General features: G+C 37.3%; 51 protein-coding genes. 15 read left to right on the top strand and 36 right to left on the bottom strand.

The window, feature by feature from the left end; translation table 11 throughout:
* Positions 1-217 precede the first annotated feature (217 nt).
* Positions 218-2,284 carry a methionine--tRNA ligase gene (metG, locus tag MSG95_RS15280; protein ID WP_324624667.1) on the top strand — a complete coding sequence of 689 codons (2,067 nt, stop codon included), beginning with the start codon at positions 218-220 and terminating at the stop codon, positions 2,282-2,284.
* An 82-nt stretch (positions 2,285-2,366) separates the two neighbouring features.
* On the opposite strand, the gene MSG95_RS15275 is transcribed toward metG, so the two are convergent.
* The 3 genes from MSG95_RS15275 to MSG95_RS15265 form a co-directional block, all read right to left on the bottom strand.
* Positions 2,367-2,702 carry a calcium-binding protein gene (locus tag MSG95_RS15275; protein WP_324624666.1) on the bottom strand — a complete coding sequence of 112 codons (336 nt, stop codon included), beginning with the start codon at positions 2,700-2,702 and terminating at the stop codon, positions 2,367-2,369.
* Positions 2,683-2,871 (bottom strand): NF038215 family lipoprotein, encoded by a 189-nt coding sequence (locus MSG95_RS15270; protein ID WP_019457069.1) that lies wholly within the window; start codon positions 2,869-2,871, stop codon positions 2,683-2,685. Before MSG95_RS15270 ends, MSG95_RS15275 begins: the two co-directional genes overlap by 20 nt.
* A 162-nt stretch (positions 2,872-3,033) precedes the next feature.
* Positions 3,034-3,657, bottom strand: coding sequence for a LysE family translocator (locus tag MSG95_RS15265; RefSeq protein WP_049066979.1), 624 nt, complete (start codon positions 3,655-3,657; stop codon positions 3,034-3,036).
* A gap of 179 nt (positions 3,658-3,836) precedes the next feature.
* On the opposite strand from MSG95_RS15265, the gene MSG95_RS15260 reads away from it, so the two are divergent.
* The 5 genes from MSG95_RS15260 (at position 3,837) to MSG95_RS15240 (ending at position 9,481) form a co-directional block, all read left to right on the top strand.
* Entirely contained in the window at positions 3,837-4,409 is a 573-nt protein-coding gene (locus MSG95_RS15260; protein WP_324624665.1) for a TetR/AcrR family transcriptional regulator, read from the top strand.
* A complete protein-coding gene (locus tag MSG95_RS15255; protein ID WP_174742710.1) occupies positions 4,402-6,045 on the top strand; it encodes an MFS transporter in 1,644 nt (547 codons plus the stop codon). Before MSG95_RS15260 ends, MSG95_RS15255 begins: the two co-directional genes overlap by 8 nt.
* Before the next feature lie 40 nt (positions 6,046-6,085).
* Positions 6,086-7,219 carry an HlyD family secretion protein gene (locus MSG95_RS15250; protein ID WP_324624664.1) on the top strand — a complete coding sequence of 378 codons (1,134 nt, stop codon included), beginning with the start codon at positions 6,086-6,088 and terminating at the stop codon, positions 7,217-7,219.
* Between the two features lie 65 nt (positions 7,220-7,284).
* On the top strand, positions 7,285-8,166 hold the full coding sequence (locus MSG95_RS15245) for a 1-aminocyclopropane-1-carboxylate deaminase/D-cysteine desulfhydrase (protein WP_324624663.1): 882 nt from the start codon (positions 7,285-7,287) through the stop codon (positions 8,164-8,166).
* Between the two features lie 115 nt (positions 8,167-8,281).
* Entirely contained in the window at positions 8,282-9,481 is a 1,200-nt protein-coding gene (locus tag MSG95_RS15240) for an NAD(P)/FAD-dependent oxidoreductase (protein WP_324624662.1), read from the top strand.
* Positions 9,482-9,493: 12 nt separating this feature from the next.
* Here the strand turns inward: MSG95_RS15240 and MSG95_RS15235 are convergent, their stop codons facing one another.
* From MSG95_RS15235 to MSG95_RS15225, 3 genes are all read right to left on the bottom strand, one after another.
* On the bottom strand, positions 9,494-9,664 hold the full coding sequence (locus tag MSG95_RS15235) for a hypothetical protein (protein WP_324624661.1): 171 nt from the start codon (positions 9,662-9,664) through the stop codon (positions 9,494-9,496).
* Between the two features lie 126 nt (positions 9,665-9,790).
* Positions 9,791-11,458, bottom strand: coding sequence for a mechanosensitive ion channel (locus tag MSG95_RS15230; RefSeq protein ID WP_324624660.1), 1,668 nt, complete (start codon positions 11,456-11,458; stop codon positions 9,791-9,793).
* Positions 11,459-11,685: 227 nt separating this feature from the next.
* Entirely contained in the window at positions 11,686-11,913 is a 228-nt protein-coding gene (locus MSG95_RS15225) for a hypothetical protein (RefSeq protein ID WP_004703475.1), read from the bottom strand.
* 292 nt (positions 11,914-12,205) lie between these two features.
* Here MSG95_RS15225 and MSG95_RS15220 point away from each other — a divergent pair, with 292 nt between their 5' ends.
* Positions 12,206-12,625 carry a hypothetical protein gene (locus MSG95_RS15220; RefSeq protein WP_171057774.1) on the top strand — a complete coding sequence of 140 codons (420 nt, stop codon included), beginning with the start codon at positions 12,206-12,208 and terminating at the stop codon, positions 12,623-12,625.
* 48 nt (positions 12,626-12,673) lie between these two features.
* On the opposite strand, the gene MSG95_RS15215 is transcribed toward MSG95_RS15220, so the two are convergent.
* The gene (locus tag MSG95_RS15215; RefSeq protein WP_324645113.1) at positions 12,674-13,435 is read right to left on the bottom strand and encodes a ferredoxin--NADP reductase; all 762 of its coding nucleotides are present in this window, start codon (positions 13,433-13,435) and stop codon (positions 12,674-12,676) included.
* Positions 13,436-13,521: 86 nt separating this feature from the next.
* On the opposite strand from MSG95_RS15215, the gene gigC reads away from it, so the two are divergent.
* Positions 13,522-14,409, top strand: coding sequence for a LysR family transcriptional regulator GigC (gigC, locus tag MSG95_RS15210; protein WP_004703480.1), 888 nt, complete (start codon positions 13,522-13,524; stop codon positions 14,407-14,409).
* 11 nt (positions 14,410-14,420) lie between these two features.
* On the opposite strand, the gene MSG95_RS15205 is transcribed toward gigC, so the two are convergent.
* From MSG95_RS15205 to ndhC, 16 genes are all read right to left on the bottom strand, one after another.
* Positions 14,421-14,897, bottom strand: coding sequence for an excalibur calcium-binding domain-containing protein (locus MSG95_RS15205; RefSeq protein ID WP_324624658.1), 477 nt, complete (start codon positions 14,895-14,897; stop codon positions 14,421-14,423).
* Between the two features lie 158 nt (positions 14,898-15,055).
* On the bottom strand, positions 15,056-15,349 hold the full coding sequence (locus MSG95_RS15200; protein ID WP_004703483.1) for a cold shock domain-containing protein: 294 nt from the start codon (positions 15,347-15,349) through the stop codon (positions 15,056-15,058).
* Between the two features lie 115 nt (positions 15,350-15,464).
* Positions 15,465-16,100 carry a uracil phosphoribosyltransferase gene (upp, locus tag MSG95_RS15195; RefSeq protein ID WP_004703485.1) on the bottom strand — a complete coding sequence of 212 codons (636 nt, stop codon included), beginning with the start codon at positions 16,098-16,100 and terminating at the stop codon, positions 15,465-15,467.
* Positions 16,101-16,200: 100 nt separating this feature from the next.
* The gene (gene nuoN, locus MSG95_RS15190) at positions 16,201-17,697 is read right to left on the bottom strand and encodes an NADH-quinone oxidoreductase subunit NuoN (RefSeq protein ID WP_002050422.1); all 1,497 of its coding nucleotides are present in this window, start codon (positions 17,695-17,697) and stop codon (positions 16,201-16,203) included.
* Positions 17,698-17,699: 2 nt separating this feature from the next.
* Entirely contained in the window at positions 17,700-19,298 is a 1,599-nt protein-coding gene (gene nuoM, locus MSG95_RS15185) for an NADH-quinone oxidoreductase subunit M (protein WP_039251650.1), read from the bottom strand.
* Position 19,299: 1 nt separating this feature from the next.
* Positions 19,300-21,189 carry an NADH-quinone oxidoreductase subunit L gene (gene nuoL / locus MSG95_RS15180; RefSeq protein ID WP_324624657.1) on the bottom strand — a complete coding sequence of 630 codons (1,890 nt, stop codon included), beginning with the start codon at positions 21,187-21,189 and terminating at the stop codon, positions 19,300-19,302.
* Positions 21,186-21,494 (bottom strand): NADH-quinone oxidoreductase subunit NuoK, encoded by a 309-nt coding sequence (gene nuoK, locus MSG95_RS15175; protein WP_000529822.1) that lies wholly within the window; start codon positions 21,492-21,494, stop codon positions 21,186-21,188. The genes nuoL and nuoK overlap by 4 nt, the downstream gene beginning before the upstream one ends.
* Entirely contained in the window at positions 21,494-22,012 is a 519-nt protein-coding gene (gene nuoJ, locus MSG95_RS15170; RefSeq protein WP_014205902.1) for an NADH-quinone oxidoreductase subunit J, read from the bottom strand. Before nuoJ ends, nuoK begins: the two co-directional genes overlap by 1 nt.
* Positions 22,012-22,554, bottom strand: a complete 543-nt coding sequence (gene nuoI / locus MSG95_RS15165; RefSeq protein ID WP_004703498.1) for an NADH-quinone oxidoreductase subunit NuoI — start codon at positions 22,552-22,554, stop codon at positions 22,012-22,014. Before nuoI ends, nuoJ begins: the two co-directional genes overlap by 1 nt.
* A gap of 18 nt (positions 22,555-22,572) precedes the next feature.
* Positions 22,573-23,589, bottom strand: a complete 1,017-nt coding sequence (gene nuoH / locus MSG95_RS15160; RefSeq protein ID WP_004703499.1) for an NADH-quinone oxidoreductase subunit NuoH — start codon at positions 23,587-23,589, stop codon at positions 22,573-22,575.
* 3 nt (positions 23,590-23,592) lie between these two features.
* Positions 23,593-26,277 carry an NADH-quinone oxidoreductase subunit NuoG gene (gene nuoG, locus MSG95_RS15155; protein ID WP_324624656.1) on the bottom strand — a complete coding sequence of 895 codons (2,685 nt, stop codon included), beginning with the start codon at positions 26,275-26,277 and terminating at the stop codon, positions 23,593-23,595.
* 11 nt (positions 26,278-26,288) lie between these two features.
* Positions 26,289-27,620 (bottom strand): NADH-quinone oxidoreductase subunit NuoF, encoded by a 1,332-nt coding sequence (gene nuoF / locus MSG95_RS15150; RefSeq protein WP_004703505.1) that lies wholly within the window; start codon positions 27,618-27,620, stop codon positions 26,289-26,291.
* Positions 27,617-28,126, bottom strand: coding sequence for an NADH-quinone oxidoreductase subunit NuoE (gene nuoE, locus MSG95_RS15145; protein ID WP_003653477.1), 510 nt, complete (start codon positions 28,124-28,126; stop codon positions 27,617-27,619). Before nuoE ends, nuoF begins: the two co-directional genes overlap by 4 nt.
* A gap of 13 nt (positions 28,127-28,139) precedes the next feature.
* Complete coding sequence (gene nuoC, locus MSG95_RS15140; protein WP_004703507.1) at positions 28,140-29,927, bottom strand: NADH-quinone oxidoreductase subunit C/D; 1,788 nt, start codon at positions 29,925-29,927, stop codon at positions 28,140-28,142.
* A gap of 83 nt (positions 29,928-30,010) precedes the next feature.
* On the bottom strand, positions 30,011-30,688 hold the full coding sequence (locus tag MSG95_RS15135; protein WP_100192118.1) for a NuoB/complex I 20 kDa subunit family protein: 678 nt from the start codon (positions 30,686-30,688) through the stop codon (positions 30,011-30,013).
* 6 nt (positions 30,689-30,694) lie between these two features.
* Positions 30,695-31,246 carry an NADH-quinone oxidoreductase subunit A gene (gene ndhC / locus MSG95_RS15130; protein WP_004703510.1) on the bottom strand — a complete coding sequence of 184 codons (552 nt, stop codon included), beginning with the start codon at positions 31,244-31,246 and terminating at the stop codon, positions 30,695-30,697.
* A 425-nt stretch (positions 31,247-31,671) separates the two neighbouring features.
* On the opposite strand from ndhC, the gene MSG95_RS15125 reads away from it, so the two are divergent.
* Positions 31,672-33,093, top strand: a complete 1,422-nt coding sequence (locus MSG95_RS15125) for a diguanylate cyclase (RefSeq protein ID WP_324645111.1) — start codon at positions 31,672-31,674, stop codon at positions 33,091-33,093.
* 93 nt (positions 33,094-33,186) lie between these two features.
* Entirely contained in the window at positions 33,187-33,540 is a 354-nt protein-coding gene (locus MSG95_RS15120) for a hypothetical protein (RefSeq protein ID WP_004703515.1), read from the top strand.
* Positions 33,541-33,561: 21 nt separating this feature from the next.
* Here MSG95_RS15120 and bfmS read toward each other — a convergent pair whose 3' ends face one another.
* The 3 genes from bfmS to MSG95_RS15105 are packed head-to-tail and all read right to left on the bottom strand — an operon-like array spanning position 33,562 to position 36,163.
* Positions 33,562-35,211: a sensor histidine kinase BfmS gene (gene bfmS, locus MSG95_RS15115; protein ID WP_324624655.1), complete on the bottom strand. Its 1,650-nt coding sequence runs from the start codon at positions 35,209-35,211 to the stop codon at positions 33,562-33,564.
* 32 nt (positions 35,212-35,243) lie between these two features.
* On the bottom strand, positions 35,244-35,960 hold the full coding sequence (gene bfmR, locus MSG95_RS15110; RefSeq protein WP_000076440.1) for a response regulator transcription factor BfmR: 717 nt from the start codon (positions 35,958-35,960) through the stop codon (positions 35,244-35,246).
* A complete protein-coding gene (locus MSG95_RS15105) occupies positions 35,957-36,163 on the bottom strand; it encodes a hypothetical protein (protein ID WP_019457085.1) in 207 nt (68 codons plus the stop codon). The genes bfmR and MSG95_RS15105 overlap by 4 nt, the downstream gene beginning before the upstream one ends.
* 329 nt (positions 36,164-36,492) lie before the next feature.
* On the opposite strand from MSG95_RS15105, the gene MSG95_RS15100 reads away from it, so the two are divergent.
* From MSG95_RS15100 to MSG95_RS15090, 3 genes are all read left to right on the top strand, one after another.
* Positions 36,493-39,327, top strand: coding sequence for a ribonucleoside-diphosphate reductase subunit alpha (locus MSG95_RS15100; RefSeq protein ID WP_174736550.1), 2,835 nt, complete (start codon positions 36,493-36,495; stop codon positions 39,325-39,327).
* 56 nt (positions 39,328-39,383) lie between these two features.
* Entirely contained in the window at positions 39,384-39,518 is a 135-nt protein-coding gene (locus MSG95_RS15095) for a hypothetical protein (RefSeq protein ID WP_002120013.1), read from the top strand.
* A 138-nt stretch (positions 39,519-39,656) separates the two neighbouring features.
* Entirely contained in the window at positions 39,657-40,940 is a 1,284-nt protein-coding gene (locus tag MSG95_RS15090) for a ribonucleotide-diphosphate reductase subunit beta (RefSeq protein ID WP_004703550.1), read from the top strand.
* A gap of 713 nt (positions 40,941-41,653) precedes the next feature.
* Here MSG95_RS15090 and MSG95_RS15085 read toward each other — a convergent pair.
* Entirely contained in the window at positions 41,654-42,238 is a 585-nt protein-coding gene (locus MSG95_RS15085) for a recombinase family protein (RefSeq protein WP_324645115.1), read from the bottom strand.
* An 846-nt stretch (positions 42,239-43,084) separates the two neighbouring features.
* Between MSG95_RS15085 and MSG95_RS15080 the strand changes: the two genes are divergently transcribed.
* Both MSG95_RS15080 and MSG95_RS15075 read left to right on the top strand, forming a co-directional pair.
* Positions 43,085-43,672, top strand: coding sequence for a recombinase family protein (locus tag MSG95_RS15080; RefSeq protein WP_324624653.1), 588 nt, complete (start codon positions 43,085-43,087; stop codon positions 43,670-43,672).
* A 591-nt stretch (positions 43,673-44,263) separates the two neighbouring features.
* Complete coding sequence (locus tag MSG95_RS15075; protein ID WP_324624652.1) at positions 44,264-44,638, top strand: hypothetical protein; 375 nt, start codon at positions 44,264-44,266, stop codon at positions 44,636-44,638.
* Between the two features lie 89 nt (positions 44,639-44,727).
* On the opposite strand, the gene MSG95_RS15070 is transcribed toward MSG95_RS15075, so the two are convergent.
* From MSG95_RS15070 to MSG95_RS15030, 9 genes are all read right to left on the bottom strand, one after another.
* Positions 44,728-45,006, bottom strand: coding sequence for a hypothetical protein (locus MSG95_RS15070; RefSeq protein ID WP_324624651.1), 279 nt, complete (start codon positions 45,004-45,006; stop codon positions 44,728-44,730).
* Between the two features lie 588 nt (positions 45,007-45,594).
* Positions 45,595-46,581, bottom strand: a complete 987-nt coding sequence (locus MSG95_RS15065) for a hypothetical protein (RefSeq protein ID WP_324624650.1) — start codon at positions 46,579-46,581, stop codon at positions 45,595-45,597.
* Positions 46,535-48,049 carry a glycosyltransferase gene (locus MSG95_RS15060; RefSeq protein WP_324624649.1) on the bottom strand — a complete coding sequence of 505 codons (1,515 nt, stop codon included), beginning with the start codon at positions 48,047-48,049 and terminating at the stop codon, positions 46,535-46,537. Before MSG95_RS15060 ends, MSG95_RS15065 begins: the two co-directional genes overlap by 47 nt.
* 10 nt (positions 48,050-48,059) lie before the next feature.
* Positions 48,060-49,109 (bottom strand): YheC/YheD family protein, encoded by a 1,050-nt coding sequence (locus MSG95_RS15055; protein WP_324645109.1) that lies wholly within the window; start codon positions 49,107-49,109, stop codon positions 48,060-48,062.
* Positions 49,109-49,903 (bottom strand): serine hydrolase, encoded by a 795-nt coding sequence (locus MSG95_RS15050; protein ID WP_324624647.1) that lies wholly within the window; start codon positions 49,901-49,903, stop codon positions 49,109-49,111. Before MSG95_RS15050 ends, MSG95_RS15055 begins: the two co-directional genes overlap by 1 nt.
* Positions 49,904-49,906: 3 nt before the next feature.
* Complete coding sequence (locus MSG95_RS15045; RefSeq protein ID WP_324645108.1) at positions 49,907-50,632, bottom strand: CatB-related O-acetyltransferase; 726 nt, start codon at positions 50,630-50,632, stop codon at positions 49,907-49,909.
* A 3-nt stretch (positions 50,633-50,635) separates the two neighbouring features.
* Positions 50,636-52,294, bottom strand: a complete 1,659-nt coding sequence (locus MSG95_RS15040) for a poly alpha-glucosyltransferase (protein WP_324624645.1) — start codon at positions 52,292-52,294, stop codon at positions 50,636-50,638.
* A gap of 113 nt (positions 52,295-52,407) precedes the next feature.
* Positions 52,408-54,441: a type I secretion C-terminal target domain-containing protein gene (locus MSG95_RS15035; protein ID WP_324645106.1), complete on the bottom strand. Its 2,034-nt coding sequence runs from the start codon at positions 54,439-54,441 to the stop codon at positions 52,408-52,410.
* Positions 54,372-55,239: hypothetical protein (locus MSG95_RS15030; RefSeq protein ID WP_324645105.1), on the bottom strand; the 868-nt coding region annotated here is incomplete at its 5' end. The genes MSG95_RS15035 and MSG95_RS15030, both read right to left, overlap by 70 nt.

The following is a 55,239-nucleotide window of genomic DNA, read 5'->3' as shown; positions in this document are numbered from 1 at the left end:
TTAACTCACTAAATAAAAGCATAGATAATTACCTATGCTTTCTCAATAAGACTATCAAATATCTATTCGAATGAACTAAAAGAAGAGATTGACACAATTATGCATAAAAAGATCCATGCCCGAAAACCTTATGAAGCAATCCTTCTCATGCTTTGTTTTTCCTCCTTCATCAGTTAAAATCTTCCACCTTATAAATACGAATGAGAGAATGAGATCCGTGCGTAAAATTTTAGTCACTAATGCCCTCCCTTATGCGAATGGTCCAATTCATATGGGTCATTTACTCGGTTACATCCAGGCAGATATCTGGGTTCGTGCCATGCGGGCAATGGGTCATGATGTGACTTATGTGTGTGCGGACGATGCTCATGGTACAGCGATTATGCTACGTGCCGAAGCGAATGGTATTAGCCCAGAAGAGCAAATTGCGAATGTTCAAAAAGAACACATTCGTGATTTTGACGGTTTTGGCGTTCATTTCGATCATTACGATTCAACACATAGCGATGCAAACAAAGCACGCTCAACAGATATCTACATTAAAAACCGTGAAGCTGGAAATATTGCAGTTCGCCCTGTAACTCAATTATTTGACCCAGAAAAAGGGATGTTCTTATCTGACCGTTTCATTAAAGGTACCTGCCCGAAATGTAAATCAGAAGATCAATACGGCGACTCATGTGAAGTGTGCGGTACAACTTATAATGCAACAGAGTTACTTAACCCGCGTTCAACTTTAAGTGGTGCAACACCAGTTGAAAAATCATCAGACCATTATTTCTTCAAACTTCCAAACTTCTCTGAATATTTACAAAAATGGACGCGTGATGAAGGACGCTTACCACTTTCAATTGCGAACAAGTTAGATGAATGGTTTGAAGCTGGTTTAGCAGACTGGGATATTTCTCGTGATGCACCATATTTCGGCTTTGAAATTCCAGACGCGCCAAATAAATATTTCTACGTGTGGGTAGATGCCCCAATTGGTTATATGTCTAGTTTTGAAAACTACATCAAAACTAAACGCCCAGATTTAAACTTTGATGATTTCTGGAAAAAAGACAGCCAAAACGATGTTTATCATTTTATTGGTAAAGACATTGTTTACTTCCATGCTTTATTCTGGCCTGCAATGCTTGAAGGTGCGAACTATCGCACCCCAACAGGCTTGTTCGTAAATGGTTTCTTGACTGTAAATGGACAAAAAATGTCTAAGTCACGCGGTACTTTCATTAAGGCCGAGACGTATTTACAGCATTTAAACCCAGAGTATTTACGTTACTACTTTGCTTCTAAGCTTTCAGATAAAGTTGAAGACTCTGACTTGAACCTTGATGACTTTGTTCAAAAAGTAAACTCAGACTTAGTCGGTAAAGTCGTGAATATTGCTAGCCGCTGTGCAAAATTCGTCAATAGTAGCTTTAACAATACTTTATCTACTGAATGTACAGAATCTGAGTTAGTACAAAGCTTTATTAATGCAGGCGATTCAATTGCTAAAGCATATGAAGCACGGGAATTCTCTACGGCGATCCGTGAAATTATGGCGCTTGCTGACCGTGCAAACCAATATATTGATGAGAAAAAACCTTGGGCACTTGCGAAACAAGAAGGTCAAGAGCAACAAGTTCTTGATGTATGTTCTGTGGGTATCAACTTATTCCGTCAACTCGCGGTGTACTTGGCTCCAGTTCTTCCAACTTTGGCAAAGCAAGTTCAAGATTTCTTAAAACTTGAAAGCTTCGATTTCGAGTCACGTAAACAAATTCTTGTAAGCCATGAGATTGCGCAGTTCCAGCCATTGATGCAACGTGTTGATCCAAAAGCTGTTGCGGCAATGGTCGATGCTTCTAAAGAGTCTTTAGGTGCCCCTGCTCCAGAAGCAACTAAAGCAACGGCGAAAAAGGACAAAGCTGCCGAGAAAAAAGCTGCCCCTGCTCCAGCAGTGGGTGAAGCTGAAATTATCGGTATCGAAGACTTCTTAAAAGTTGACTTACGTGTTGCTCAAGTACTTGAAGCAGGTACGGTTGAAGGTTCAGATAAATTACTTCAATTGACGTTAGATGTTGGTGAAGCTGAACCACGTAACGTATTTAGTGGTATTCGTAGTCAATATGCGCCAGAAGACCTAAAAGGTAAATTGGTTGTTATGGTTGCAAATCTTGCACCACGTAAAATGCGTTTTGGTATTTCAAACGGTATGGTACTTGCTGCTGGAAATGGTGAAGGTATTTTCATTATTTCACCAGATAGCGGTGCGAAACCTGGCGATAAAGTTTCTTAATTTGTCTTAATAAAAAAGCTCCCTAACTTGGGAGCTTTTTTTAACTATAAATTTTCTAGAGACATCTATAAGAAGGCTTAAATTATAACCAAGGCCGCCCTTCGCAAGGGTTACTAAATAAAACGTGTATATTGCCCAACTCTTCATTTGTTAAATAGCCATTCTTATTTTGATCTAAATAATGAAATAACTCTGCTTGTTTATTGTCTCCCTGAAAACGCTTATCCGTAGGCCAGTTATACGGGTAGAAATCTTGGACACGTTCAAATTCTTTTAAGCTGTACATTCCATCATGATTTAAATCATATTTTTCCTGAAAAAGCTTCCAATCCAAGGATGCAGGCTCACATGCACTTACTACATTTAACATGCAGTAAGTGATGCAAGCTGTGAGTAACTTAATAGTTGGATTGCTCATGATTATTGGCTTGTAAATCGGAAATCTTGTAATCTTTTTCATGAACAGGTGTACCAACAATGCTCATGGTCCGCTCATTTGCTGGTTGTGGCTTACTCATTGTTTTCATCTCACACCCTGTAGTTAAGATGAGAAAAACTACAGAAATGCTCACCATTAGTTTTTTCATAACGTGACCCTCATTTCTTTTTGTTTTATTTATTAAGTTACCACTTTTTAAATATTTAAGTATAAAAAAAGATATTTCAATTTGTATATATTTTACTCAAAAATAAAGCCAGACTTTAAATAGCTGGCTTTGTATTTTTTAGATATTTTAATTAAAGGCTTATTATTTGAAGAAAATTAATTTTAAACCCAACAAACTCACAATGCTTCCAGCCACTCGGTCAACGCCAGTTTTTGCCTTTAAGTACATTGTTCTAGGCTTCTCTGAAGAGAGCAGCATTGCAACACATGAATACCACCCTGCATCAATCATAAAACAAATCACTGGCAATGCAACGTAGTAGTAATTTGGAATTTCTTTTGGCAATAAAGCAGTAAATACACTCGCTAGAACGACTGCAATTTTCGGGTTGCTTAACTGGGTAATCAGGCCATAACGATATGCCTGTTTATAAGTCATTTTTGATTTGCCATCATTTTCCATGGCAATTGGTTCTTTAGCGTGTTTAATAATTTTAAAAGCCAGCCAAAGCAAATACAGTCCACCACCAATTTTTAAGATTAAATAAGCGGAAGGCACTGCTAATAAAACTGCCTGCAACCCCATAACAGCTAGAAAACCAAAAAGAGCTGCGCCTGTACCTGTACCTAAAGCTGTAAACAAACCATGTTTACGTGATTTAGAAATTGAATTTTGTGCTACGTAAATAAAGCTTGGCCCAGGACTTATTGCTCCAAGCATCAATGCCATCGCAATTGAAAAAAGAGGAATAAGGGACTCAAACATTGTATTGACCTAGCATCACGCAATTGCGCGGTATTCTAACAGCTTTTTATGTCACATATAAAAATGGAAAACATATAAATAGTGAAAATTGAATTTTCATGTTTTTACAATTTATATCTTCACAACGGACAAAAATGTCCGTTAAATATATCGGTCTTTAAAACTCTAAAACCAAGAACATGAGTACCCGCCAAAAAATTGCTGCCCATAATCGGGATGAATTACTCAATGCTGCCGAAGAATGTTTTCGTATTCATGGTATTAATGTCCCCTTACAGGTTGTGATTGACCATGCAGGTGTAGGTAGAGCAACTTTTTATCGTAACTTTTGTGATCGTAAGGCTTTAATTAGCGCCCTTTTAGAGCGTGCAATTACACAGCTAGAGCAAAAAGCAGCTCATTTTCAACAATTCGAAGATGGTTTATTTCGTTTAATTGAAGGACATATCGGACAACTTCCTAAGCTTGCAATTTTGCAAGATTTTTGGAGAGTGATTGATCGACAAGATCCAATTATGTTAAAAATTTATGAACGGCGAAATAATGCACTTAAACCACTAATTGAAAATGCCATAGAACAAAAACTGTGTCGAGCTGATCTCACTGCCAATGACTATGCAATGGTCACTGCAATGTTGGGTTCTTCATTTCAAGGACATGAGCCAGAAGAACAGACTCGCTTAGCAAAACGAGCAATTGAATTACTATTTAATGGTATTCAAGTACAAAAATTCGAGGGACAGAATGAGTAAAACGCCTCGTTATTTAGAAACACCACCCGACTGGACACCAGACGAGCAACCGACTTTGCCTGGTTCACCAGCAGCGATTGCACACTCTGTACCTAAGCGGTTTATTTATTTTTTTATTGGTTTATTTATCGCCCTTTCAGCAAGTTTAAGTAATGGTTTTATTACGGCGAATTTACCTTTAATTCAAGGTGAATATGGACTGACACCTTCTGAAGCTGCTTGGCTACCTGCTGCTTATGTCATGGCAAATGTCAGCTCAAACCTGATTTTGTTTAAAGCCCGGCAACAGTATGGCCTGAGAGTATTTTCCGAAATAGGACTGGTTATTTTTATTGCCGTGCTGGTTTTACATATTTTTGTGCATACCTACGAAATGGCGCTGTTTGCTCGGGTTGTCGCAGGTTTGGCTGGTGCACCTCTCAGCTCTTTAGGTATGTATTACACCATGCAAGCTTTTAAAAAAGCAGATATGGCAAAAGGTATATATATTGCCTTCGGTTTTCAGCAGTTAGGTGTTCCGCTCGCTTGGATTATTTCTCCATTTCTTGTTAGTACAGACAGTTGGTCTGTTCTATATACCTTTGAGTTAGGTTTAGCACTTTGTTGTTTAGCGATGGTTGTTTCACTGAAATTACCACGTAGCTTACGTATTTATGTATTTGAGAAGCAGGATTTCTTTACCTTTGCTTTACTGGCTCCTGGTTTTGCATGCTTATGTATTGTGCTCACACAAGGCCCAATTTTATGGTGGTTTAACAGTGAATGGCTGGCCTATGTATTAATTGCCGGCTTTAGTTTGGTTGTTCTTGGTTTGCTCTATGAACACTATCGTGCCAATCCATTAATTATGACACGTTGGCTAGGTACTGCTTCGACCCTACGTTTCATTTTTGGTGCTTTTGCTATTCGACTTCTAATGTCAGAGCAAAGCTATGCTGCTGTTAATTTCTTAAAAGCTATGGGAATGGGGCCTGATCAGTTTGTACCGCTTTATGTAGTCATATTCATTGGGATTTTAAGCGGAACACTGTTTAGTGCACTGACTTTTTCACGTGAACGAATTATCTTCCACTTACTTTTCGCAGAGTTCTTAATTCTGGTTGCATGCGGACTAGATTACCACTTAACCAGTGATGTTCGGCCTGTGAACTTCTTTGCAAGTCAGTTCTTAGTAGGCTTCGCAGGTGGTTTATTTATTGGACCTTTACTGCTCATTGGTTTTGCACAAACTTTGGCTAAAGGCCCCTCGTATGTAGTGACTTTTATTGTCTTGTTTTCTGCAACTCAAACCTTTGGTGGCCTTGTCGGGTCTTCTTTCTTCTCGACCTATCAACAACATCGCACGCAGAACTATCAAGTCGAGATTATTAAAGATTTAGAACAATCCGATCCGTTAGTTTCTCAAAGGCTCTCCACCTATCAACGTAGTGCAGCCATCACAACAAATGACCCAGCATTACAAACGACTCAGGCCATGCGCACACTCAATCAAGTCGTCACCCGTGAAGCCCAAGTGCGCGCCTACAATGATGTTATTGCGTTAAACGGTATTTTTGCTATCGCATTGCTCTTATGGGGTGGATTTAACATTGCCCGTAGTAAATATCTACAACGTAGAGGAATTAGCCGTCCTTAAAGGCTTTTGTTATTGATGAAATAGAAATTGAGATTGATATATGTCAGATGATCAAAACAAACCGGAACAATCACCTGCTCAGGTTCCTGCCAACGAGCCAACACCTGCACCTGCACCTGCACCTGCACCTGCAAGTAAATTGATTCCGACAAAAAGCTCAACTCTGTTATGGATGTTGGGTGTGCTTATTATCGGTATTTTAGTAATTTTATGGGCATGGAGAATTGGTCCTTTTGCAACGAGTGTCCAGCAAACTGACAATAGTTATGTTAAAGGTAAAACTACGATTTTATCCTCACAAATTAATGGCTACGTTAAAGATGTACTAGTCAAAGACTTTGACCACGTAAAAAAGGGTCAAGTGTTAATGCACATTGATGCAACCACTTATGACCAAAAAGTAACTCAGGCAGCTTCTGGGGTTGAACAAGCTAAAAATACTTTAGCCAACCAAACCCAATCCATTGCTCAGAAGCAAGCTGATATTGTGGCGGCGCAAGCTAAAGTCGATCAAGCAAAAGCTCAATACGAACTCTCTTTAGCTCAGCTTAGACGTTACCAACAGCTAGGAAATAGTGGTGCAGCCTCTAAATCTGAGCAAGATAAAGCCGCGGCCGATGCTGAAAATAACCTTGCAGCACTGAAACAGGCAGAAGCGAATGTTTTAGTTGCTAAAGAGGCTTTGAAAACCGCACAGGTCGCAGAAGCTGGCTTAGAAGCACAAGTTTCAAGTGCTAAAGCACAGTTAGACCAAGCACAGACCACCAAAGACTATAGCGTTATTGTTGCTCCAATGGATGGTCAACTGGGTGAAGTAAACCCTCGTGTTGGACAATATGTCGCGGCAGGCTCACAGTTACTCTACTTAATTCCACAGCAAACTTGGGTGATTGCTAACTTTAAAGAAACCCAAATTGCCAATATGCGAATTGGTCAAAAAGCATGGTTTACTGTCGATGCCATGAACCACAAAAAATTTACAGGCCATGTTGAGCAAATCTCGCCTGCTGCAGGTTCAGAGTTCAGTGTGTTAAAGCCAGACAATGCGACAGGCAACTTTACTAAAGTTGTGCAACGCATAGCTGTACGTATCACCATCGACCCAAATCAGGAAGGAATGGAACACTTACGCCCTGGCATGTCAGTGATTACTTCTGTCGACACAAGTTCTTAATCAGCTTTTTAAAGTTCTCTTTAAAAAGTTACAATGTGATCATTCATTATTTTTCTCAATTTCTAATGTTTGATCACATTGCCCAGCCTATTTCCTATCAACACATTGAACTCCCCTCATCTGTTCATCTCGACATTAAAAGGATAGATCTAATTCATCCTCAAATTTCGGGCAATAAATTTTTCAAACTAAAATACAATCTGCTTGCCGCAAAACAACAAGGACTATCAAATATTTTGACTTTTGGTGGCGCTTATTCAAACCATATTGCTGCAACGGCTTATGCAGCTCATATTTTTGGCTTAAATAGTATTGGAATTATTCGTGGTGAAGAGTTAGCGAATAAGCCTCTTAACCCTACTTTGGAAAAAGCACAAAGTTTGGGAATGCAGCTACATTTTGTCTCACGCAATGAATATCATTTGAGAAATGATGAAAACTATCTTCAACAGTTGCATCTTCAATTTCCTGAAACTTTCATTATTCCTGAAGGTGGCACCAATGAAATGGCAGTTCAAGGTTGTCAGGAAATTCTTAGTCAGAGTGATTTAAAGCAATACGATGTGATTTGCTGTGCAGTGGGAACTGGCGGAACGATTTCGGGTCTTATTGAAAGAAGTTCAGCACATCAAAAAGTTTTAGGGTTTTCGGCTTTAAAAGGTGACTTTTTACAACAAGAAATTCAGCAGTGGACTAAGAAACAGAATTGGTCTCTGACAGATGCTTATTGCTGCGGAGGTTATGCCAAAACGTCACCTGAACTATTTGCATTTATTGAGAGTTTTGAAGCGAAATATGCCGTGCCTCTAGAACCGATCTATACGGGAAAAATGATGTTCGGTCTGTTTGACCTTATAAAGAATCATTACTTTCCTGAAGGAACTCGTATTCTGGCTATTCATTCTGGTGGTTTACAGGCAGATATAAGAAATAAATCGCACCAATAATTTACTCATTTTAGTTAAGGTTTTCTCTACGGCAATAAATGTCTTTAGCACGAGTAAGTGCTGACATGGTAGTATATGCCCCTTTTTAATTTTCACGATTAATCGAGAATCTCTTATGTCTAACAGTCATGTCGATGTCATTGTCTTAGGTGCAGGCGCTTCTGGACTCATGTTGGCTGCACATGCTGCTAAACGAGGGCGCTCGGTTTTAATTTTAGAAAAAGCCAACAAAATTGGTAAAAAGATTTTAATGTCGGGCGGAGGCAAGTGTAACTTTACCAATCTCTATGTAGAGCCTGATAACTATATTTCTCATAATCCTCACTTTGTCATTTCTGCCCTGTCACGCTATAGCAACTGGGACTTTATCGGTTTGGTATGTGACTACAAAATTGCCTATGAAGAACGAAAACACGGGCAATTATTTACGCTAAACGGCGCTAAAGAAATTTTAGAGATGTTGGTGAGTGAGTGTAATAAAACCAACAATGTTGAAATCCAAACCCATTGTGAAGTTGGGCAGATCGATCCATTAGAACAAGGCGGTTTTTCTGTACACACCAACCAAGGTCGATTTAGCTGTGAGTCATTAGTGGTTGCTACAGGCGGTTTATCCATTCCGACTTTGGGTGGCTCTGGTTTCGGCTATGAACTAGCACAAAAATTTGGACATACAGTTTTCCCAACCCGTGCTGGTTTAGTTCCATTTACTTTTTCAGATCATATTAAAGAAGTCACCACACGTTTAAGTGGCAATGCTTTAGATGTGACTTTAAGCAACTCAAAAAATAGCTTTACTGAAGCGTTATTATTTACCCATCGTGGCTTAAGTGGACCAAGTTCCTTACAGCTTTCTAACTATTGGAATACTGGAGAAAGTTTTAAAATTGACTTTTTCCCAAGCCAAGATTTAACAACTTATTTAAAAGACAAAAAGAAAGCACAGCCGAAAGTTTTATTGCGTACCCTTCTGAATGAATTTACCGCGAAAAGTATTGTACAAGAGCTACAACAACTCATATGGACAGAGCATAGCGAAACGGCAATTGGTAATATTAGTGATGCACAGCTAGAGCATATTGCCGAGCAGTTACATGGTTTTTCGGTTAAACCATCAGGCACTGAAGGATACCGTACTGCCGAAGTGACCTTAGGTGGAATTGATACAACCGAAGTTTCATCTAAAACGCTCGAAAGCAAAAAGCAGAAAGGACTGTTCTTTATTGGAGAAGTACTTGATGTAACCGGCCATTTAGGAGGTTATAACTTCCAATGGGCTTGGTCTTCTGCTTATGCAGCAGCACAATATGTTTAAATGCGGAATAAGCTAATTTGCTGCTTTAGACTCACTTGATGATTTTTCAGCATCACGTGTATGCGTTGTTGCCTGTTTTGATGCGTCAGATTTGCTAAATACAAATTTATAAGCACTTGCTAAAAAACCAACGGTAATCCCAGCAATTACAACAGGTGCTAAAAAACGACCAGGTTTTTTCATCGTATTTTCCTCACTTATTTGTTTTTATAGCTGTCAAAGACAGAACGACCACTCATATAGAGTGGTCGAACTTATCACAAAAATCAAAGATTTTTTGTACGGTTTATCTGAAAATTAGTTCACTCACTAAATTTCATCATTTTCACCAGTAGAGCCAAATGGTTTATTTACAGGTGGTTGTGCTGGGTTTACCTGTGCAGAATCTGCTGGTTTTGCATCAGATGGAACCGCTGACGGTGGAGTTGTCGTCGTTGATGAAGTTGGAGTTGAAGACGTACTCGCTGTTGTTGTAGTAGGTGGTTGATATAAAGGATTTGGATGATTTGCTTCTTTTTTCGCTTTATCAAGCAAATCAGATAGCAATCTTTCTGCTGGTTGGCGACCGCCTAAACCAAATGCAAGAGCGAAAGCAACTGCAACTGCGCCTAGAGTCAAACCAAATGCAAGATTAACGATTGAATCTGCAATACCCATCGCTCTTAAACCAAGTGCAAGTACGAGACCAATAATTAACACACGAACTAAACTACCTAACCAACGCGAGCTATTATATTCGCCGCGTTGAACCACGTTCGCCACCACATTGGCAAGCCAGAAACCAATAACCAAGATTACAGCGCCCAATAGAATGTTTGCACCGAAATGGATAAACATTGCTATTAGACCACTTATTTGATCGAAACCAAGACGATCCGCAGCTTCAGAAACTGCAAATAGCATAGTAAAGAATACAATTAACCAGCCAACTGCGTTAGAAACTTTAGTTTGACCTAAAAAGCGTTGTACATCTAACTTTGCAGGAATTTCATCAACACCTGTACCTGCAATTAATTCTGCAACTAAGCGGCCAACAAAACGAGAAACAATATAAGCAACCAGTAGAATTAAACCAGCAGCAATAATGTTTGGAATCGCCTGCAAGATTTCATTGAGCATTGCTGTTGCTGGTTGAGAAATTGTCTCAATGCCTAAAGCTTCAAACGCTACAATCAATGTTGTAATAATGATGATTGCAAAAACAAATGAACCTAAGAATTTGCCTACGTTAGAGCTTTTGAAAAGACCAATTTTTTCAGCTTGAGCTTGAACACCTAAGCTATTGATTAGACCTTCAACAATACCACGCACAATTTTTGCTAAGATATAACCAACAAAAACGATAACGCCAGCAATGAAGATATTTGGTAAGAAGGCAATCGCCTCATTCACCATGTTTTGAACAGGAATAAGTAAGCCTGTTAATCCTAATATTGAAAGAACAATCGGAAGGAAAAGTAACAATACAAGCCAGTAAAGAATTTCACCAATATTCTGGCTAATTCCACCTACACCCACTTCACTGCTTAACTTATCGTCAAGTTGAGTTCGGGATAAAACATTGGTCACCCCAGCTCGCACCAGTCGAGCAACGATCCAACCAATAAAACCCACCACAACAGCAGCAATAATATTTGGAATATAGACGAGTACCTGATTCACCATATTGCTGAATGGGCCACTCACTCCACTAATGTTAAGTACATTTAAAGCAGCAACAACGGCAAGAATCAAAATAAACCAAAATATGACTTTGGAGACGAGACCTTCTATATTGGGAGTACGCCCTGTAGCTGAAGATAATTTGGCATTGGTATTTAATTTTTGCAGAAGTTTTTTTACCCCTGCTGCTACCACTAAAGCGATTATCCAGCCAACCAGTAAGATGACAATTGCAGCCAAAATAGGATGAAACTGATCCCAGTAATACATCGCATCAAACTGAGCGCCGCGAGGCCCATTAAAAAATTCATTCATATTGATATGTCCTCAATTGTTATGTTCTTTTCAGTGTGATCAATAAATGAAAAACACCAGTTCGTTGTAAAAAATGACAATAAATGTGGTCTATATCACCTTATGTTTTGAATATTTTTCAATCAACAACCTTCTGCATAAATACAACAAATTGATGCAAAAGATTGCAAAAAAAGCCTTCAGGTCACATCCTAAAGGCTTTCTATCAAGATATACTGTTGGGCTTACTATCCTTTGTAAGTCTTCAAATCAGGACTACCCATCATGACATGTGGTGTGGTCTCATGTTGAAAAGCTCCTTCTTCTTTAGGCGTTTTGCTATGATCAGCAACCATGTAGACGATGAGTGCAATAAGAAAAAGCCCAACAATAATTAAAATATAAACTGGCAATCTTCTTTTTTTCGCAGTTTCTTCAGGACTCGTCACATGAGGTGGTTTTGAAAAATCATGCATCTTCTTTCCCCTCTTCTATTATCATTAACTTTATAATCATCATAACAATTTGATTTGTTGCATTGTGTGAAAAAGCATTATGCGTAGGTGACTAGGTTTGCAAAACTCTACTTTTAAAATAATAAATTTAGTATAAAATTTAGCCACATTAATTTTGACTATTAAAAATATAATCTCATTTTATTCATAAACTTCTTCAAAACTCGATTTGTAATACAATATGTTTTAGCGCTTACTTTTTATAAAATAGGCTATAATAAGCCCCCTTGTTTTAAAGCTACTCAATTTTATGATGTATCGTCAGCAAAGCGTAACTCTTGATCTCGACACTGACGTCACACATCAATGTTATTTGCATCAAACAAGAGATGAGCATCTCATTGGTATTATTGAATTTAATAAACCAAGCTTCCAGTTAAAATGGGGTGATCTTGAGTATTTCCGTCGCCGTACCGAAGAGTTCTCGGTCATGCCATTCCCTGAATGTGTTAATGCGATGATTGTTGATATTCGTAATATCAATGTATTTCTGGACAATGAAGTCCCGATTTTACCGTGGCGTTTACTTGAAGAAGACTGCCCTGTTCGCTTGGTTGTTCCTCAAGATCGTCTTGAATATTATGCAGGTCTGTTTGAACCAACTTGGCTTTCAACAGATGTCGACAGCGCGATTTCAGAAATTCGTGAATTTATGGATATGTTTGTCCATTAATAAACATATCCATAAAAAGTTTTCTTAAAAATATTTTATTTTCGGTTTTTACCAATAATTTTCTACCGCAATATTTCCCTCACCACGACGATTCATCGTCAAACCACGACGTTTTAAAGCTTCTTTGGTATCATCAACCATTTGTGGGTTTCCACATAACATGACGTGACTAGTTGCTGAGTTAAGTTCCGAACCTGCTGCTTTTTCTAACTCACCATTTTCGATTAAAACCGGTAAGCGCTCATGCAACGGCGCTGATGAGTCTCGGGTAATAATAGTAATAAATTTAAAGCCGTTATGTCCTTCCCCAAACGTTTCAGCAATCTCTTGAATACGATCAACATATGCCAATTCATCTGCCGTACGGACGCTATAGACCAAATTAATCTTTTGATAATTAATCCAAGTTTCAAAGTCTTGTAGCATCGACAAAAAAGGAGCTAGACCTGTACCTGTTGCTAATAACCATAAATCATGCGGTAAAGGTTGCTGATAACGCGCCAAAGTCAGGTATCCATAGGGAATTTTTTCTAAATATAGCTCATCACCGACTTTCAAATGCTGTAGATTCGAAGTGAAAGCACCATCTGGTACAACAATTGAGAAGAATTCTAGCGTTTCATCAAATGGAGAAGACACCACCGAATAAGCACGGACAACCAGTTCGTCACCTACCTTTAAACCTATACGCGCAAACTGACCTGCGGTAAATTTAAAATGCGAAGGGCGAGTCATGGTAAAGCTGAAAAGTGTTGGGGTCCAACGATGAACTGATAAAACTTTTTCTACGCTAAATTTTTCAATTGACATGATTTCAACGTGGCATGAAATAGTGCGCTCATGTTAGCATGACAGCCGAAATAATGAATACTTTTAAACGTTAAGGCTTTTTAAACATGCGGATGACATTACGCCAGTTGGCTGTTTTTGTAGCAGTCGCCCAAGAAGGAACCGTTACTAAAGCCAGTGATGCGGTCAGACTGACGCAAAGTGCAGCTAGTATGGCTTTAGCCGATTTAGAAGACGGCTTAGGTGCTCCTTTATTTGATCGTTTAGGTAAGCGCTTACAGCTTAATGATCTTGGACGTTTTTTACTTCCTCAAGCATTAGAAATATTAGGGCGTTGTGAAGCATTTGAACAAGCTGCCAAGGGTGAATTACAAAGTATCGATTTACGTATCGGTGCGACTTTAACCATTAGCGACTATTTAATGCCTGATTTAATGGCTAACTTTTTACAACGTCATCCGCAAGCACATTTACAACTTCAAGTGGGTAATACACGCCAAATGATTGAAGCAGTAAATCAGTTCCAATTAGATTTAGCTTTAATTGAAGGTTCTTGTCACTTACCTCAACTCCAGTGTATTCATTGGCGTGATGATGAGTTAGCAGTATGCTGTTCACCAGATCATCCTTTAACTCGTTTAAATCGTCCGCTTACACCTCAAGATTTTCATGACGTAGAATGGATTTTACGTGAAGAAGGATCTGGTACGCGTGAAGTCTTTGATAATGCAATTTTGCAAGATCTACCAGATGCCAACATTCGCTTAACGCTTGGTCACAATGAAGCAATCTTGAAAATAGTGGCAGGTGGTTTAGGAATGTCTTGTATTTCTAGATTAGCGATTGAACCTTTAAGTGAGAAAGGTCAACTCGTTATTTTAGATACACCATTTTGGCAACTGACCCGTCCACTTTATATGCTGGTACATCGCCAAAAATATCAAGGCCCAGGACTTAAAGCATTTTTAAAATTCTGCGATGAAGATCAGGCTTAAAGCCTGATCTTCTAATGCCATCGTGAATCATTTTCACATGGCTCACCGTCATGATCTCCATCCATTTTAGTGTTCGGGCAATTTCTTACAAACCAACGTGCCTCTTCTAAGGAATGCATTTGCGAACAATGCTCACGCCCATCACAATGAAAAGCCGATGTTTCATTATTTACTCGTTCCGGGGCTGGAGCTGTTTGAGAAGCAACTGTTTGAGGAGTAAATGCTAAAGCCTTTTTCGTTTTCTCAGAAAGTTGTATATCTGGCAATTCACCCAAAGCTGCGCGCTGTTCCTTAATAATCTGCTTCTGTTGCTCTATTAATAATTGTACTTTTTCATGTGATGCACGCTGCTGAGCTTGTTGACGATAGTGCAATACTATAAAAGTCACACACGCAACAATAACCAAGATGCCAACGATAAATATACTGATGTACTCACGTGAACTCAGCTTGAATTTGCTGCGTTTAATTTTTCCCCGTTGAACCATATTTCCCCATTCTTTATCTTATTATTCATTTTAAGAAAATTAAGGGAAATTAATATCTCCCTTAATTCTAAATCACTTAATCTTTCTGAACGCATCAAAACAACTATCTAGTACATTCATTATTTAAGTGTTTTTAATATATTACATCTAGCTCATTATTAACGTCGGAAATTTGACAATAACTCACTCGTGATCGCTTTATTGTGATCCGCAATTTTATTTTTTTTTGTTTTCGCAGGATTCGTGTCAACACGCTCAATTTTGATCGCTTTAAATTTCCCTTGATTGTCAGCCGCAAGAAATCTCACTTTTTCATTTCTTTTCGGCTCACCTTCTGATGCAGGAAAGTCAGAAATATGAAAGAAAATATCTCCTTCAGTGGTCGAAATAAAACCAAACCCCTTATCGGCGTTATATTGTTTTACTCTTCCAATATAAAACTCTTGTTTCATGATCTTTCCCCTACTTTTCCCATCCAATCATTGCTGTAAATAAAAAGAGACTTTCAATTCCGCTGTTAAAAAATACGGTTTGATGAAGTCTCTTTTTTTATGACTATTTCAAAAATTAATCTTTTTGAACACTACCAAAAATCTTGTCGCCAGCATCGCCTAAACCAGGAACGATATAACCTTGTTCATTTAAGCCGTCATCAATAGATGCAGTATAAAGCTGAATGTCAGGATGTGCTGCCTCAACTTTTGCAATTCCTTCAGGAGCTGCAACCAATACCATAACACGAATATCTTTACATCCACTTGCTTTTAACACATCAATTGCAGCAACCAAAGAGTTACCTGTTGCCAGCATAGGATCGATAATCATTGCAATACGGTTAGCCACATCTGGAACTAGCTTTTTATAGTAAGTACGTACTTCCAAAGTCTCTTCGTTACGCTCAAGACCTAACACACTTACTTTTGCACTTGGAATCAGATTAAGCACGCCATCAAGCATACCAATACCAGCACGTAAAATCGGTACAATCGTTATTTTTTTACCAGCAATACGCTGAGTAGTAACAGTTCCAGCCCATCCATCAATTTCGCAATCCACAACTGGTAAATCTTTCGTTGCTTCATATGTCAATAACATAGTCACTTCTTGAGCAAGCTCACGGAAATTCTTAGTACTGATGTCAGCACGACGTAATAAACCTAATTTATGACGAATAAGTGGGTGACGAATTTCTTGAATGGCCACAGATGTTACCTAAAAATATAAAAACGTATTTATTATAATCTTTTTTTAACTATCAATAAAAAAAAGCCTCCATATTTGGAGGCTTTTTTGTACACAAGAATTATTGTTGTTGCGAAAGCATGAAATGTAATGGAGATAAAATTTCTGCTTTTAATGCCAAATTAATCATTGGATCTGGATATACACCCAAAATAATCACTAATGCAGCAGCAGCTAATACCATCAAACCACCCACTTTTTGTCCCCAATGTGCATCAGCATCAATACGAGGAGTTTCAGGTGGAGTCATATACATCACAACCATCACACGTAAGTAGTAATACAAACCAATACCACTACCCACAATAATCATTGCAGCTAAGAACCAGTGTTGAGTCGTTACAGCAGCCATAACAACCAAGAACTTACCAATGAAGCCTGCTGTTAATGGAATACCAGCCAAAGATAACATCATGACTGTTAATGTTGCTGTAAGTACTGGACGACGCCAGAACAAACCACGGTAGTCTGCAAGGCTTTGAGCTTCATCTACGTTGTTATATGGGCTAGACATTAACGCTACTGCACCAAAGGCACCAATAGTGGTTAATACATAAGTCACCACATACACAGTTACGCTACCTAAGCTCGCATATGTCATGCTGATTAAAGCAATTAACAAATAACCAAAGTGAGCAATAGATGAATAACCCAAAATACGTTTTAAGTTCACTTGACGAACAGCGAGCAAGTTACCGACTAAAATTGACAATACAGCAATGATTGTCAAAACAGTCACTAGCGAGTTCACCATGATTGCGCCAGAAGCAAGCAAATAACGTACGAACAAACCAATAGTTGCAACCTTAGCAGCAGTCGCTAAGAAAGTTGCCATTGGCGCTGGAGCACCTGCATATACATCTGGTGTCCATTTGTGGAACGGTGCAAGCGATAATTTGAATGCAACAGCGAAAATAATAAGTGCTAAACCTAATAACACCATTGGCTGTTTGATTGCGCCAAATAAAGCTTGAACAGAATCATAGAATGAAAGCGAACCAGTGTAAGCGTAGATATACGCCATACCCATCAACAACATTGCAGAAGCTGTTGCAGAAAGTACAAGGTACTTAATACCCGCTTCAAGCGATTGGCTACGTTGATATGTATAAGCAAGTAAGCCATATACAGGAATCGACATTAACTCAAGGCTAATAAAGAAAGATGCATAGTGAGAACTTGCAACCATCAACATTGCACCAGCTACAGAAGCAAGTAACAGAAGATAGAGTTCTTCACGGTTGTCTTTATAAGTCTCGATGTAAGCATGAGACAGAGTACAACAAGCCAATGATGCAACTAAAATCATGAACTGATAGAACAAAGTAAATGGATCAACCATAAACATGCCCATCACATTTGCCGGTACAAATTTACCGCCAAATAGTTCTAGCAAGATATAAAGTGCAGCAAGGTTTAAACCGACAACAGAAGTTGTTGCGATTAAATTATGGTTACGCTTAATTGAAATAAGCAACATAACGACAACTGTTGTCAATGCAACAATCATCACAGGTGCTAATGGCATAAGCGTAGAGAATGATACTGTGAAGTTCATGATTATTGGATCTCCACATGGTCAAGTTGAGTAGCTGTTTGCTGAACAGTTTCAACGACTTCTTGTACTGGCACATAACTATTGACCAACCACTGCATACTTGAATGAGATACATCCAAGAATGTTTGTGGGAAGATACCAAGCCAAACGAGACCAATCGCACAAATCATCAAAATAACAACTTCACGAGCAGATAAGTCTTTTAATGGACTAGTGTAGTGTTGCTTTTGTTCAGGGTTTGGCTCACCAAATAAAGCACGGTGAATCAAGATCAAGCCATATAAACCTGCAAATACAAGGCTGATAGAAGCAAGAATCGTGAAGGCAGGATATTTATTAAATGAACCCATCAAAATCAGGAATTCACCAATAAAGTTACCTAAACCTGGCACACCAACAAGAGCAGCTACGAAGAACATTAAGAAGAATGGTAAGTATTGGAGTTGACCACGAAGACCACCCATCAAACGCAAATCACGTGTATGCAAGCGCTCGTAGATTTGACCAGACATAATGAACAATGCAGCAGATGACAAACCATGTGCCAACATCATGATCATTAAACCTTGGAAGGTCAAAATATTACCTGCATAGATTGCAAGTAAAATGAAGCCCATGTGTGAAATCGACGTATACGCAAGTAAACGTTTCATGTCAGTTTGCTGGTAAGCACACCAAGCGCCGTAGAAAATACCAATCAAACCGAAAATAATCGCAATATCTGCAAACTGTGCAGAAGCTGCTGGGAAGAATGGAATTACAAAACGGAGCAAACCGTACGCTGCTGTCTTAATCAAGATACCAGCCAAGTCTACAGAACCCGCTGTAGGAGCTTGAGCATGCGCATCTGGTAACCAACCATGCAATGGGAAAACTGGTAACTTCACTGCAAAACCAATAAAGAAGCAGATCATGAAACCATACGCGAAGCCAGCAGGTAAACGATTCGCTACAGCTAATAAATAGTTGTAATCAAAACCGATCATACCAGTCATCATGTAACCATAGACCACAAGGCCAAGGATACCGATTAACATCACTAAACCAGCGATTTGCGTATATAAGAAGAACTTAGTTGCAGCGTAAACACGTGAACGGCCGTTTGAACCTTTATGACCCCATAACGCAATCAAGAAGTAGATTGGTACAAGCATCATCTCCCAGAAGAAGAAGAATAGGAACAAATCAATTGCCAAGAACACGCCAATAACGCCACCTAAACTCCATAATAAGTTTAAGTGGAAGAAACCAACGTTCTTTTGAATCTCACCCCATGAACAACCAACAGCAAGTACACCGAGTAAAGCCGTTAACAACACCATGAGTAAAGACAAGCCATCCACTGCTAAGTGAATGCCAATACCGAGAGATTTAATCCACGGTAAATAGAACTCAGCTGACCAAGTTGGGACTTTTGAGCCCAACTCGTACGTATAAGTACCACTTTGCCAAAGTGCAAGACCTAAGCCCAAAGTAATGAGCATACCTATTAAGGCAATCCAGCGTGGCAAAGTTTTGTCGAGTTTATCGACTAACCAACAAGCAAAACCTGCAATGAACGGAACAAGGATCAGCGCGGGTAAAATTAAATTGTTTTCCATTTTATTTCCCCACTACCTGAATAACGATCAAGATCATCAATAACACCACTACACCGAGTGACATGCTTGATGCGTATTCACGCAATGAACCTGTTTGACGTGAGCTTGTAAAACTGTTTCCGCCTTTAACAAGCGCAGGAAGCACAAGCCACAAGCTATCAATTGGATCACGACCAAATAGTTTGGCGAAGAATAAATAAGGTTTAACAAAAACGATGTCATACAACGCATCGAAACCAAATGCAGTACGACAGATATGAGCTAAGCCAGCACCAAGACTTGTTTGAGCAAACGATTTTACTGCACCGTAAGCAAATGCAAACAGACCAATACCAACTGCTAAACCAACAAGCGCGATACCTACAGCTAAATGCTCTGCTCCATGCATGCCTTCTACAAACTGTTCAGCAACGTGGAATTCAGGAATTTTTGCTGTATTTAAAATACCAGCTACAGGACCTTTTAGTGCAGCGCCCACAAAAGTAGACAATACAGCCAAGATACCTAATGGAGCCCAGTAAGTTGCACCTTTAATCTCATGGTAATGTGTATTTTCTTTACCGAAGAATACAACCCAGATTAAACGGAAGGTATAGATTGAAGTCAGGAACGCACCTGCTACACCAGCCCAATATAAGGTGTGGTATAGAGCAACTGATTGACCTTGAACCCAAACTTCACCAAGAATCGCATCTTTTGAGAAGAAGCCGATTGTTAAGAATGGAATCGCTGCTAATGCACCGCCACCAATCGCGAAACATGCAAATAGGAATTTGTTTTTGTAGAACAAACCGCCCATTTTGAAAATATTTTGTTCGTGATGGTAAGCAAGAATAACTGCACCAGAAGACAAGAATAATAATGCTTTGAAGAATGCGTGAGCCAACATGTGGAACAAGCCAGCTTGGTAAGCTTCTGCACCTACAGCCATAAACATATAACCAAGCTGACTCATTGTTGAGTAAGCCAAAATACGTTTGATGTCTGTTTGCACAAGAGCAGCAAAGCCTGCAACTAATAAAGTTACAGCACCCGTTACCGAAATGAATTGCATCACTTCAGGTGCAAGCTCAAATACGCTAAATAGACGGCAGCATAAGTACACACCAGCCGTTACCATTGTTGCTGCGTGGATTAATGCAGAAACAGGTGTTGGACCTGCCATCGCATCTGCCAACCATGTTTGCAATGGAATTTGAGCAGATTTACCAGCAGCACCTAAGAACAGCATTAATGCAGTCCAGATGGTAAGTGACGAACTTTTCGTCATTACTTCTGCTGCATGTTCAACGATGTACTGAGTATTCAGCGTACCAAATTGTTGGTAAAGCAAGAATAAAGCGATAAGTAAGAATACGTCACCTACGCGGGTAACTGTAAATGCTTTGATCGCTGCCCAACCATTTGCAGGGTTTGCATAATAGAAACCGATGAGCAAGTAAGAGCAAAGACCTACGCCTTCCCAACCTAAGAATAACAACGCTAAGTTATCACCCAATACAAGCACAAGCATGCTTGCAACGAATAGGTTGAAATAAGAGAAGAAGCGCGCATAACCTTCTTCACCACGCATGTACCATGATGCAAAGATGTGGATTAGGAAACCAACACCAGTGATCATGCCCATCATAAGTAAAGATAAGCCATCTAAATGTAAGCTAATGCCAGGAGCGAAACCACCAACATTGAACCATGTCCAAAGGTTTTGAACAAAAACCTGCTGACCGCTATTGGTAAATGCCATACCAGCAATCAATGCAAATAATGCAGATAAACCTACAGAACCCACACCAATAATTGCTGCAACATTTTCAGAGAGCTTATCACGCCCTACCGCCAATAAAATAAAACCGATTAGCGGAAATAATACTGTTAGATATAAATAACTCATCCGCGCATCTCACTAGCAGCATCCACATCCAAATGATGGAAGCGATGATAGAACTGAAGGACAATCGCAAGACCGATACACGCCTCTGCCGCAGCAAGGGTTAAAATCAGAATGAACATCACTTGTCCATCTGGTTGTGCCCATACGCTACCCGCAAGAACGAATGCTAACGCAGCAGCATTCATCATGATTTCAAGGCTCATTAACATAAATAGTAGGTTGCGTCGCACCATTACACCGTAAAAACCGAGTGCAAAAAGAATGGTTGCAACAATCAAACCATGTTCTAAAGGGATCTGGCCCATTATTCTTTTTCCTCTTCTGCACCTGGTTCACGTTTACCTAAGTGGTATGCTGCAACAAGGGCTGCTAGCAATAACATCGCGGCAACTTCAACCAATAATAAGTAGTGAGTAAAGAGCGCTTGACCAACAACTTTTGGTCCAATTACTTGTGCTCCAAGTGGTGCAGAGATGGTTGTATATTCACCACCAAGCATCCAAACTAAAAGTAAGCCAAGTAAAAAGCTCATGAGTGCTGGATATGCCCAAGCATCTGAAGAAAGCCATTTACGCTCTTGTTCTACAGTGTGTTGCCCTAAGTTAAGCATCATCACCACGAATACGAACAAGACCATAATTGCACCAGCATAAACAATGATTTCGAGGGCGCCAGCAAACGGCGCACCTACGATCATGAAAATACCAGCAACTGCAAGTAATGAAACAATCAGACTAAGCAATGCATGTACAGGGTTCGTGTTAGTAACTACACGAACCGTAGAAACGATGGCCACGAGCGCCATCAAATAAAACGGCCACATCATGGTAATAGACTCCGTACATCGATTGGTGCACTTTCTTTTTGTGCTTGACCTTTCTCTTTACCGCTAACAGCCATACCAGTTACACGGTAGAAGTTGTAGTCTGGGTATTTACCTGGACCTGAAATGAGTAAGTTTTCTTTCTCATATACAAGGTCTTGACGTACGTATTCGCCTAACTCGAAATCTGGAGTCATTTGAATCGCTGTCGTTGGACATGCTTCTTCACACATACCGCAGAAAATACAACGAGAGAAGTTGATACGGAAAAACTCCGGATACCAACGCCCATCTTCTTTTTCTGCTTTTTGTAGTGAAATACAGCCAACTGGACATGCAACCGCACAAAGGTTACATGCCACACAACGTTCTTCCCCATCTGGGTCACGCGTTAATACGATACGACCACGAAAGCGTGGCGGCACAATTTGTTCAGCCGGTACTTCTGGATATAAAATCGTGTCACGTTTACGCGTTGCATGGCTAAATACCATAAACAACGAACGTACAATTGATCCGAATCCAGCTAGAAATTTATACATTTTGTACTCCCTGCTGTCCTAGGCCTGATTCATCAGAATCACAGCACCAGTCACTAACAAGTTGACCAACGCCAATGGCAAACAAATTTTCCAACCAAAGTTCATGACTTGGTCATAACGTGGACGCATTAAAGAACCACGTGCCAATACAAACATCATTACAAAGAATGCTGTTTTAATCACAAACCAGAATACTGGTGGAACAAATGGAATTTCTAAATTGAATGGCGCTAACCAGCCACCAAAGAATAAAGTCACGATCAATGCAGAGATAAGTACAACGTTGACATATTCAGCAACGAAGAACATACCCCATTTCATACCGCCATATTCAACATGGTAACCTTCAGCCAATTCTTGTTCTGCTTCTGGTTGGTCAAATGGATGACGGTGAGTTACCGCAACACCAGCAACCACAAAAATCAAGAAACCTAAGAATTGTGGAATAACGAACCAAACATCGCGTTGTGCTTCAACAATTTCACGAAGGTTGAATGAACCTGCAATTGCAACCACACCCATTAACGAGATACCCAAGAACACTTCATAAGAAATGGTTTGAGCAGCTGAACGTAAGCCACCAAGCAATGAGTATTTGTTATTTGAAGCCCAGCCACCAAATAAGACTGCATAGACTGCAATACCAGCCATTGCCATAAAGAACAACAAACCGATGCTCATGTCGGCAACACCCAGTGAAGGACTCACCGGGATAACCATGAACGAAAGCACCGCAGTTGCCATCGCAACTGCCGGAGCTAAACGGAAAGTTAATTTATCAGCAAATTTTGGTGTCCAGTCTTCTTTGAACATGATCTTAAGCATGTCGGCAACGATCTGGAACATACCACCAGGACCAACACGGTTTGGACCATAACGGTCTTGCCACCAAGCAAGTAAACGACGCTCAATAAAAGACATCAACGCAGCAACAAGAACAACGACAAGCAAAATCACAACTGCTTGAACAACTGCATAAGCAATTGGCCAGTTCTCAGCCCAAAGTGGCGTTTGACGTATAATTTCTTGATTCATGAATTACACTCCTAATGCCACTGAAACAGGCTCAGCTAACGATACTGTTGGTGCTAAACCAACTGGGTAACCGATATAACCTGTAGGTAAGTATTCAATTACTTGTACAGGCAAGCTCACTGTAGTTTCGCCTGCTTTAACTGTAATGCGTTGGCCTTCTTGCAAATTCAAACGCGTTGCATCTTGCTCACCAACTGCAAACATAGCTTCTGGAATACGAGTTTCCATTGCAGGTGTTTTAATCGTGAATTCACCAGAACCAAAGATGTGGTGCATTGGTACAAGACGGAAGCTTTCAGGGTTTGCAACTACAGCAGTTGGAGCAACATAGCTACGTGCTGGACGTTTTGCTAAACGATCGAATAAACGAACGCCCGAATCACCACCTTTTAAGTGACCGCCCACTTCATCTTGGTATTTGTTCCAAGATTGTGGAGAGTTCCAACCTGGAGCCCACGCAAATGGTACAAGTGAAGATGCTTTTTGTGGACCAACATAACCTTCCATAGAGAATGTTAATGCTGAGTCTGGATCTGTTGGCTGTTTAGGTTCATGAACCGATAAAGGTGCACGAATTGCTGTACGACCAGAATAACGACGTGGTTCTCGCGCAATTTTCAAACCATGTACACGGTAGCCTGCATCTGGTGCAACGTCTTGAATTGCTTCAAGCACAGGAACATTTTTAACGATAGTTTCGATAACGTCATCAAGCAATGTCCAATCAACTGGCTTACCTTTAAGACCAGTTTCAATGGCATGCAACCAACGCCAAGATTCTTTAATCGCGTATTCAGGCTTGTAGTAGCTTGGGTCGTAAACTTGGTAGAAGCGCTGTGCGCGGCCTTCTTGGCTTACAACAGTACCATCACCCTCAGCAAAGCTTGATGCTGAAAGTACAATATCCGCCTGTTTCACAGTTTCTGTTTCGCTGTGATCAAGCACGATTACTGTTTCAGCTTTATCAAGTGCTGCTTTAACTTGAGCAGCCGGTAAGCGACGGAACAAGTCATTTTCAACAATCACAAGTGTGTCGTAGTCTTGAGCAAATGCTTGTTCAAGGCTTAAACCGCCAAACAATGCCAAGCCCATAGAGTTCACTTCAGGAACAACAAGGCTTAAACCAGCTTTTGAACCAAGGTTTTGCGTTAACTCTGCCGCAGCTTCCATAATTGAAGCATCTTGCAAACTTGTACCCGCAATAATTAACGGTTTGTTTGCTGCTTTTAAAGTGTCGGCAATAGTTTGAGCAAATGCTTTTGCATCGTCATCTAAACCACTTACAACTTCACCTTTAACTGCTGCAGCAACTGCAAAACCTAAACGCGCGATGTCGTTTGGCGATGCAACCACTTCACCAGTCGCAACATCAGCAAGACGAGTTTGAGTTGCAGCCAAGATATAGATCGGAGACTTCGCTTCCTGACCAATACGTTGTACAGGCTCAGCCAACCAATCTGGCGTACGTGTTTTTGCAGCCATTTCGCGAGCTTTGTTTTTCGCAGCTTGACGAACTGACAATGCCATACGAGGTGCAGTTTGAGTTAAATCTTCACCCAAAATTAATACTGCATCATAGCCTTCAATTTCACGCATGTTCGGGTTATAAATACCCTCTGTTTGCATGATTGAAGCTGCAAGCTCAACAAGATTTTGCTCTTTTTGTGCAACACCTGTTGAATAGTTTGCCTGACCTACAAGTTCACGTAATGCGTAGTTTGATTCTAAACTTGCACGGGGTGAACCAATACCTAAAACTTTCTTACCTTCAAGTTTCGCAATTGCTTGATCTAAAGCTTGGTCAACTGAAACAGTTGCTACTGTTTCACCATTACGGAATTGAGGTTGACGCGGACGATCTGCACGGTTGACATAACCTGTGCCAAAACGACCTTTGTCACAAAGGAAGTATTGGTTAACCGAACCATTGAAACGGTTTTCTACACGACGGATTTCGCCATAACGCTCACCCGGAGAAATGTTACAACCCGAAGAACAGCCATGACACACGCTTGGTGCATATTGCATATCCCATTTACGGTTATAGCGTTCTGAATGAGTCTTGTCGGTAAATACACCTGTTGGACATACTTCAGTCAAGTTACCTGAGAATTCAGACTCTAAAGTACCTGATTCTGGGCGACCAAAGTAAACACGTGACGCATTGGCATATACACCAAAGTCTGTACCACCCGCATAGTCTTTGTAGTAACGAACACAACGGTAACAAGCAATACAACGGTTCATTTCATGCGCGATGAATGAGCCGAGTTCTTGATTGTAGTGTGTACGCTTCGTAAAACGATAGCGACGACGGTCGTGACCTGTCATTACAGTCATATCTTGTAAATGACAGTGACCACCCTCTTCACATACTGGACAGTCGTGTGGGTGATTCGTCATTAAGAATTCAACAATAGACGCACGGAAATCCGTAGCTTCTTTGTCTTCAATCGAGATATAGGTATTGTCAGATGCTGGCGTCATGCATGACATCACAAGACGTCCGCGCGTATCTTCAGGATTTGCATACTGAGTTACGGCACATTGACGGCAAGAACCAACCGAACCTAAGGATGGATGCCAACAAAAATATGGGATGTCGATGCCGAGACTCAAACATGCTTGTAGCAAGTTTTCCGAGCCGTTGACTTCATACGATTTTCCATCGACATGAATTGTAGCCATAGTCGAATTCCTTAAGCTTGTTCTACGTTGCTGGTTTGCACGACAGGACGATTCGTCACTTTCGCTTCAAACTCACCACGGAAATGTTTGAGTGCGCCCATAAGCGGCTCCATCGCACCTGGTGCGTGGGCACAGAAAGTTTTACCAATCCACAATTTACGAGTTAACTCTTGTAAATGATCGATGTCTTCTTTCTTACCTTCACCTGTCTCAAGTGCTTTAAGCGCTTTCACAGCCCATGGCAAACCATCACGGCATGGTGTACAGAAACCGCATGATTCGCGCGCAAAGAACTCTTCTAAGTTACGAGTGAGCGATACCATGCATTGAGTTTCATCTACCACCATCAACAAACATGTTCCCAAACGAGAACCTGCTTTCATAATAGTGTCTGCATCCATTGGTAAATCAATAGTATCTGCAGGTAAAAAGTCAGTTGAAGCACCACCTGGTAACCATGCTTTAAGCTTCAAGCCTTCACGCATACCACCAGCATGATCTTCAATTACTTCACGAGCAGTCGTACCAAATGGAAGTTCCCAAAGACCAGGGAATTTAACTTTACCTGACGCACCATAAATCTTAGTGCCTGGATCTTTTGATTTACCAGCTGATAAACCGATATACCACTCTGGACCACGAAGCATGATTGCTGGCAAGTTGTTATAAGTTTCAACGTTGTTCACAATCGTCGGACGACCCCATGCACCAGCAACTTGCGGGAATGGTGGTTTAGTACGTGGGTTAGCACGGCGGCCTTCAAGTGAGTTAATCAATGCAGTTTCTTCACCGCAGATATAACGACCTGCGCCTGTATGCACGTGTAACTCAAAGTTCCAGCCAGAACCTAAAATGTTGTCACCTAAGTAACCTTTAGCGCGAATTTGCTCAAGCGCTTCATTTAGGTATTGTGCAGCCTCGATGTATTCGCCACGAATGAAGATATAACCTTGAGTTGCTTCTAAGGTATAACCTGCAATCAACATACCTTCGATCAATTGGTGAGGAAGTTTTTCCATCAACAAACGGTCTTTAAAGGTACCTGGTTCCATCTCATCGGCGTTACAGATTAAGTAACGTGGGCCACCATCATTTGGTGCCATAAGAGACCATTTGATCCCTGCTGGGAAGCCTGCACCACCACGACCTTTTACAGTTGCAGCTTTAATGACATCTAACACTTCAGCAGGTTTCATACCTAATGCTTTTTTAAAGCCTGCATAACCTTCAAGTGCTTCGTAATCGTCAGCGCTACGTACTGCTTCTTGTTTGCTTAAACGCCAAGTCAGTGGATGAGTTTCCGGATTACCGTCGCCATAAATTGGTTTTGGTTCGGTATTCATACATACTTCTCCAATAACTGTTTGATTGATGTCACTTCCACTAAACCGTGAGTATCTTCATCAATCATTAACGTTGGGCCTTTGTCACAGTTGCCTAGGCAGCAAATTGGTAGCAGTGTAAAACGACCATCTGGTGTCGTCTGACCATACTGAATACCTAATTCACGCTGGAATGCTTCAGCAAGTGTTTCAGCACCCATTAAGAAGCAAGCAATTGAGTCACAAAGCAAAATTACGTGACGACCTACCGGATGGCGATAGATACGGTTGTAAAATGTTGCAACACCTTCCAAATCAGCAACACTCATCGACAACAACTGTGCGATGGCATTCATTTGAGCGTCATCTACCCAACCATTACGGCGCTGTACGCACTTCAAAGCATCCAAAGAGGCTGCACGTGGGTACGGATAGTGACCAATGTGATGTTCGATGTCGTGAATTTCTTCCGCAGTCAAAATTCCTTCAACATTCACACGTGGTTTTTTATCAGTCAAAATCATCATTATGTGTTACCTCTTAGCGATCCACGTCAGCCATAACCACGTCAATGGTCGCCAGATAAATGATTAAGTCAGATACTAAACTTCCGTTAATCACTGAAGGCATTTGCTGTAAGTGAGTAAACGTCGGTGTACGAATACGAGTACGATAACTCATGGTCGCTTTATCTGAAGTCAAGTAATAAGTACTTGCACCTTTCACAACTTCTGTCATGAATGATGATTCACCAGCAGGCATAACAGGACCCCATGACACGCTTAAGAAGTGCGTAATCAAGGTTTCAATGTCTTGTAATGTCTTATCTTTTGGTGGTGGCACAGCCAATGGGTGATCCGCTTTATATGGACCAGAAGGCATGTTATCCAAACACTGTTTGATAATTTTGAGTGACTCAGTAATTTCACGGAAGTGAACAAGTACACGAGCGTATGCATCGCCTTCATACTCAACTGGCACATCAAAATCAAAGTTTTCATAGCCACTGTATGGACGATATTTACGAACGTCGAAATCAATACCTGTTGCACGTAAACCAGTACCAGTCACACCCCACGCAAGCGCAGATTTTGCATCGTATTGAGCAACATTACGTGTACGACCAATAAACACAGAGTTTTTAAGTGCAGCTGTGTAGTATTCGTTCAAACGTTTAGGCATCCACTCTAGCAACTCTTTAACAAGTTTTTGCCAGTTGTTTGGAAGGTCATGTGCTGTACCACCAATACGGAACCATGCTGGATGCATACGGTAACCCGTGATTGCTTCAACAATGTCGTAAACTTTTTGACGGTCTGCGAACATATAGAATACTGGTGTCATACCACCGGCATCCTGAATTGCCGTACCACAGAATAACAAGTGGTTATTAATACGGAACAATTCGTTCAACATGACACGAATTACTTGTGCACGTTCAGGAACTTTAATACCTGCCATTTGCTCTACAGCCATTACATACGGCATGTTTTGAGCACAACCACCTAAGTAGTCAACACGGTCAGTATAAGGAATGAAAGAATGCCATGTTTGACGTTCAGCCATCTTTTCCACACCACGGTGGTGATAACCGATATCAGGTACACAGTCCTTCACTTCTTCGCCATCTAACTGCAATACAACACGGAACGCACCGTGCGCAGATGGATGGTTAGGACCCAAGTTCAAGAACATGAAGTCTTCGTCAGCGTTACCACGCTTAAGACCCCAATCTTCAGGTACAAAGCGTAAGTGTTCCTGTTCGAAATCTTGCTTCGCTTTGTCTTGCATGTACGGCGTATATTCTGTCGCACGTGCTGAATATTCTTTACGAAGCGGGTGACCTTCCCAATAAGTTGGCAACAAAATACGACGGAGCATTGGATGCCCTTCGAAATTGATACCGAACATATCGTAAGCTTCACGTTCATACCAGTTGGCATTTGGCCAGATATTTGTCGCTGTCGGGAGGTTAAGATCATTTTCGTTCAAGGCAACCTTGATACGAATGTCACTATTACGCTCAAGCGATAATAAATGATAGAACACAGTGAAGTCAGATGCTGGTAAACCATCACGATGTTGACGTAAACGCTCATCCATCGCTGATAAGTCAAACAGCATTACATAAGGACGTTCCACTTTACGCAGGAACATGAGGACTTCTTGCACGCGTGCGCGCTCAACCCAGACTGTTGGAAACTCTTCAAAAGTCGCCTGCACATAGAAGTTCTCACCAAATTTGGTTTTGAGCTCTTCTACGATTGCAAATGCTGGGCGTGAATCAACTGGTGTTGACTCTGGCATAGCAATGTCAGTTTCAGCCATTGGCTTGGCTTCCTATTTAATACAAATTCTGTCAATTTTCTCGATGAACATATCGGTTAGATATGTCAAAGGACCGTCAAAAATTATTTAGTCTCATCCATAGAGCGCAAGTTTTTAACGGCAATACGCTGTGCATTCTTACGATCACGTTCTGGCATCATCTTTGGCTTATACACTGGCTGAAGATCATCACCAATCACGGCAGAAAGCGGGCGTCGCTCTAATTGAATCTGGTCTTGCAAAAGCATTAATGCTTGAATTAATGCTTCAGGACGAGGTGGACAACCTGGGACGTACACGTCAACAGGAATAATTTTGTCTACACCTTGTACTACTGAATAGATGTCGTACATACCTCCAGAGTTTGCACAAGCACCCATTGAAATAACCCACTTAGGTTCTAACATTTGTTCGTACAAACGTTGAATAACCGGAGCCATTTTGACAAAGCAGGTACCTGCAACAATCATCAAGTCAGCCTGACGAGGTGAAGCACGAATAACCTCTGCACCGAAACGGGACAAGTCATGCACGCCTGTTAAAGTCGTTGCATATTCAACGTAACAACATGAGGTACCAAAGTTAAATGGCCACAAAGAGTTTTTACGTCCCCAGTTTACTGCTGTATGCAAGACATCCTCTAAACGAGTCATGAATACATTCTTATTCACTTCCTCTTCAAGCGGATCAGTCACAATTTGACGGTCTTGCAATGGGTATTGATCAGCATCCGGATTCGCGCGGGTCAGAGTATATTTCATCCCGACTTACTCCTTTTCAGATGACAATGCAGGTGTAGTTTTTGACTTAACACGACCTGATGATTGGGCTGGAATCTGGCCTGTAGGGTCAGTTACGAGCTCTTCAATAGAGTTAAAGCGTGTAATTTCAGCAATATTCATTGTTGGTGAGCCAACTTTGATCTTTTCACCTGCTGATTTACGACGATCTGCTGGTGACCAACTTAAGGCACCTACAGAGAAGGCATAAACAAGCGCAATCAATAGATCAACGACAAAGATCACAACAGTGGTATATCCCAACCACCCTACTTCACGCACAGAAGTAGACCATGCATAGAGGTAAAGTGCCTCTAAGTCGAATACAACAAAGAAAATTGCAACTAAATAGAACTTTGCAGACAGGCGAATGCGAGCGCCACCAGCACTCACGACACCTGATTCAAACTGCTCTTGCTTAGCACGTCCCCACGATTTTCCCCCGAGGAGTAAGGGAACTGTGAGCATAAAGACGCAAAGAAATGTAACGCCGATCACGAAGGCGATAATCGCCCAGTCGTATGGAGTAATGGCACTCATGCGGGGATAACTCCTGGCAGGCCTATTATTTAACAAAGAATGTATGTATTGGCCTTTGAATACACCAAACACAAAATTAATCCCGCCAATTGTACCTGATTTCTAATTTCGCATGCTAGTTGAAGCGTCTTAGTCTTTTGGATGATTTTCTAATCAAAAGTATTCATCTATGTCTTGTAGAGGGGGTTTCACCGTTCATAATCGGTTTATTTGATAGTTTTTATGCTTGTGATGATTTTTTTCATTTTTTGATTTTTAATATTATTTGAACAATCGCTCATTTGGTCAAATTAAACAACTTACTTTTTTATAATATTAAGCGGTTTTTTATTGTATTCATCTTCTGCTCTGAATTATGATGAATGTTTAATCATGCATAATATTTATTACTCTTGGATAAGGGTATTTATCATTAAGGGCAGCTGATGCCATACTCACTTCGTGAACTTTCATTTTCTTCCTTCCTGAAATTTTTCATTCTATTTACGATCATTGTTTCGATATGCTGCTTTATTGGAATTGCATCTCGGCCCCTTAGTTTTCTGGCTTTTTTCTGGCCGGCCAATTCAGTTTTATTAGGATTACTGGTTCGCTATCCTCAAACACGTAAGCTCGGTACTTTTCTTGGTGCATATACTGGATATGTTATTGCCGACCTTATTCAAGGTACACCATTTTTACTGACTATTATCCTAACAACATCTAACTATATTTATGTTGTTACCTCTTTAGTGCTGTATCTATGTTTAAGTCAACACATTAGATCTGCTCATCGTGGTTATTCTTACCTTTTTTTATTCGGGTTATGTGGCATAGGCAGTTTAGTTGGCGCTTTATTTGCCGCAACTTTTGTGCCTATGTTTAATACCAAGTTTATGCTTGGCAGCTTTTGGGCTGAGTTTGGTTACTGGATGACATCAGAACTACAAAATGCCCTACTCTTACTTCCTATACTGCTCAACATCCCTGCTTACTCCCAGATAAAACGTTATTTTAATGGTCATCGGGAGCATATAAGCATTATCGACTTATTGCCTTTTTTAGCTGTATTAATTTCAATTACAGTAAGTTATTACGACTCTGGGCCAGGTTCTTTACTCTATCCAATCGCAGCTTTAGTTTGGTGTGCTATACGCTACAAACCTATTGTGGTCGCCCTAATTACCTCATTTACCAGTGCTTATATTATTTACCATGTCTCTGGGCATTATTTATTACTTTATCCAGAAGATTACCTCAGCAATACCATTTCAATTCGTATTGGCTTAATTATGATGACGCTTGCACCTCTGACTGTTTCTAGCATTAGTGCACTTCATTCTGAGTTAATTCAAAAACCCCAACATGCTATTGCCCATGATGAGCTCACATCTAGTTTAACTCGACGTCAATTTTTACAATCAGTTCGTATACTTCAAGAAAAAGTTCAAAAGGAAAATAAAACATCTGCTTTTTTTATGCTGGATGTCGATCATTTTAAAAAAGTAAATGATAGTTATGGCCACTTAATTGGAGATAGAGCCTTACAAACCTGTGTAACCACTATACAAAATATTTTGCACCCTCATGATTTACTAGGACGTTTTGGTGGCGAAGAGTTCGCAATTTTTATTCCTGATACCAATAAAGAAGCCGCTTTTGAGCTCGCCGAAAGAATACGTACCAAGATTAGCCAGCAACCGATTTATGTTTATGGGAAATTACCTATTTTTGTACAGGTCAGTATTGGTATAAGTCTATATTCACCAAATCACCATCGGTCTATTGAAAGCCTGTTTAAAGAAGCCGATGACGCACTCTATCAAGCTAAACGCCAAGGACGTAATCGGGTTTTTATTTCTTTGTAATATTTTAAAGTCATCATCTAGTGTAATGAATTTTATACAATAACTTCTGTTTTTGCCATGTATGCTAATAACAGATAATAAGGAGAAAAATGTATGAATCTAGAATATACGCATAAACCAGACTATTACTTGTTCGCGCAATTACTCGTGCGACATATAGAAAGCTATATTCAAAAACATCCAGATGCAGATAATGCCATTTTTGACTTGAGAGATGTCTATGAAATTTTTAGACAAGATTTCGCGTCAACCACGACAAACCTAGAAGGCATTTTACATATTGCAGATTCATATAAAGTTGAAACTTTGAATGGAGACCAACCTCTTATTCAAAAATATCAAATTGATGCTAAAAATAATTCGCTGTTAATTGACTTTAATACCGATGCTCTCAACAGTCTAAGAAGCGGCAAACCGATTTTGGAGCCTGACGCGACTCAACTATAAATCAACCAATAAAAAAGCACCTTATGCAGGTGCTTTTTTATTGGCTTTTAATGGGGGTTGTTTAAATCGATGTGCAGGCCAAGTCATAATAAAACGTGCCCCACCCAAACTTGGGCTTTCATCAACTTTAATTTCGCCACCAAACCAGTAAGCAATACGACTTACAATTGAAAGTCCCAGACCATAACCACCAGAGGCACGCGTACGGCTGTCATCTAAACGCGCAAAGGCTTCAAATACACGCTTACGGTCTTGTTCAGGGATACCCGGCCCATCATCTTCAACACAGACAAAAGCCATGCCATCACTGTGAATACCACCAGTAATACGCACTTTATTATCACAATAACGAACCGCATTTCCGACCAAATTTTGTACAACACGGTGAAGGTAACGACGCTCTGCATCCACCTTGACATATAAAGGTGGTGGAACGAGCTCAATCTCTTTCTGCGTTTTTAAAGCTTCAGTTTCAACAGCAACCTGATCCAACACTTCAAACAGCACAATTTCTGCAAAATCTAACGAAGGTGTGCCCTGCTCTAGTTTTGCATAAGTCATAATTTCATCAATCAAGGTATTGAGTGCTTCAATATCTTTATCAATCATGTCGACCTGATGCATACGATGATTGTAGTCATCTTCTTCGGCCAACATTTCCGTACCAAAGCGTATACGTGCTACTGGCGTTCTCAGTTCATGAGACACGGCACGCATTAACTCACGTTGAGCTTCAATTAAACGCTGAATATGATCAGACATATTGTTATAGCTTGAAGCCAAGTTTGCCATTTCGTCACTTCCTTCAATAGGAACACGCAATGACAAATCACCCGATTTCATACGGTTTAATGCATAACGCACTTGTCGAATTTTGCGCTCTAACGGCAAAATCAAACCATAGACACCTAAACTTAATAAGAACAAGCTAAATAAGGTAATACCCGCAGAAAGCTGTAAAGGCATCCAGTTAAACATTGGAACAGGGCCTAACACCAAAACTTGCGTAGGATGGTTCGGAATTGGAGAGACAATCGAAATAGTTGTACCACGTACTGTTGCACTATCTTTGTACAACATCACGCTTTGATCTTGGCGTAAACGTCCAATCTGTTCAGAATCCAGATTTATATCTTGAATGTTTTGAATATTGATTGGATATGAAAAATGTTTTTGAATCTTGGCAAGATACTCTTGTTCCTGACACGGATAAAACATGAGGTAGTCGAGTACAAAAATAGGAAGAGCCTTCATTTGGCGTTCACTAATTTTGTCGACTTTTATAGATAGATAATGCTGCGGGTCGTCACGCAAGCCAATAATCACATAAGCAATACTATTGCTTGCATCGTAACGAACTACAGATTTTTGTGCTTCGATCCGTTTTTTCTCGGTTCGAGACAGTTCAACCTTACTTGCATCGGTATAGTAAATTGGAAGTTCGAGCAAATCAGATGCGTCAGAAATCCAATCTATCTTTTGCTGCTTCCCAGGTTGTCGAGCGACCCCTTCACTAATGACATAAGAAATACCATCAGTTAAAGATTCTCGGTATTCTTGCGCGCGTTGGTAGTTGATAATTTGTACCAGTAAATACCCAAAAACAGCCACCAAAACAACAAGAATTACCAGCCCCGCATATATTCGCAGGAATATACTGTGTTTAAACACTCGACCAACCTTATAGGAAGTTTAATCAGATTTTACAATCCATTGGTTTCTTTAACAAACAAGTAACCTTTACTACGTACAGTTTTAATACGTTTTGGATTTTCAGGATCATCGCCAATTTTTGGACGAATACGCGAAATACGCACATCGATTGAACGGTCTTGACCATCGTATTCGATACCACGTAAACGTTCGAAGATATCTTCGCGCGATAAGATACGACCAGCGTTTGATGCAAGCAACCATAACAAGTCATATTCAGCACTTGTAAAGTCAACAAGTTCACCGTTTAACGTTACAGAGCGGCCGCCATTGTCGATGACAAGGTCGTCAAACTCAATACGTTGTGCAACTTCATCTTCAACAGTTTTATCTGTGCGACGTAATAGTGCACGAATGCGCGCTAACAATACACGTGGCTGAACTGGTTTAGCGACATAATCGTCAGCACCCATTTCCAGACCAAGTACTTGGTCCATGTCTTCAGTACGTGCAGTCAACATTAAAATAGGTTGATGGTAATGTGGACGAACTTCACGACAAACGGTTAAACCATCGGCACCTGGCAACATGACATCCAAGACCACAAGATCTGGTTGTTCACTAATAATACGACGAATTGCACGGTTACCATCAGTTTCCACACCAACTTCCAAGCCGTTGCGGATTAAGTATTCTTGAGTTAATCGTGCTAAACGCTCGTCATCTTCAACGATCAGAATCTTTGGTAACTTTTCTTCTTGGCTCATATCATTGCCCCTATAAATCTCATTACATGCATCTTAAAAATCTTGCAGATACATTCGTTTATCATTTGCAATATACACACGTTTACATTGTAAACAAGTAGGCGTTCACCAAACTGATACATGACAACCATGTTTTGTTGCATTTTATTAATCTTTGAATTTCCAAGTATTTTTAATATCTGTTTATTGTTATTAAAAGTCATAATCTATTCATATTTCCTATGTATGAATATTAAACAAATTATTTCTTGGCGGAATTTAAATTCATTCAAGTGCTTGTTTTTTGAGTTATCCACAAAGTTATCTATAAGCGTTTTTTAATAGCTTTGGTATGCTATATCCCGACAAATCATACAGATAAAAAATTACTAAAAAGTCAAGATTGATCTAGCTTAAAAAATCCCGTATCTTGTGTTGAAAATAAACTTTAACTACTAAGTCTTGTGTTTATCCCTCAAATATCGTGGCATGTTTTTTGCTCGGTTCAAACGGTCTATGAACATAACAAAAGTGACAATGGAGCTATGCTGGCATGAGCGTAATTACTTCGACTCCCGGTCAAATTCAGGTGATTAAACGCACTGGAGATGTTGCTGCATTTGATGCAGATAAAATTTCTGTTGCGATTGGTAAAGCTTTTCTTGCTGTGGAAGGTCAACAGAGTTCGGATTCTAGCCGTATTCACGACCGTATTACCCAGTTGACGGAAATGGTTTTAAATACATTTACTCGCCGTTTACCATCGGGCGGTACGATCCACATTGAAGAAATTCAAGATCAAGTAGAACTTGCTTTAATGCGTACTGGGGAACAAAAAGTTGCCCGCGCTTATGTGATTTACCGTGAACAACGCGCTAACGCTCGTCAGCAAACAAACTCAAACCACCACCCTACTTTACAAGTTACTGACGCGAACGGTCAGCTTCAGCCACTTGATTTAAGTGCATTACAAGCTACAGTTTCTAAAGCAGCTGAAGGTTTGGAAGGTATTGACGTTCAAGCAATCGTAGATGAAACCGTTAAAAACTTATATAACGGCGTAAAAGAAAGCGATATTGCTACAACCATGATGATGGCAACACGTACCCGTATTGAACAAGAACCAAACTACACTTACGTAACTGCACGTTTGCTCTGTAATGAATTAGTGGGCACAGGTTTAGCTTTCTTAGGCCTACCAACTGATACTGCTGAAAACAATGCACTCGAAGCATTCTTGAAAAAAGGTGTAGAGCTTGATTTGCTTTCACCTGACTTGCTTGACTTCGACCTAGAAAAACTAGCAGCAGCAATTCAACCAGAACGCTCTAATCAGTTTACCTACTTAGGTTTACAAACTCTATTTGACCGTTACTTCATTCACTCAAACGGCGTTCGCTTCGAGTTACCACAATTATTCTTCATGCGTGTGTCAATGGGTCTTGCACTCAATGAGCAAGATAAAGAAGAGCGTGCAATCGAGTTCTATAACTTATTGTCTAGCTTCGACTATATGGCTTCTACGCCTACCCTGTTTAACTCAGGTACATTACGTCCACAGCTTTCAAGTTGTTACTTAACAACGATTGGCGATGACCTTTATGACATTTATGGTGCAATGCGTGACAACGCGATGCTTTCTAAATGGGCTGGTGGTTTAGGTAATGACTGGACACCTGTACGTGCCTTGAACTCTTATATTAAAGGTACAAATGGTAAGTCTCAGGGTGTTGTTCCATTCTTGAAAGTTGCGAACGATACTGCTGTTGCCGTAAACCAAGGTGGTAAGCGTAAAGGTGCTGTATGTGCATACCTAGAAACTTGGCACTTAGACATCGAAGAGTTCTTAGAGCTTCGTAAAAACACTGGTGATGACCGTCGCCGTACACACGACATGAACACTGCGAACTGGGTTCCAGACTTGTTTATGCAACGTGTATTTGAAGATGGTGAATGGACACTCTTTACCCCTTCTGAAACTCCAGATTTGCACGACTTAACTGGTGCTGAATTTGCTGAGCGTTATGCTTACTATGAGTCTGTAGCGAAAGAAACTAACATGCTACACAAGAAAGTGCGTGCTAAAGATTTATGGCGCAAAATGCTTTCTATGTTGTTTGAAACTGGTCACCCTTGGATCACGTTCAAAGATGTATGTAACTTACGTTCACCACAACAACACGTTGGTGTAGTTCACTCATCTAACTTATGTACTGAAATTACCTTGAATACAAATCAAGACGAAATTGCGGTATGTAACTTGGGTTCGATCAACCTTGTACAACACGTTCAAGGTGGTGTGTTAGACCGTGAGAAGTTAGCTCGCACAATTAAAACAGCAGTACGTATGCTCGATAACGTTATCGACATTAACTACTATGCTGTACCACAAGCGAAAAACTCTAACTTGAAACACCGTCCTGTAGGTATGGGTATCATGGGCTTCCAAGATGCGCTATACGAGATGGGTATTGCTTACGGTTCAGACGCTGCTGTTGATTTTGCAGATGAATCAATGGAAGTGATTAGCTACTATGCGATTGAAACTTCAAGCAACTTGGCTGTTGAACGTGGTTCTTACTCAACATTCAAAGGTTCATTGTGGGATCAAGGTATCCTTCCAATCGACTCTTTAGAAATTGTTGCGAAATCTCGTCCAGAGCGTATGTTCGAAGTTGACCGTACTCAACGTTTAGACTGGGACACTTTACGTGCCAAAGTTCAAAAAGACGGTATGCGTAACTCAAACGTGATGGCAATTGCTCCAACGGCAACCATCTCGAACATTTGTGGTGTTTCTCAGTCTATTGAGCCAACATTCCAAAACTTATATGTGAAATCTAACCTGTCTGGTGAGTTCACTGTTATTAACCCTTACCTTGTTCGTGCCTTGAAAGACCGTGGTCTTTGGGACACAGTAATGGTTAACGACCTTAAACACTTTGAAGGTTCAGTACAAAAAATTGCTCGTATTCCTGAAGAATTAAAAGCAATCTTTGCTACTGCGTTTGAAGTAGATACACGTTGGATCGTTGATGCTGCATCACGTCGTCAAAAATGGATTGATCAAGCTCAGTCACTTAACCTTTACATCTCTGGTGCAAATGGTAAGAAACTTGACATCACATACAAGATGGCATGGTTACGTGGTCTTAAGACAACTTATTACCTCCGAGCTTTAGGTGCGACTTCTGCTGAAAAATCTACAATTAACACAGGTGCTTTAAACGCAGTTAAACCTGCGACTGTTGAAGCAGCTCCAGTTGCTACCCCTGTTGTAGAAGCGAAGAAACCAGAAGCAGCGGTTGAAGAAGAAGGCTTTACCCAAGCAGCTCCTGTACCAATGGCTTGCTCAATCGACAACCCTGATTGTGAAGCTTGCCAATAACATTCAATAAAATTGCTCTTTTTCACTAAAGAGCAATTTTAAAAGAGGTAAAGATTATGCTTTCTCATCTCAGCCATAATTATATGCTTGGTGTTGGAGTATTAATCTTTGCCTTTATTTTCTTTTATATGCCGATGGTTTACGCATTCATTACGATACGTAAGCAACAGCGTAAGCAAAATAAGTTGTAGTGAGTAGAGACCAAAGGCCCAAAATTTGGTCATACCTTAATAAAACTTAATTTTGTTTACACATTAAAAGCGTATAGTAGGGACATCTTCGTTTAAGAGATGTCAAATATAGATATATACAACGAAGAGAGAACAAAAATGTCTATCCTTAGTTGGGACGATTTTGAAGATGATTCGCAAAAACCGGCTGCACCTGAACACAAGTCTGCGGCCATCCAACCGGAAAAAACGCCAGATTCGCAGAATGTATCTACTGCGCAGCCATCATCGCCGAGCGTGGCAGCTCCACAATCCGCTGGAACCCATTCCGTGCGACCAACAGTTGCCTCCGATACAATGGCTAGAGCCTCTGCAGCCTTAGAACATTTAGACGTTGCTCCTGGCCTTGAAGAGCTAGAAATGGGCGCGCAACGCGTTCAGGTTGACGACAAAGCCATGATTAACTGTCGCGCTGACTTGAACCAGCTTGTTCCATTTAAATACGAATGGGCTTGGCAGAAGTATCTTGACGGGTGTGCAAACCACTGGATGCCACAAGAAGTTAACATGAACCATGACATCGCGCTTTGGAAGTCTGAAAATGGCTTAACCGAAGATGAGCGTACTATTGTTATGCGTTCTTTAGGTTTCTTCTCGACTGCGGACTCTTTGGTTGCGAACAACTTGGTATTGGCGATTTACCGTCACATTACTAACCCTGAATGCCGTCAGTATATTTTGCGTCAAGCGTTTGAAGAAGCAATTCATACTCACGCTTACCAATACTGTATCGAATCTTTAGGTATGGATGAAGGCGAAGTCTTCAACATGTACCGTGAGATTCCATCTGTTGCGCGTAAAGCATCTTGGGGTCTTAAGTACACTCAATCTTTAAGTGACCCTACTTTCCACACTGGTACTCCTGAAAACGACCAACGTTTACTTCGTAACTTGATCGCATTCTACTGTGTACTTGAAGGTATCTTCTTCTACTGTGGCTTTACTCAAATCTTGAGTATGGGCCGTCGTAACAAGATGAACGGTGTTGCTGAACAGTTCCAATACATCTTGCGTGATGAGTCTATGCACTTGAACTTTGGTATCGACATGATTAACCAAATCAAGATTGAGAACCCTCACCTTTGGACTGCCGAGTTCCAACAAGAAGTGATTCAAATGATTCTTGAAGGCACAATGCTTGAAATCGAATATGCACGTGACACAATGCCACGTGGTGTATTGGGTATGAACGCAAGCATGATGGAAGAATACTTGAAATTCATCTGCAACCGTCGTTTATCTCAGTTAGGTTTACCAGAGCAATTTGCTGGTGTAACCAATCCATTTGCGTGGATGTCAGAAATGATGGACTTACGTAAAGAGAAGAACTTCTTTGAAACTCGCGTAACTGACTACCAAACTGGTGGTGCGTTAAGCTGGTAAGTTTCGACTTAGTTAATTAAGAAAAAACCGCTATCTATTAGCGGTTTTTTATTTAAGACATATTTCATTAAATTAGAAAACAACAGATAAAATAAAGAACAAAATCAACAATATAGAAATTTAAAATTTATATTAATTTTAACTGGCTAAAATAAGCATTTTTAATATTCAGACACTAACAACCACAAATCCAAAACATATTATAGACAATAAGAGCTGGAGCATTTACAGGATAAGTACCACTATCCAGCACCTTATAGAACCTACTCTTATATTTAATAGTTAATAATTTTTCCTTTCGGCTAACTACTAAACCAACTCTATAAATAAAATAAATAGAATCATTATTAGTTATTCGTCTATATACAAATTGCACAGAATCTTCTTTTTGAATTTTTGAATGATCAACTACAATAAAACCATTACATTTAGAGCACTTCCATTTCTTTAAATCAATACTCTTATCCATATTTAATTTTACCAGATCATAAAAATCAACTACATAGCTATCCAATATAACTGTTAATAAATTAAATTTATTTTATATAACACATACAACAATATGAATAAAAAATAAAAATATCAATATGAATTTAATTTTAAAATTAATTTTTAATTTAATACGTATTAAATTAAAAATTAAAACACAATTTAATACGCAACAAAAACTAAATTATTTCAATCCATTATTAAATTTGATATTACTCATATAATTAATCATTGGATTTTTCAATTACTCTTTGGATTACAGTCCTTGAAACAGCAAGATCCTTAGCTAAAGAATATACACTAAATCCTTTTTTAAATTTATTAATAACATCCTGTTTTTGATCATTCGTTAATTTTTCAGGCCTACCAACCTTTTTAGATAATCTATAGTTCTTTTGTACAGATTGATCAGATATGAAAAGTTTTTCAAAAAAAAAACCCATTTCGATAAAATGGATAAAGCTATTTTTAATATCTCCTTTCAACTCACCATTTGCATAATCCAATATAATTAATTTAATTTTCTTTTTTTCAATTAAAATAATTGTAGATAATATTTCTTTAAAACTATTTCCTAAACAATCAATACCTTTAACAATTAGAAAGTCACCCTCCTCCAAGGAATAATTAATTAGATTAAAAAAAATATTCCGTATAGTAATAGACTTATCTACTGATACTAATTCAATAATAATTCTATTTGGATGAATTTTATGATTAAAGCTTGCTAGTACAGAAATAAAAGATTCTTTTTCTTTTTGTAAATCGTCAATATTTGGATTTATTCGTATATATGCATAAATACGCATAGCCATGCCCCCTCTTTCTTATCCCTTAGAGTAATGTGAAGTATGTCTAATAAAGTAAATTAAAATAAAAAAATACTTTTAGATCTTCACTTATTGATTTTTATACAATTAGTTTATTAATTTCATACTTTTATAGTAGTGTAATTATTTTAATATTTCTACTATTTTTAAAATTCAAACCTTCACAACAATCAAAAATATAATATCAAAAAACATTATATAAATATCAATATATTAGTAGAAAATTACTTTACTTTTTAAATTTAAATCTTATAAAATAATATAAGAACATTATAAATATAGCCAAATATTAAAAAATCAAAATCATATATATTTAAAATATTAATAGAAAATTTCAAATTATAAATTTTCATAAACCATCCTACAAAGATGTTTTAAAACTATGTTTTTTATTTTTAATAAATTTAAACATATAGTTAAAAACAAAACAAAAGAAATAAAAAAACACCTATATATCATATATATAAAAAAAACACCAAAAATTACCCGATTATCTAAACTCTATTTTGTTATGTTATGTATATTCAAATCACTCAAATAAAAAAATAAAACTAGATTTTAATATTAGATTAATATTAAATTTAGAAAGACTTAGTAACAAGGTAATTAAACATGAAAAAAAACACCCCTAAAAAAACAATAAAATTATCAACCAATACAATAATAATGATCAAAAAACTGATGAACAGTGAAGCTTCAATTGTGTATTTAATTAATATGTTTTAAACACTGTATAGTACACTTTTGTGATTTAGTTCATGTTTTTTTTAAAAAAATAAGATGCTAAGATTTGTTTTGTTTTTATTTGATTTTGGTGTTTTTAATATGCGTACATATGCCTATGTTAGAATAGAGCCTAATTTGCAATTTGAATTTTCTAGATATATCTCTTTTTTTAGTGAATATGGTTATAAAATTCAAAAGAATAGATTAGTAGTAGAAGAAGTATCTGTTGATAAATCTATTATTTATAGAGATAAATTTCTTAACTTAATAAGTTATTCATTAGAAGAAGGTGATATTTTAGTGATAAAAAGCATGGATTGCTTGGGTAATAGTTTTGAAGAAATTTTAGGTATAGTTGATAAAATCGATCAAAAAAAAATCCGACTAATATGCTTGGATTACTCTAAGAATGAAATTAACGGTGACTTGAAAATTTTCTTCCTTCATTTTTTAAAATTATCAGCTGAATTTGAGAAGTTGTTCAAGTCTGACAATAAGAAGTTCAAAGATCACAAACCAACAAGAAAGGTTGGTAGACCGGAAATATTAAATAATGAACAGAAAAATAGAGTGATTGAATTGTTTAAAAAAGGCTATAGCGTATATTCACTCGCTAAAGAATTTTCAGTTACAAGAACTGTAATTCAAAGAATCTTAAACAATGCCACAAAGAGTAATGTATTGTAATTATTTAAATTTCAAACCTATTAAATACATATGGAATAATATAAAAGGGAATAGTAATGAAATACATTTTATTAATAAGGGTTAATCCTCTATAGAATATGAATGATAGAAATATTGAATATTAAACCTCAGCAAGTAAGATATTGATATATATATACATATATTTATAATATTATTATGCTTAAAATTTAATCTATATAATTCACAGTAGCTCTATATTCTGTTGCTTTTACCATATAACTTTAAAAGTATCTTTTATTATCATTACTCTTCTCAATTAAACTAGGTTTAATTAATTTTATAAGTCCAAAAACGATTTACTTTCAATTGGTTATAAAAAATATTTTATATAAAATATAATTTATGTGCATTTACTATTGATTATATTATATTTACAACGTAAAGTTGTTTTCCACGAAATAAATTAAATTAACTTTCAAGAAAATCTTGATAATATTAATGTATTTCAAATTTTAGCTTAACAATTTAACCATTTAAGATTTATAAATTTCAGTTTTTAATAAAATAGTTTAATGTTTTAAAGCATTATTATGAAAATTTATTTATTTTAAAGTAAGATAAATTCTTGATATGAATGATTTTTTCTGGAATTCCTCAATAGACTCAGCAACAGTTGAGATTTATATTCCTAAAGGAATTGGACCTTTTCCAACAATTATTATTTTTGATACAGGTTTAATAAAAAATACAAGAACTTATGCTACTTTCTATGCAGAAAAAATGAAAGAAATAGGTTTTTCCGTTTTTATAGTAAAATTAAATTTAGATAAAAAAATAGAAATAGGTACGATAATAGAGTATATTTTAAACCAAAAGGAAGTAAATAGTAACAAGGTCTACTTAATAGAAATTGAAAGAAATAATTTGATAGATCTTAATATAGAATTATATAAAAATTATTTTCAGGGTATCACTTCAATTAATTGCTTTAATTTAAATAATTAATTTTTTTAAAGAAAGTTTTCTTGAAAAAATTGAATAACTTATAAGGAGAGTAAGCTACTAAGGCTTAGTCTCCACTATTTACTTAATTATCAAAAACCATGACTAACAGATGATTTAGAAACATAAATTGAATTTTTCGGATTTGCATCTTCTATCCAACACGATTTAGAGATATTAATCTCATCACCACTTACTAAAGTAATCTTTGTTTGCTTCACATCGCTACTAACATTACTCGCAGCATAGTAATGATGTTTATCACAAATCACTGTCTTTTTATGATTATTTGCATATTGAGTAGCTTTATCTACTGTGACCTCACCCGTACCTAAGCTAGGATGGCCTGATTTTTCTGCTATTAAATACAATTTATGACTAGCGATGGTATTAATAGAAGCTAGTCAATAAACTGATTGATGTCCATATGGTTGATTTACTCACCCAGATAGAATCATTGTTAAGGAAAATACTATTTGAGTTAGAATTAATTTCTTCACTAATTTTAATCCTCATATTAAATATTTAAAAATCTATTTTTATAAAATCCATCTTAAATTAAAATTTATAGAATTAGGATTATCAATAATAGATATATTTTTAAAAAAGTTTAAGTAAAATTTAATTTCAATCTCGAGTTAAAATAAGAGAATTTAATACAATTTTAAACTCTTCATTAATTAAGAAGAGTCCACACCCTACAAGGCTGTGGACTTAGTGAATATCACTTAAACCTGAAATACGAGGATAATTATCTAATAAACATCCTCATGATTATATTCACATGAGAACTAATCACTATCAATTAAAAATTAATTAAGTTCAAAATATTTTATTCTTGAATAAAAATTATCCTTATCTTACATACAATAAGACTATCAATATCTTGGAAAGTGTTTTAAATATATGTTTTAAATACACGTAATCCATTAATTAAATTTTTAATATTTCATCAAAAATTATAAATTTAAAAACTCTTTCTCATCGGAATTTAGTTCTAGGCCAGATTCAATTATTGTTTTCTTAAGACATTTAAGAATTATTGAAGAGTTATAAAAGTTATTATATTTATTTAAAGGAAGTAAAAATTTTTTATCATTTGCTACCAATGATAAATTTGATAAAAAACTTCTCATAAATATATAACCAGAGAACGAATTATCTTTAAAAACCAAAGTACCATCAATATATTTACGTTTCTTTATACTATCTGGCAAATTTAATTGACTATCATTCATTTTATTAGACAAAAAAGCTAACCTATACCATAGCTTATTGTAAGGTATTTTGTAAATATTATTTTGTAAACTACTGATATTAATTGGTAAAAGAACCCCACCCTTTTTATCAATATCATCTTTTCTTAATAATCTTTCCGACCAATTTGCCATACCTTCAAGATACCAACTTGATTTTAATGGACTATACCCGTATTGATAAAGATGAAATATCTCATGAGCAACAACGGTCCAGTAATTTCCTGGAAAGTTTTTTAATCTGCTGTTTAATTTGATCAATAATGCTTTGTCTTTTTTTACCCCATCAAAACTAGCTAGATACGGCTTATCGTAAGCAATACCATTATAATTCATGCTAACCACATGAATATCAATATAATTTACTTCAGATTTATATCGAGGGCTATTAAGAGGATTAACAAAACCTAAATAGTCCAATGCATCTATAGTTGCATTAGCTTGAATTGCAATATTTTCGACATAATCTGGAATACTATTTTTATTGATATCTGTCTGCTCTATCTCATTCAGACTATAGACAACCCTAATTTTTCCAGATTTATAATATTTTTTTTCATCGATCGTCATATTTTTTTTGTACGCCGCCAAGCAATCCAAGCTCGTTAATGAGACTGAAAAAAATAAAAAAATCTTTAGAATATTATTTAAAGATAATATTTTTCCATAGTTTAAAATTATTTTCATCATTGAATCTCCATACAGATTTAGCACAGTTTTTATGGAAGAAACTTATTTTCTCTCTATTATTTAATAATTCTATAGTAGAGTTAATAAATTTCTCTGTGTCATTATCTTCGATCAAATAGCCATTATAATCATTAATAATCATTTCACTCGGACCATAATCAATATCAAAAGAAATTACTGGACAACCATTTTTTAAAGAATCCAATATAGCCATACAGAATCCTTCAGATCCGCTAGTAAATAGCATTAGATCTGCATTTTTAAGTACGGAATTTACATCAGAAACGAAATCAAGTAGCCGTACTACACCTACCAAATTATTATTTTCTATAGTTTTTATTAAGTTTTCCTTTTCAGGTCCAAAACCATAAATATCTAGGGTTGCTTCAGGAATTTTTCTATGAATTTCACCAAATAATTCTATAAGTAGATCTAATCTTTTTACTTTATCAAACCGTGCTAAGCAAACACACTTATATTTTTGTCTGGAATTTAAGCTATTTTCGAATGTTGCTCTTTTATAAAAATGGGGAATAACAGTGTAGTTTGGATAGGAACCAAATCTTTTACTAAAATCATTTTTTTGTTTCTCTGTTAAAAATATGAGATGATCTATTTTCTCTAAGTTCTCAATATAACTCTTGTAGTGAGCATTAGTTTTTGAATCTTTTTCTCTAGCTTTTGAATAATGTGCGGCATGAATAATGCCAATAACAGTAGAGTTTTCCCTTTTGTTCAACAATATATTTCTTGCAAAAACTATAGCTCTATCAATAATATAAATCTTATGCTCATTTTCACTAATTTTAGATAAAGTATATTCAAATAGTTCAATTTCCGAACTAAATTTTCGTGAAATTATGCCCCCGTCTTCATACAGATATAGACTAACTACCTTACCTTCCTTATTATAATTTCGTGATAGGACAAGATGATTATTAATATCATAGAAATCTTCTGCAAGAATTAATCTGTTACTATCTAAAACTTGTGATGAGCTTAAAATCCCTTTTTCATTAAATTTTAATCTTTTAACTATTTTGCCAGATTCAAAAATATTTATATGACTCAAAATACCTTGTTTATTTTTAACATAATATTTACAAAGCTTATTTCTATCATCAAAGACCTTAATATTGCCTAAAGTATCACTTTCAATATTTTTTTCTTCGATAGTAATTTTAATACTATCTTCTGGATTAAAATCAATTGAAAATTCATTTTTTTGATAGTAAGAATATAAATTGAAAAAATTAATATTTTCGCTTACATCTGAATCTAACAATCTACTTGCATACAAATCCTTATAAAGAAGATTAACCATAGGATTATAAGAAAGAGTACATATATTTACTTTAACTCCATTTCTACTAAATAAATCTGCTCTTTTGATTAGCGCAATTAATAGACCATTTTTTTCCTGCTTAATTGCAGGATAAAGCATATATATACCCTTTTCCTTTAACATAATAATTCTCTTATCTTAGATTTATAGGCAAAAAATTATTCTTGAAAGGTGGTTTTGCATTTTTTTGTAACCATTCGTAATAATCAAACTGAGCTTTTGCTACCGGATAAGCCATAAATCCAATTCCAGGCCCTGCATTGACTTCAAATATAGCAATATTCCCTTCTTGATCAATACCTAGATCTAAACCTAATGAATCTAAGCGCCATGAATATTGCTTTTGAAAAGCAAGTGGAAATTTTTCGAAAATTTTCTTTATACTTTTATTAATTTTTTCAAATGAGTTTGGATAATATTGCTCTAAAAATAATTTTTCACGTGTTGTGATTAATGCTCCTTGCATACCATTCGTTATATCAATATTTTTATTAATATTTACATAAGGGAAAAATTTTATTAATTTCCACTTACCACCCGCCCCTCTACTAATTTGCATCCGAAAGACTGTGTTTAGTGCGTTATTTGTAGAACTGTTGAAATATCTGCTTAGAGAATAACCTTTATTCTTAATCTCTTTATCAAAAAAACTTCTCAATTCATTTTTATTAAACTCATTTTTTTTATCTAATTGCTTTACTGTATATTTTTTATCTAAAAACTCGACAGAAAAAATTCCTTTCCCCTGATTACTTGATAAGGGCTTTAATATAACTTTTTTATATTTTTGAATTGCATCCGAAAGATCCTCAAATTTTTTACAGTCCTCAACACTTATCAAAAATTCATTAATATCTTCAATTTTTTGAAGTTTTAAATCAACATTCTTTTTTGTCCCAATTCTATTTGATGTAAAAGGAATTCTTTCTGCTAATTTTAAATATATTTCCTTATCTTCAGCCTTAACAGCGAGTCTATTTTGAATTACATTAGGAAAGTTAAATTCTTTTTCTAAAACTTGTCCATTTAATATAGTCTTGCCTAATACCTTTTCAGTTTCAAAACATACATCTTTTGCTGTAAAAACATATGCTTCATGTCCTCGACTTTGAGCAACAATGATGAAGATTTCTTCTACATCAGTTAAATTTTTTGCTGGTTTTAAAATTCCAAATACAGACATTATATTACTCCAATTAAATCATTAATCATTTCTTGATCAATCAATCTACTTTGATCATTTTTTGAATATCCTAGACAAGCAACAAGATAATTATTGCGATTTTTTACTATCTGTATGCTATTGAATACATTAGGAAAAAGTGTTCCTGTTTTAATAAATATTCTTTCATTAGAGTCAAAATCAATATTGACATAGCTTTTATTTCTTTCAACAATAATACTCTGATGACTATAAAATAAGAAAGATTCTACTTTTTTATTTTCCAACATATTAATAACTAGTTTTAATAAATCATCGATAGTTGTATATTGTTTGCTTTTATATAATCCATGCGAATTTAAAATATTTGTAAATTTCATCCCAATTCTATTTATTAATCTTTCTACATGTTCTTTATAAGAAATATTCGTTTTTTCTTCAATTACTTCTTTTAAGACTTCAGCACTCGTGTTGCTTGACTTAAATATCATATTTTTAAGCAAATCATTGATTGTTATAAGATCATTTTCAAACAAATTATAACCACTTCCAACTATTAAATTATTTTTTTTAACTCTTACAATTTCTCTTAAAGAAATATTTAAATCAAATACTAAAAATAATGTTAATAATTTTACAACTGAACCAGGTACAATTTTTATACTTGTATTCTTAGAATAAACTTCAATAATATTTTCATTATCAATAATAAAGATTGATAAAGATTTAGCAGAAATTCTCTCAATTTTTTTCATAATTGAATTAAATTCGATTAATCCTATTACTTTAGTGTCTGCGCTTGTAATAGTACTCATACTTTACTCCACTATTAATTTTTCCAATTTCATTTTTTTTATATTATTTTTTTGAAAATCAAATTCATTTAGAAACTGTTGAATATTATCTATTTCTAGACTTTGGATATCTGAAAATCCATATTCCCACCATTTCGACTCTACTAATCTATCAATAGTGTCTTCGTTAAATCTGAATTTTATAATTTTGGCTGGATTACCCCCCACAATTGCATAAGGTGGTACATCTTTTGTAACGACTGAATTTGCAGCAATTACTGCCCCATTTCCAATAGTTATTGTTGGTTTCAACAATGCCCTTGCACCAATCCAAACATCATGTCCAATATCCAATACTTTTTGTTCAATATTATTTGGTAACCTTCGAGCATTTTGATCCATCTTATTAATTTCTAAATATTTTTGATAAATTATAAAATTTCGATCATATGTTGTTGCTGAAGTTGTTAGCCATTCGTGAGGATGCCTTAAACCAAGTACCCTTACTCCCTCTGCTATTGAACAATACCGACCTACTTTAGTAGTAATTGGCAATAGAGACCAACTATAAGAAAATGCTCCCATACTCCAAATATTGTTACCGACTAAAAATGCACAAAAGGGTTCAATTTCTACTTTTTCTAGGAAATTAATGTTATCTTCATCCAAGAATCTTGAGTTACCATTACGAGTAAAATATATATGATATTCACTCATAACTTTTTTTAGCTCTCTATATTGTCTTTTCATATATCACTCAAAATAGTTATAAAAAGCTACTAAACCAGATAAATTATGCTCTTGATCATCTATTCGTGCTCTAAAACGATCATGTCTAACATAAAATGCATTCTTAATTTTATCTGGCCTAGCCATATACATCGCTAATTCAGGGTAAAAAAATCCCGTAGAACGCTGGAACTCAACTCTATATTTAATTAATTCTTTTAATTCATCAAACTTGGCTTCTTTAAACAACTCGAGATAACCATTATCTCTCATATATGAAACCATTTTATATGCTGACATCATCATTTCTAAAAATGTTGCATAAGCAGTTTTTCTATTTTTAATAAATTCCATGTGATTAAGATAATTATTCATTCCAAATCTAAAATACTTTTCCTCTGGACAGATTTTTGTTAATTCATTTGTACAATAACTCAACCAATGATCATGATATTTATCATATTTTTTTGCAATAAAATTATCAAACATTAGCTTAACAGTATCAAGTAAATCTTTATTTTTATTAATCTGATATAAACGTAGAAGCCCTAAAGCAGCTTCTCCATCATAATATACAATTCTAAAATTTTCTTTTACGCTTAATGACGGATAATTTAGAATATGGCTAGTTTGACCATATTCATTAATCATATATTGTATTCCTTTTGCTAGCATTTCAGCATTTTTCAAATACTTATCATTACCAGTTATTTCTTGATATTTAGCAAGCATAAAGATTGCAGTTGCATTTGATCCTAATTTTATTTCTAAATCTCGCTCACCATCAATCATAAACCCTTTTTCTTCTATAATTTTATAAAAATTATCAAAGGCAAATTCCATAGATTTTTCAATTTTATTTAAATATTTTTTATTAAAATCCACTTCTAATGTTTCCAATAATGCATATATCGACGTACAGTGTCGAACAGTATTATAACTCTTAATTTCTCGATCATAAGCTGGGAAATAACCATAAATAAAACGACCGTCATCTAAAATTTGATTATATAAAAACTCGGAATTATTAATAATAAGTTCTTTTACTTCGTCCTTATAATTTTCAGACTTATATCTTATTCCGTTTACAACTCCCCCAGTCTGCAAATCAATAAATTTATCATTTTCATAAAAAGCAGATACAGTATCAAAAACCCATATTTTTTTTATATCATCTAGTTTAAATACCTTAGTAATATTTTTATATTTAGATTTTATTGCATCATTAAGGTTTTTTTCATCAAAAAAATTAGGTTTATCAAAAGAAATACCTTTTATAATAGCTTTACCATATATCTCTTGCTCTAGAAAACATATGTGAAATTTATCATCAAAGCTAATTCCTTTCCTGTAGTGATTATTATGTTCCTGATTTAAAACATTAAATTCAACCTCACTCCAACTCTGTTCACTAATATTACAGACAATATCTATTTTAAAAAACTCAGGTATCCCTCTATTTTTAGAATATAAATTATCCAAGAATGAATATATTCTTTTTAACACTGTATTAAAATTTCTATCAAACGTGTTCCATACTGCACATCGTTTTTTATTATCACCAATAGATAAAAAAACACATATACTATTCTCACATTCAGAATAAGTTTTTAATTTAATTAACAACCAGATTTTTAATTTTTCTTTGAATTCCTCAAATTTACTATATGTATTAATTTCCATATCATCACTTCAAAAATCTTTTAATTATTATAACATATCGAATTTAATTTAAAAATTATTTAAACAAAATAAAAAGAGGACCCGTAGATCCTCTTTTTACTCAAACAATCAAATTAAAATAATATTTGACTATTTTGTAGTAATTCTTCAATCGTAGTATTAGTATTTTTAAGAGTCAAGAGTTCTGTAGAGTTATAAGAAGTTCCACTTCCATCTCTATCTATACTAATTACCGTGTCGTTACCTATTTGTGCAGAAGTTATATATTGACCAATATTAAGATTACTAATAGTTTGACCTGTTAATAAACTAGCTATATCAATTTTATCTCCTTGTGCTTTAGTAAAATCACTCCAAGTATCTGAACCATTTCCACCTGTAGGATCCGTCGCATTAAGAAGCTTGAATATAACTGTATCTGCACCAGTACCAGTTGTATAAACATCATTTCCTGATGTGCCAGAAATCAAATCATTTCCAGTACCAGTTTCATAATGTCTACCCAAGTTAATTGTTAATGTAGCAACATTACTTTCATCACCATTCGCAGCTATAAGTTTATAATTGAAACTTGTAGTTTGACTTCCATCCGCTGTGGCATTTGGAGTAAATGTATATGTACCGTTTGCAGCAATTTTTAATGTTCCATTACTGTAAACTAACGTTTGACCAGTAGCTTCAACAAATACACCAGCTGCATTTTCTACAAACAATTTAGTACCAACACCTCCAGTTACATCAGTACCATTACCGCTATCATCTGTAATTACATTACCTGTAGCTGGAGTAAATTCTCCAGAAGCAGTAAATGCATCATAATGTGTCACTGTTGGTTGAACTGAAGTTTGAACTGAAGTTGAATTAGTGCCATTAACAAGGAATGACTCATTACTTTCAGTACTTGTATAAATTACACGCCATTGTGTCGCCACACTATCCGCTGGTATCGAATAACTATTATCAATGATCGTAGCATTTGATCCACCTAGGAATGGATGACTATAAGTTATAGTTGGTGAAACATATACAGTTTGCCAACTACCACCTACCAATTTTTGTACGCTATAACCAAAGGTATCATTATTAGCGCCAGATGAATCAGTTGTAGTAACTTTGATAGATAAAACAGCAGAAGCATTTTTATCTACAGTAATAACATCTGAAGTATCTGTTCCAGCAACACGCGTATAGCTATAACCACCAAACAAGCTACCAGTACGAGTAACGGAAGCAGTCATTGAACCAAGATCTGCCGATTTTGTTTCAACAAAGTTTTTGTAATCTACTTGAGCGCCATTGCTGTCATTAGTAGCAACTAAGTCAACTGTGCCATCTAAAGTAGGATCAGTTGGCCAGTTAATGTCTACTTGAGAACTATCAATTCTAATATTGAGATTAGCTGTTGCTGTATTTCCATCAACATCTTGAATTATATAAGTAAACGTATCGACTTTACCTACGGAGTTAGGAATTTCCGGATTTCGGATGTATTCATAGTTCCCATTCTTATCAATATAGAGGTCGCCATAAGCACCTTCTATTTTTTGGAAACCATTAACAGATTGATCAACAGTTAATGTATTACCTGTTTCAGAAGTTACTTGAGTAACCACTAAAGGCTGACCTTCAGGGTCAACATCAGCTGCATCCCCCGGTCCTACTGGTACAATGACATTACCACTTACAACAACCTCACCATAATCAGTTGCTACACCACCTGATGGGATTGTTAAAGTTGGGAAACCTAAGCCAGTAAAGTTAAGGCCTTGATCATTTGTCATGACAATTGCATATTTACCTTCTGGTAAATTATCAATTGTTGTTCCGCCTGTATAGAACCCTACAAGCGCTGCAAAAGCAGTTCCGGCATTTGGAATATGCTCATAAAGCTCATATTGACCAGTGTTCTCATTTAAGCGAAGAACATCGAGACCTAAACTTACAATACCCACACCAGCATATAAGCCGCTGATATTAATATTGAAATCTTGCAATGTCCCTTGGGGAACTTCTACTTGCAAGGCATTATTCACAGCCCACATCCAATCCAAAATCAGACCATCATAAGAAGGCAAAACTATAGACGTTTTAGACTGTGTAGGTACTGAACTTGTAGTTGGATCAATATTAGCATCAAGCGTTGCCAAGTCATCATTCGCAACCAGATCAGAGTCCGAGTCACTGTCAGAATCAGAGTCACTGTCGCTATCAGAGTCACTGTCGCTATCAGAATCAGAGTCGCTGTCGCTATCAGAGTCAGAATCGCTGTCGCTGTCAGAGTCACTGTCGGAATCAGAGTCGCTGTCAGAATCGGAGTCGCTGTCGCTATCAGAGTCAGAATCGCTGTCGCTATCAGAGTCACTGTCACTGTCAGAGTCAGAATCGCTGTCAGAGTCTGAGTCGCTGTCAGAGTCTGAATCGCTGTCAGAGTCTGAATCGCTGTCAGAGTCTGAGTCACTGTCGGAATCAGAGTCGCTATCAGAATCAGAGTCACTGTCGCTGTCAGAGTCTGAGTCGCTGTCAGAGTCACTGTCGCTATCAGAGTCAGAGTCGCTGTCGCTATCAGAGTCAGAGTCGCTGTCAGAATCAGAGTCGCTGTCAGAATCAGAATCGCTGTCGCTATCAGAATCAGAGTCACTGTCGGAATCAGAGTCGCTGTCAGAATCAGAGTCGCTGTCAGAGTCGCTGTCGCTATCAGAGTCAGAGTCGCTGTCAGAATCAGAATCGCTGTCGCTATCAGAATCAGAGTCACTGTCGGAGTCAGAATCGCTGTCAGAGTCTGAGTCACTGTCAGAGTCTGAGTCACTGTCGGAATCAGAGTCGCTGTCAGAATCAGAGTCGCTGTCAGAATCAGAATCGCTGTCGCTATCAGAATCAGAGTCACTGTCGGAATCAGAGTCGCTGAGAGCAAAACAAGAGGGGTGAAGATCACGCGCGCGGTGGGG

It is taken from the genome of Acinetobacter sp. IK23, from assembly GCF_035615275.1.
GTDB classification, from domain to species: Bacteria; Pseudomonadota; Gammaproteobacteria; order Pseudomonadales; family Moraxellaceae; genus Acinetobacter; species Acinetobacter seifertii.
Note: the sequence above shows the minus strand (reverse complement) of the source record. Positions and strands in the feature narration are given on the sequence as shown.

Coding starts and splice junctions, on each gene's coding strand:
- MSG95_RS15250 (WP_324624664.1), top strand. CDS start 6,086: ATGTCAGATGATCAAAACAAACCGGAACAATCACCTGCTCAGGTTCCT.
- MSG95_RS15090 (WP_004703550.1), top strand. CDS start 39,657: ATGTCTATCCTTAGTTGGGACGATTTTGAAGATGATTCGCAAAAACCG.
- nuoJ (WP_014205902.1), bottom strand. CDS start 22,012: ATGTGGCCGTTTTATTTGATGGCGCTCGTGGCCATCGTTTCTACGGTT.
- MSG95_RS15065 (WP_324624650.1), bottom strand. CDS start 46,581: ATGATGAAAATAATTTTAAACTATGGAAAAATATTATCTTTAAATAAT.
- MSG95_RS15055 (WP_324645109.1), bottom strand. CDS start 49,109: ATGTCTGTATTTGGAATTTTAAAACCAGCAAAAAATTTAACTGATGTA.
- nuoC (WP_004703507.1), bottom strand. CDS start 29,927: ATGGCTGAAACTGACATTGCTATGCCAGAGTCAACACCAGTTGATTCA.
- MSG95_RS15085 (WP_324645115.1), bottom strand. CDS start 42,238: ATGCGTATTTATGCATATATACGAATAAATCCAAATATTGACGATTTA.
- MSG95_RS15220 (WP_171057774.1), top strand. CDS start 12,206: ATGTATCGTCAGCAAAGCGTAACTCTTGATCTCGACACTGACGTCACA.
- MSG95_RS15225 (WP_004703475.1), bottom strand. CDS start 11,913: ATGCATGATTTTTCAAAACCACCTCATGTGACGAGTCCTGAAGAAACT.
- nuoI (WP_004703498.1), bottom strand. CDS start 22,554: ATGTATAAATTTCTAGCTGGATTCGGATCAATTGTACGTTCGTTGTTT.
- nuoK (WP_000529822.1), bottom strand. CDS start 21,494: ATGGGCCAGATCCCTTTAGAACATGGTTTGATTGTTGCAACCATTCTT.
- MSG95_RS15215 (WP_324645113.1), bottom strand. CDS start 13,435: ATGTCAATTGAAAAATTTAGCGTAGAAAAAGTTTTATCAGTTCATCGT.
- MSG95_RS15240 (WP_324624662.1), top strand. CDS start 8,282: ATGTCTAACAGTCATGTCGATGTCATTGTCTTAGGTGCAGGCGCTTCT.
- MSG95_RS15245 (WP_324624663.1), top strand. CDS start 7,285: ATGTTTGATCACATTGCCCAGCCTATTTCCTATCAACACATTGAACTC.
- MSG95_RS15040 (WP_324624645.1), bottom strand. CDS start 52,294: ATGGAAATTAATACATATAGTAAATTTGAGGAATTCAAAGAAAAATTA.
- MSG95_RS15235 (WP_324624661.1), bottom strand. CDS start 9,664: ATGAAAAAACCTGGTCGTTTTTTAGCACCTGTTGTAATTGCTGGGATT.
- MSG95_RS15270 (WP_019457069.1), bottom strand. CDS start 2,871: ATGAAAAAACTAATGGTGAGCATTTCTGTAGTTTTTCTCATCTTAACT.
- MSG95_RS15120 (WP_004703515.1), top strand. CDS start 33,187: ATGAATCTAGAATATACGCATAAACCAGACTATTACTTGTTCGCGCAA.
- MSG95_RS15260 (WP_324624665.1), top strand. CDS start 3,837: ATGAGTACCCGCCAAAAAATTGCTGCCCATAATCGGGATGAATTACTC.
- bfmR (WP_000076440.1), bottom strand. CDS start 35,960: ATGAGCCAAGAAGAAAAGTTACCAAAGATTCTGATCGTTGAAGATGAC.
- MSG95_RS15060 (WP_324624649.1), bottom strand. CDS start 48,049: ATGTTAAAGGAAAAGGGTATATATATGCTTTATCCTGCAATTAAGCAG.
- MSG95_RS15050 (WP_324624647.1), bottom strand. CDS start 49,903: ATGAGTACTATTACAAGCGCAGACACTAAAGTAATAGGATTAATCGAA.
- nuoE (WP_003653477.1), bottom strand. CDS start 28,126: ATGATGATTTTGACTGATAAAAAACCACGTGTGAATGTTGAAGGAATT.
- nuoM (WP_039251650.1), bottom strand. CDS start 19,298: ATGGAAAACAATTTAATTTTACCCGCGCTGATCCTTGTTCCGTTCATT.
- MSG95_RS15205 (WP_324624658.1), bottom strand. CDS start 14,897: ATGGTTCAACGGGGAAAAATTAAACGCAGCAAATTCAAGCTGAGTTCA.
- MSG95_RS15095 (WP_002120013.1), top strand. CDS start 39,384: ATGCTTTCTCATCTCAGCCATAATTATATGCTTGGTGTTGGAGTATTA.
- MSG95_RS15200 (WP_004703483.1), bottom strand. CDS start 15,349: ATGAAACAAGAGTTTTATATTGGAAGAGTAAAACAATATAACGCCGAT.
- MSG95_RS15255 (WP_174742710.1), top strand. CDS start 4,402: ATGAGTAAAACGCCTCGTTATTTAGAAACACCACCCGACTGGACACCA.
- nuoL (WP_324624657.1), bottom strand. CDS start 21,189: ATGAGTTATTTATATCTAACAGTATTATTTCCGCTAATCGGTTTTATT.
- ndhC (WP_004703510.1), bottom strand. CDS start 31,246: ATGAGTGCCATTACTCCATACGACTGGGCGATTATCGCCTTCGTGATC.
- nuoF (WP_004703505.1), bottom strand. CDS start 27,620: ATGAATACCGAACCAAAACCAATTTATGGCGACGGTAATCCGGAAACT.
- nuoG (WP_324624656.1), bottom strand. CDS start 26,277: ATGGCTACAATTCATGTCGATGGAAAATCGTATGAAGTCAACGGCTCG.
- MSG95_RS15100 (WP_174736550.1), top strand. CDS start 36,493: ATGAGCGTAATTACTTCGACTCCCGGTCAAATTCAGGTGATTAAACGC.
- MSG95_RS15125 (WP_324645111.1), top strand. CDS start 31,672: ATGCCATACTCACTTCGTGAACTTTCATTTTCTTCCTTCCTGAAATTT.
- MSG95_RS15075 (WP_324624652.1), top strand. CDS start 44,264: ATGAATGATTTTTTCTGGAATTCCTCAATAGACTCAGCAACAGTTGAG.
- MSG95_RS15045 (WP_324645108.1), bottom strand. CDS start 50,632: ATGAAAAGACAATATAGAGAGCTAAAAAAAGTTATGAGTGAATATCAT.
- MSG95_RS15105 (WP_019457085.1), bottom strand. CDS start 36,163: ATGACTTTTAATAACAATAAACAGATATTAAAAATACTTGGAAATTCA.
- nuoH (WP_004703499.1), bottom strand. CDS start 23,589: ATGAATCAAGAAATTATACGTCAAACGCCACTTTGGGCTGAGAACTGG.
- MSG95_RS15135 (WP_100192118.1), bottom strand. CDS start 30,688: ATGAAATATACTCTGACCCGCGCGAATCCGGATGCTGATCAATACCCA.
- gigC (WP_004703480.1), top strand. CDS start 13,522: ATGCGGATGACATTACGCCAGTTGGCTGTTTTTGTAGCAGTCGCCCAA.
- nuoN (WP_002050422.1), bottom strand. CDS start 17,697: ATGAACTTCACAGTATCATTCTCTACGCTTATGCCATTAGCACCTGTG.
- MSG95_RS15265 (WP_049066979.1), bottom strand. CDS start 3,657: ATGTTTGAGTCCCTTATTCCTCTTTTTTCAATTGCGATGGCATTGATG.
- MSG95_RS15275 (WP_324624666.1), bottom strand. CDS start 2,702: ATGAGCAATCCAACTATTAAGTTACTCACAGCTTGCATCACTTACTGC.
- MSG95_RS15230 (WP_324624660.1), bottom strand. CDS start 11,458: ATGAATGAATTTTTTAATGGGCCTCGCGGCGCTCAGTTTGATGCGATG.
- MSG95_RS15080 (WP_324624653.1), top strand. CDS start 43,085: ATGCGTACATATGCCTATGTTAGAATAGAGCCTAATTTGCAATTTGAA.